Here is a 42,634-nt window from a genome sequence, read left to right as displayed (position 1 = left end):
CACCAGTAGTGCCTGTTTCACCGGTAGCCCCCGTCTCGCCGGTAGCCCCGGTTTCACCAGTAGCCCCAGTCTTACCAGTAGCCCCAGTAGCCCCGGTCGCACCAGTAGCGCCGGTCACGCCAGTCGCACCCGTTTCACCGGTAACCCCGGTCACGCCAGTCGCCCCCGTCGCACCAGTCGCTCCCGTCTCCCCGGTCGCACCAGTCGCTCCCGTCGCCCCGGTCGCACCAGTCGTCCCGGTCGCACCAGTAGCTCCGGTCGCACCAGTAGCTCCGGTCGCACCAGTAGCTCCGGTCGCACCAGTCGCCCCGGTTGCACCAGTCGCCCCGGTTGCACCAGTAGTCCCGGTTGCACCAGTAGCCCCGGTTGCACCAGTAGCCCCGGTTGCACCAGTGGCCCCGGTCACGCCAGTGGCCCCCGTCTCGCCGGTAGCACCCGTCGCACCAGTGGTGCCCGTCTCGCCAGTGGCCCCGGTAGCCCCGGTCTCACCAGTAGCCCCGGTTGCACCAGTAGTGCCTGTTTCACCGGTAGCCCCCGTCTCGCCGGTAGCCCCGGTTTCACCAGTAGCCCCAGTCTTACCAGTAGCCCCAGTAGCCCCGGTCGCACCAGTAGCGCCGGTCACGCCAGTCGCACCCGTTTCACCGGTAACCCCGGTCACGCCAGTCGCCCCGGTCTCACCAGTCGTCCCGGTCGCACCAGTAGCGCCGGTCGCACCAGTAGCTCCCGTCTCCCCGGTTGCACCAGTAGCCCCCGTCGCACCAGTAGCTCCCGTCTCCCCGGTAGCCCCCGTCTCGCCGGTAGCCCCGGTTGCACCAGTAGTGCCTGTTTCGCCGGTAGCTCCGGTCTCGCCGGTAGCTCCGGTCTCGCCGGTAGCTCCGGTCTCGCCAGTCGCACCCGTCTCACCAGTAGCCCCGGTCACGCCAGTAGCGCCAGTCTCACCAGTAGCCCCGGTAGCACCAGTAGTGCCTGTTTCGCCGGTAGCCCCGGTCTCGCCAGTAGCCCCCGTTTCACCAGTAGCTCCGGTCTCACCAGTAGCCCCGGTCTCTCCGGTAGCCCCCGTCTCGCCGGTAGCGCCGGTCGCACCAGTCGCACTAGTCGCCCCAGTAGTGCCAGTAGCGCCAGTCTCTCCGGTAGCCCCGGTCTCTCCGGTAGCCCCGGTCACGCCAGTCGCACCCGTCGCACCAGTCGTTCCGGTCTCACCAGTAGCTCCGGTCGCACCAGTAGCCCCCGTCTCTCCGGTAGCCCCCGTCTCGCCGGTAGCGCCGGTCGCACCAGTAGCACCAGTCGCCCCAGTCGCCCCAGTAGCGCCAGTAGCGCCAGTAGCGCCAGTCTCGCCGGTAGCCCCGGTTTCGCCAGTCGCCCCGGTTTCACCGGTAGCCCCGGTCTCGCCAGTCGCACCCGTCGCACCAGTCGTTCCGGTCTCACCAGTAGCTCCGGTCTCACCAGTAGCCCCCGTCTCACCAGTAGCCCCCGTCTCGCCGGTAGCGCCGGTCGCACCAGTAGCACCAGTCGCCCCAGTAGTGCCAGTAGCGCCAGTCTCACCGGTAGCCCCGGTCTCGCCAGTCGCACCCGTCGCACCAGTCGTTCCGGTCTCACCAGTAGCCCCCGTCTCTCCGGTAGCCCCCGTCTCGCCGGTAGCACCAGTCGCCCCAGTCGCCCCAGTAGCGCCAGTAGCGCCAGTAGCGCCAGTAGCGCCAGTCTCGCCGGTAGCCCCGGTTTCGCCAGTAGCCCCGGTTTCACCGGTAGCCCCGGTCTCGCCAGTCGCACCCGTCGCACCCGTCGTTCCGGTCTCACCAGTAGCTCCGGTCTCACCAGTCGCACCAGTGGTGCCCGTCTCGCCAGTGGCCCCGGTCTCACCAGTAGCCCCCGTCTCGCCGGTAGCTCCGGTTTCACCAGTAGTGCCTGTTTCGCCGGTAGCCCCCGTCTCGCCGGTAGCCCCGGTTTCACCAGTAACCCCCGTCTCGCCGGTAGCCCCGGTTTCACCAGTAGCCCCCGTCTCGCCGGTAGCCCCGGTTTCACCAGTAGCCCCCGTCTCGCCGGTAGCCCCGGTTTCACCAGTAGCCCCAGTCTCACCAGTAGCCCCAGTATCCCCGGTCGCACCAGTAGCGCCGGTCTCGCCAGTCGCACCCGTTTCACCGGTAACCCCGGTCACGCCAGTCGCCCCCGTCGCACCAGTCGTTCCGGTCTCACCAGTAGCTCCGGTCTCACCAGTCGCACCAGTCTCCCCAGTCGCTCCCGTCGCACCAGTGGCCCCCGTCCCGCCAGTGGTCCCGGTCTCGCCAGTAGCCCCAGTCGCTCCCGTCGCACCAGTGGCCCCCGTCCCGCCAGTGGTCCCGGTCTCGCCAGTAGCCCCAGTCTCGCCAGTGGAACCCGTCGCCCCAGTAGCCCCGGTCGCCCCAGTAGCCCCGGTCGCCCCAGTAGCCCCAGTCTCGCCAGTGGCACCAGTCTCACCGGTAGCCCCGGTCTCGCCAGTGGCCCCCGTCTCGCCAGTAGCACCCGTCGCACCAGTGGTGCCCGTCTCGCCAGTGGCCCCAGTGGCCCCGGTTGCACCGGTAGCCCCAGTCTCACCAGTCTCACCAGTCTCACCAGTCTCCCCAGTAGCCCCAGTAGCCCCAGTAGCGCCGGTCACGCCAGTCGCACCCGTCGCACCAGTCGTCCCGGTCTCACCAGTGGCTCCGGTCTCACCAGTAGCGCCAGTCTCCCCGGTAGCCCCGGTCTCACCAGTGGCCCCCGTCTCTCCGGTAGCCCCGGTAGCCCCAGTAGCCCCAGTCTCGCCAGTGGCACCCGTCGCACCGGTAGCCCCGGTCACGCCAGTAGCCCCGGTCTCGCCAGTAGCCCCGGTCACGCCAGTAGCCCCCGTATCGCCAGTAGCCCCGGTCTCACCAGTAGCCCCAGTCTCGCCAGTGGCACCAGTCTCGCCAGTGGCACCAGTCTCGCCAGTGGCACCAGTCGCCCCGGTAGCCCCGGTCTCGCCAGTAGCTCCGGTCGCCCCAGTAGCTCCCGTCGATCCGGTCGCCCCAGTTGCTCCCGTCGATCCAGTTCTGCCGGTAGACCCTTTCCCCGAAAGTCCCGTATGCCCCGTATGTCCAGTAGCCCCCGTGGGTCCCGTTATGCCGGTAGCCCCCGTAGCTCCCGTAGTACCGGTGGTCCCCGTTAGACCAGTAGCTCCCGTAGTGCCAGTGGCTCCCGTTACACCCGTTACTCCAGTAGCCCCTGTGGGCCCCGTCGATCCGGTAGCGCCAGTTCTGCCGGTAGCCCCTTTCCCAGAAAGCCCCGTATGTCCTGTATGCCCCGTAGCGCCAGTAGGCCCCGTAACTCCCGTAACCCCGGTAGTCCCTGTAGTCCCCGTCGCGCCCGTCGCGCCTGTCGCCCCAGTGGTCCCTGTCGTGCCAGTAGTTCCCGTATTTCCCGCAGTTCCAGCTCTGCCGGTAGACCCGCGCCCCGAAAGTCCCGTATAGCCCGTATGCCCCGTCGCGCCAGTGGGCCCTGTAGGCCCGGTTGGGCCTGTGGGCCCCGTATCCGCGGTAGTAGCCAGAATAATCGTGTCTGTTACTCCCGTAGGTCCTGTAATTCTTTCGAGATTACCCACAATATCACTCCTTCCACAACGCCTTAATACTCTGAGTGCCTTGAATATGAGATCAGTATTTGTTGCCGGATTCATATTCAACTCTGTAGGGAAAGTTTATTCTGAGACTGCTTAAATACAACCATAACGTGGTTTGGTACGATAATTTCTCTCCAAAGTCTATGGGGGTGCATAAGGTATATGGATGTTACGGATTTTGATACATGAGGGAGTGCTTATCTTGTCAAATGTAAATGTTCGTCATGAACATGAAGGTCAAACAACTGCCTTTTTTTCAGGACCGGAAGACCGTTCTATTTCCATACGTATGCTTTTGCAGCGCTTTGAGGATACAGGCATTGAGGATGAACGGCTGCTGACCCTTGCTGTACATGCTTATGATTCCGGGCACTATATCCGGTCGGCTTCTTTATTTGACCAATTTCCGCCATCCTCACCGCTATATGCCCTTGCCAAGCTGGGAGGAGCGCTTTCGCACCTGTCCCAGGCTGTAGGGGTAAGCCGTAGCTGGCGAACAACGGATTCTCAGGATCAACATAACCATAATAAGATCAGTAACTTGGAAGCCATTGAACATAAACTCCGGCAATTAATAGCGAAGCAAAGAGGAGGCCGTTCATGAGTAAACCTTCGATTTCTCTTTGTATGATTGTACGGGATGAAGAAGAGTTACTGCCGCGTTGCCTGGACAGTGTCAGAACACTGACGGACGACATCATCATCGTGGATACGGGCTCCGCGGATGGAACAATAGAGATAGCGGAGAGGTACGGAGCCAGAGTGATCCGTCATGTCTGGCAGAATGATTTTGCAGAGGCGCGCAATGTGGGCTTGGAAGCAGCAACCGGCGATTGGATTATATTCCTCGATGCGGATGAGGTCTTGGACCCGTACAGATGCGAACTGATTACTAGTTATATGAGCCATACCGAAATAGAAGGAATTCTATTTCAAATACACAGTTACTTGGATGAGCAGGTGCCGTGGCAGACCATGATCACTCCGGCATTGAGAATGTTCCGGAATCGCCCGGAGTACCGGTTCCGAAATGCCATACATGAACAAATCATTGATAGCATTGCCTCCCACAAGCCTGATGCTGCTCTGGGCCAATCGGATCTGATCATCCACCATTTCGGCTCTGATCCCAAACGCATGGCTTCCAAACAAAAAATAAAACGAAACAGAACCGCCTTATCCGGTGTGTTGAAAAAGGAACCAACCAATTCCTACCAGATTTATAATTTAGCGGTGAACTATTGTCAGACTCATGAGCTTGAACAAGCGGTTCTTCTCTTCCGGCAATGCCGCCAGTACGATCGGCAGGATTCTCCCTGCCGTTCAGCATCTTACTTACATGAGACCATCTGTCTGTTTCGTCTGCACAGAACGCATGAGGCGATAGCGGCGGCGAATGAAGGGATAGGTGAATACGATAACTATACCGATTTGTATCACTGGCTTGGAATTCTTCATCTGCAAACAGGAGACACGAAGAGGGCAGAGGACATGTTTATCCATGCCCTTAAGCTGGGGGATGCGGTGAATTATGTGTCTCACAAGGGTACCGGAACCTTCCGTACCCGGTGGCTGCTCGGTAGCCTTAAGCACCATACAGGAGCTTATGATCTGGCCATACAGCAATACACGCTGGCATTGGATTGGGAGCCCTTGTTCTCCCCGGCGTTGCGGGATCTTGCCCGTTTGCTGAGATGCTGTAACCGGGAAGAGGAGCTTTCCCAGCTGCTCTTGCGGCACATGAACTTACATGGAACCCAAATGATGTCTCCGCTCCTTGCCATTCTGACCGAAGTGGATAGTTACCAGACGATTTTGTCCTTACTTGACAGGCGGGGTCCGGGTGAAGAGTCCTATGGGGAAGCAGTAATACATTTTCGTGCCTTGTTATTGTCAGGCAAGCTGACCGAAGCGGAACAATATGTTACAGCCAATTCTATTCTGTCGCAGAACATGCAGCACCAATTAGAGATGGAACAGTGGATCCTGTGGATGAAAAAGGGGGTCCCTATTGAAATTCTTAAGTATCCTTTTACAGGAGAAAACATGGAGAACGAAAATGCTGCTGCCGCCTGGTTGTCATTCGCAGCCAAAGCAGCCTTGGTGAATGGTCATGCACATACTGCGCGATCCATTACCGGGAGGTGGCAAACTGCCGTTCACCGGGAACCCCGTGCCATACAGAACAAGCAGGCCTGCACAGGGCTGATTCAGACGTTGCTATATATGACGGATGTATGCTTGAAGGAAGCCGGAACACTGCTTATAGAGCAAGAAACGCAGCAATTGCTGCGGGAGATCAGAATCAGTATGTGTACTGAAGATATGCTTGAACAGATACAGTCTATCTGAGAAAAATGCCTCCATTCTCAAAATGATGGAATGGAGGTCTTCAGCATCAGGATCGACTGCTGTATGCCGCGGCAATACCTTGAACATTGCCTCCGATATTAATCGAATTGCCCGCTGAATAGGTCAGGAGATTGACGGGATGGACATATTGATGTTCGGAAACATAAGCCTTGGTACTATCGGGCGTAATGGCAACTTGCAAAGCAACGGGAAGTTCAACGAAATGAGAGGTATCGTTGTTCCCCGTTTCGATGATTTGCAGTCCGGGGAACTGGTCATCGTCACCCGCAATAGTTACACATACTTTGGACTGATCTGGCGTCAATGCAATATGCCGTTCTCCTTTATAACTGGGCAGATACCAAGGGCCCTCATGACCTTCTCCCCAAATCCGGATTTTCACCAGCTCGTTAGAGGATGGGTTTTTCATAATATAAAGCAAATTATCGCTGCCCTCCAAATAGATGCCGGAGACCCAGCCGTCTGTATAGTAAGGAATAATAGGCGTAAATTGTCCTGCCTCCGTAAGGGTGAAGCGCGCAAAGCGGTCCTTCTGGAAAATAAGAAACATCTGACCGTCTGATGAATTGGCAAGAGGGTTACGCTGAGGCTCCTCTACAAAGTTATAGGTATAACCGGTGTTGATGACTTGCTCGTTTTTGACGGAGATAGCATATACTTCCCCTTGGTCTCCTTGATCGAGCCGGGTAGCCACAAATATAAACCAGCTCTTGGGAGAAGCGAGCAGGGCAAAGGGATGGCCGCTCCCCACGGATACAGTGGTCAGAACTCGCCGATTAACGTTATCGATAACGGTGACGCTGCGGGAATCGTAGTTGGCTACATAGGCTTTGGAGTTATCCGGCGTCACAACAACAGCAGCCGGGTTAGCCCCTACGTTCAGAGTAGCAGTAACAAGATTAGTAGTGGTGTCGATCAACGAAACGGTATTATCTTGCGCATTCACCACATACAGAGTGGCTCCGTCCGGCGATTTGGCTACTGCGCCAGGCCCGCGTCCAACCTCAATCGTCTGGATAATGGCGTTGGATGCAGTATCTACTACAGCCACATGACCTTTGCTTAGTCCATCATCTTCAGCAGGACGGTAGGACACATACAAGTAAGCTGGCGGCGATACATTGTTGAATACAATAGTAGACATATCCGTTTCCAGAACCTGCGTGGTTGCCTGAATGTTAATGAAGGAGCTGATGCGGGCTTGAAGGGTATACGTATGTGAGCCTTCGGGCGGCGCATCCACATAGAAGAAGCGGATTAGATCCTTGAAAGGGAGCTTCTTCAGAGCAAGATAGCCGAAGGTGCTGTTGCTGGAATAAATTTCAGTGCCGTTACGGAGGATCTGGAAATCAATGGATATCGAGGTTTCGCTGGTTTCCCCGCTTGCCCAGGAGAGCAGAAAAGAAACATCGACTTTGACAGACTGGTTAGTCCCGATACTCAGAAAAGGAACGGTACTCAGCGTCACCCAGGGAGCAGGTGCACCAAGAGGCAAGGTTATGGACACATCCGACCGGGCATAACCGATATAGTTGGAGGCTCCGGTGGCCCCTCTGGGACCATTCGAACCAGTATAACCTGTCGTTCCTGTAACCCCCTCAAGGCCACTGAGACCTGTAACCCCTGCGGGTCCCTGATTTCCAGTGGGTCCACTGATGAGGCCTGTTGCTCCTGTTACCCCGGTAAGCCCCGTGGACCCTGAAGGCCCGGTTTCGCCGTCAGGTCCCGTTATACCTGTAAGCCCATCCGGGCCAGGGTTCCCCGTCATTCCGGTAAGCCCGGTCGGTCCGGTAGGTCCGGGATCACCGGGGTCTCCTGTGCCGCCGGGCCGGCCTGTTGATCCGGTGGGCCCCGTTGGGCCTGTCGGTCCGGTGGGGCCCACCACTCCATCCTCTTGGGGTTGTGAGCCTTCCCGGATCACTTCCTGATCATTCTCACCGGTTATTCCGGTAAATATTGGCTTGCTTTGCTTATCATCCACAATGCACAACTCCTTATTCTAAACTCTCAGGTTCATAGAGCATGTGTGCCTGGTTAAGAAGAGCGCGTATTATAAGCAGCAGACATCCCTTGCACGCTGCCTCCGATATAAACGGCGCTCAGAGCGGTATATCCCAAAATATCGACGGGATGGACATATTGATTCTCAGAAACATAAGCCTTGGCGCTGTCCGGGGTGATCTCAACCAGGTTGGCCACAGGAAGCTGGATGAAATGGGATTGGTCATTATTTGCGGTCTCAATGACTTGCAGTCCGGGGAACTGGTCATCGTCGCCCACAATGGTCACACATACCTTGGACTGATCTGGTGTTAATGCAATATGCCGCTGTCCTCTGTAACTGGGCAGATACCAGGGCCCATCATAGCTTCCGCCTATAAGCCTGACTTTCACCAGCTGGTTAGAGACAGGGGAATTCATAATATAGATTACATTGTCGCTGCCCTCCAAATAGATGCCGGAGGTCCAGCCTTTGACATAATAAGGAACAATAGGCGTGAAGTCCCCTGATTCGGTTAAGGTGAAACGCGCAAACTGGTTCCTCTGGAAAATAAGAAACGTCTGGCCATCCGATGAATTGGCAAGAGGGTTGCGCTGAGGGACCTCTACAAAGTCATAGGTGTAGCCGGTGTTGATGACTTGCTCATTCTTGACGGAGATGCCGTATACTTCCCCTTGGCCTCCTTGGTCGAGCCGGGTAGCCACAAATATAAACCAGCTCTTGGGAGAAGCGAGCAGGGCAAAGGGATGGCCGTTCCCCACAGAGACAGTGGTTAATACTTTACGGGCAGCGTGGTCAATAATGGTCACATTGCCTGAATCTGAATTGGCGACATAAGCCTTGGAATTGTCAGGCGCCACGACGATCGCGGTTGGGTTACTCCCCACAGACAAGGTTGCCGTTACTTGATTGGTGGAGGTATCAATCAGGGAAACAGTATCATCCCCGGAGTTGGCCACATAGAGGATTGCTCCATCGGGTGATTTGGCCACTGCGCCCGGTCCGCGGCCTACCTCAATAGTCTGTACGACCGAATCGGTACGGGTATCGACCACCGCCACGTGCCCCTTTTCCTGATTGTCTTGCGGACGGTAAGACACATATAGATAGGTGGAGAAGCTTTTGTTATTGAAAGCAACGGCAGCCATATCCGTTTCCAGTATTTTTAAAGTATTCTGGACATTAGAGAATCCCGTAGTGCGAACCTGCAGGGAGTACGTATAGGCCCCGCTGCCGGGCACATCCACATAGAACAGATCGATCAGTTCCTTGTTGTTCATCTTACTGTTGGTGTAAAAGCCGTAGGTACTCAAGCTCTTATAGATCATATTTCCATTCCGCAGCAGCTGGTACTCAATACTTAAAGAGGTGGCATCTGTATTCACACTGTCCCAGGATAGAAGGAAGGAGGCGTCGATCTTAACTGCCTGATTGTTCTTCAAATACAGGAAGGGAACTGTATTTATGGTCATCCAGGGTGCAGTAGCGGAGAGCAGTAGCGGCACCGCCGTTGAAGAGCGGGCATTGTTAATATAGCTGTAAGGCCCAGTCGCTCCGCGAGCACCGGCGGACCCTGTAGAACCAGTTGCCCCCAAGGCTCCCACGGGTCCTTGAGTTCCGGAAGAGCCTGTCGGTCCAGTAGCACCAGTAGCACCAGTAGCGCCAGTAGCACCTGTTTCTCCTGTGTGTCCGGTGGAGCCTGTTGCTCCCGTAGCTCCGGTAGCCCCGGTCTCTCCTGTCGGACCGGTGGGACCGGTGGGACCGGTTGCTCCCGTAGCACCAGTAGCGCCAGTTCCTCCTGTAGAGCCTTGGTGCCCCCGGTGCCCGGGTCTGCCCGGGTCACCTTCATCTCCAGGATCCCCAGTTTCCCCTGTCGGTCCCGTGATTCCTGTAGAATCGGCTAGCGCGGGCGATATAAGATATTGATTTTTCATAATCTCATCCACGTGTGCACAACCCCTCATTCATTTTCACTTTCATATTTGCACGCTACGGGCCCGGTAAGCCCCTGCCATGCCGCGTACTTGTTTGCCTATATAGACTGCCCTCAGAGCCTGGTAGCCCAGAATATCCACCGGATGGACATATTGATTCTCAGCTACATAAGCCTTTGTGCTGTCCGCCGTGATTTCGACTTTATAAGCAATCGGCAACTCGACGAAGTGGGAGACATTATTATTCTTGGGTTCGATGATTTGGAGACCGGCAAACTGGTCATCATCTCCTATTATGGTTACGAGTACACGGGAATTGTCTGGAGTGACGGAGATATCATATTGTCTTTTATAACTGTCCAAATACCAAGGACCATAGTATCCGCCGCTTCCATAAATCCGCCAATATGGCATTTGTGTTGAGGTCGGTTCTTTCATTACATAATTGTAATTATTAGACCCTTCCAGGAATACGCCGGAGACCCAACCATTAACGGTAATATGCCCGCTTATAGATAAGGGACTTGTGAGTCCACTCTTAAGAACGTAAACATAATTTTTGGTGTAAGCAATTAGTGTTTCGCCGTCCGAAGAAACGGCTAGCGGATTTTGTTGAGGCTTCGAGATAAAATCATAATTGTTGGAATGAAATAGGGATTCATTCTGAACGGAGATAGCGTATACGTTGCCATTATCCGCCTGATTCTGCTTGCACGCCACATAGACATACCAGTTTCTCGGCGAAACCACCATTGCAAATGGATGATCGGTACCCATCGACAGAGTACTTAATACTTCACGGGTTAAGTTATTAATAACGGTCACACTGTGAGAATCATAATTCGCCACATATGCCTTGGAGTTATCCGGCGTTACCACTACAGCAACGGGGTTGAGGCCAACGGCCAGTGTCACTGCAACCCTTCGCTCACGGGTGTCAATTACGGAGACAGTATTGTCCGTACTGTTGACAACATAGACGGTGGTTCCATCCGGAGATTTAGCGAGTGCTCCCGGATTCCGTCCTACCTGAATTGTCTGGATAATGGTATCAGAGGAGGGATCGACCAGAGCTACATAACCGGATTGCTGATCATCTGAAATATAAGAAACGTACAGATAAGAAGAAGGCTCTATGTTATTGAATACAATAGCCGCCATGTCAGAATTCAGGATATGCGTGGCATTTTGCAAATTGAGATATCCGTTCGTTCTAACCTGCAGGGTATAGGTGTAAGCTCCCCGTTCAGGCGTATCTACATGGAAAATCTCTACCAGCTCTTCATTGATCATTTTGGAACTGGTCCGGAATCCGTAAGTGTTGGTGGCGGAGTAAATGGGAAGGCCGTTTCTCAGCAGCCTGTAGTCGATTGTCAGCGAGGTGTCGTCAGTAGTAGTGCTGTCCCAGCCTATCAGGAAGGAAGCCTCCACCTTCACTGCCTGTTGTTCGTCCAAGGTTACGAATGGCACTGTATTGACAGTCACCCAGGAAGAAGGCTCGCCAAGCGGGAGCAAGATATCTTGAGGGGACTTGGAGTATACAATTTCACTGGAGGGTCCGGTATCACCACGGCTTCCGGTACCTCCAGTAACTCCGGTAGGGCCTGTGACACCCGTCACACCCGTAACTCCTTCATCTCCGGTGGCGCCGGTGGCACCTCGGGGTCCCTCAGGCCCAACAGGGCCTATGCCTCCTTCGGATCCATCATCTCCGGTTCCGCCGGTGATTCCCTTCTCTCCGGGAGTGCCCGTTGAACCGGTGGGCCCAGTTGGCCCAGTAGGCCCTGGAGCGCCGGTAGCACCGGTAGACCCTGTGTCTCCGGTATGTCCAGTTGGACCAGTAGCGCCCTTATGTCCCCGGTTACCTGTCGGTCCTGTTGGTCCTGTAATGCCTTCAGGCAGCTCCGGGCCCGTGCCCGGCCAGATGATCTCCTGGTCATCTTCGCCTGTCTCCCCAATGATGATCGGTCCGGGCCCTCCGTTGACGGGAGCTTGCAGGGGTTGATTCTTATTTTCTTTGAATTCATCCACGTGTCGGCACAACTCCTTTATAAGGAATAAGGGGAGCGTCAGCTCTGCAGACGATACGCTGCGAGTAGGGTCTGCACAAGCCCATCGACGCCAATCGCCTGCATTTCTGTGAAGGTCTGAAGATTGACAGGATGTACATACCGGTGCTCAGATACATAGGCTATGGCGCTGTTGGCTGTAATAGCTACTTCCCGGGCAACGGGCAGGTTGACAAAATGGGATGTGTTATTGTTCTCCGGCTCTATAATTAGCAGGCCGGCAAATTGATCATCGCTGCCTGCAACGGTGATGCAGATACGAAGCTGATCTGGAGAAGCAACTACCTGATTTTGTCCCTTGTAGCCGGGGTAGGGCACCGGGGTCTGCCAACGGGCCGGACTGTTGTCGGCAGACACGTGCCATATGGATATCTCCTCAGACGGCGTAGGTTCTGTCCAGTACATCTGATGGAACTGCTGAATATCCTGGTCAATGAATATGCCGGACCGCCATTGACCTCCGAGAGAAGTATAGGGTACGGAAAAGAAGGGTCCAATGGAGCCTGAACTTAGACTGGCCAGCAAAGCCTTTTCTTTCCCAGCAGCCACAAAGGTCCGGCTGTTGCTGGAAACCGCAATAGGGTTGCAGGAGGGATCGAATTCAAGGCTGTAGCTTTTGCCAAAAACGGTAACCTGTTCATCGGCTGTTCTAATAGCCGCGATGTAATCGTTCCCAGCGGTATCTGACTTGCATGCAGCAAAAATGTAGCTTCCATCAGGTGAAGCGGTAAGGGCAAAGGGGGTGCCCGTTCCCACTGGAACAGTTGCAATAACCCGGCGGGTCAAATGGTCTATAACCGTAACATTCCGTGAGCCGGAATTGGCGGTATACGTCTTCGTGTTGTCTGGTGAAACCACAATGGCAACGGGAGTTGCCCCAATCTGAACGACGCCGATTTGTCTGAGCTGGACAAGGTCCCACACCCACATGAAGTTGTAGCCAGATTGGGCTGCTGTGACCGGATCCTGATCTCCGACATACAGTGTTGTAAGGTCTGGAGATATGGCCATGGGTCCCGGCTTAGAGCCTGCGAACAATGTCCTCACGATATGGTTTGAAACGGTATCAATGACTGCTACATGACCATTCAGATTCTCGGTATCATTCCAGCAGGAGACAAAGAGATAATGCTGATAGGCCATCTGGTTCGGATATACCACAGCCGACAAATCAGATTCCAGAATTTCAATTGTAGCCTGCAGGTTACTGTAACCATTAATCCGGGCTTGCATAGTGTATGTGTATGAGCCGGAGGGGGCAGTGTCAACGTGGAAGAAATTAATGAATTCCTGATGAGTAGCCCTGGAGTTCTCTGCCAGTCCATACACATTGGCCCCCGTATAAATTACAGTACCATTGCGGAGAATTCTGTATTCCAGATTCAATTCGGCAGCGCGGCTGTCTCCGCTGACCCAGGATAACAGAAACGAAGCATCAATTTTTACAGCTTGGGTAGCGGTTAGGCTAATGGCAGCAACACTGCTTACCGTGGCCCAGCGTGCGGGCGTACCCGGGGGCAGGATCAGAGGATCGGTTGAAGAGGCATACCCGATATACGCAGCAGGTCCGGTTGCTCCCCGGGGTCCGGCAGGGCCGGTTGGTCCGGAAGCGTCTGCTAACGGTTCGGGTGTATTGAGCTGGTCTTGATTATCATCCACCATGTTAACTCCTCTCAAGGTATAATCGACATATGTATATGTTCGATTTCTAAATAATAGTATTTTGTTAATATTTGTCCAATTATGGGACAGGCGAAAAACGGACACCGGTTAGTACCGGTGCCAGTTTACCGCACAGAATGTGATTTGGTTTAAGGTTGGTTAGGTGTATACGGATTGAGGCTGATAATGCGTAAATTAAGCTGATTGATTGTCGAACCCATGCCCATGTTTGTATGCATAATTAACGCCAGTCCTTCGGGAGCGGGGGTTATGTCTACGACAAAAGAATTGTTCCATACATTTTGACCCACCGAATCATGAGTTACCCGGCTGCCAAAATTAACAGGGTAGCGACTGTCGTTAATTACATCTTCTAATATAATCTCCACCATAACTCCATTAGGAGCTGTGGTGATGGAGGGAATGGCGTCCACCATATAGTCTATCTGGAACAACCCTCTGGCCAAATTAATGTATAGGGGGTAGTCAATTCTGGGTGAACCAGTGCCGCCAGTAATTTCTTGTCCGCCATGGCTCCAGTGGACATCCTGATCGCCGTAAAAACTTGCTTCTAATGGTGTGGTGGGTCCTGTTATATAGGCCATCAAGAAGTTCGCGGTAGGCAGCCCCCCTGTAGTGCCTGTCGGTCCGGTTATGCCCGTGCCCGTTGGTCCTGTCGGTCCGGTGGGTCCAGTAGGTCCAGTAGGCCCGGTGGGTCCAGTCGGGCCTGTAAGGGATTCGCCTGTTGCCCCCGTAGCGCCGGTGGGTCCGGTCGGCCCGGTGGCCCCAGTGGCACCAGTAGCTCCTGTGCTACCCGTGGCTCCGGTGGGACCCGTGGCACCAGTAACGCCCGTAGCACCGGTCGGCCCTGTTATTTGGAGACCGGTGGGCCCGGTGGGTCCGGTCGGTCCAGTTGCACCAGTGGCCCCCGTCGGTCCGGTGGGTCCGGTCGGCCCAGTGACCCCTTCTCCAGTAGGTCCAGTAGGGCCGGTAAGGCCAGTAGCCCCTGTAGCTCCTCTAAGACCGGTCGGTCCTGTAGCTCCTGTGGGACCAGTTGGACCGGTGGGTCCGGTGGCTCCCCTTGGCCCGGTATGGCCAGTAACGCCTGTACTTCCGGTGGGTCCGGTGGCTCCTGTTGCTCCAGTTGTCCCGGCGGGTCCGGTAGGACCGGTAATGCCGATACCCGCTGCGCCGGTGGGACCGGTAGGACCGGTAACATCCACCGGTTCCCAGAGAGTCCAGACACCGCCTGTATTTACCCTGTAATAGATAGATGGATTCGAAAGATAGAGCTGCTGGACTGTTGTACCTGATACTGTCACATAAAGAGTCCAAATTTGTGGATTCAAAGGCCCGGCCGGTCCGTTCAAAGGCGGTCCTTGCGCAGCATTGGAGCTGTAAACCCCGGGTATGATATACAAATTCAAGTCTGCTCCCGAGGGCTCAGCTGTAAATGCGGGGAACACTCCGTTAGCGGCATTAAGAATAACATCACCGGTTAATCCGTTTACCGTATTGACACCGCCGGTTGCTCCAGTAGGTCCTATCGGACCCGTTACGGTAGGAATATTAACCGATGTCTTCAGCTTGGAATCCAGCATCATTTCCTGTCGGAAGATGCTGTCGAGCATGGCTTGCGTGCTGCTGTTCACATTCAGAATATCCTGAATGGATGCGGGGGGACTGGTGATGCCAGGCAGGGTGCCCAGAGCGAACTGGATCTTTTCTCCCTCCGCGTTGATGATGTGGGCCAGACCAAGCTCTTCCATGGCAATGGAGGACATGAGCAGGTTCTGGACATCATCCCGCGTCAGTGTAATCGTGGGTGTAATATTAGGAAGATTGGGAGTAGACATAGGGATTCCTCTCCTTCAGTAAGATTATTGAACGCGTAAGGTAACCACACGTACGGAGGCGCCAAGAATCGTGGTGCCTGTTCCAAAATTGGTGTTTAACACAAATGACATGGCATCGGCAGGGAACAAGGTGGCATCCAGTATAAAGGAGTTGCGCCAAATATTCTGGCCGATCTGTTCCCTGGAGACCCTAGAGTAAGGGGTATACTCCTGCACATCAGAGCCGGAATAGGAGAAATAGAGTTCAGCGAACAGGGAGGGAGTCGTATTAGCCGGAATTGCGTTTACTGTGAAGTCCATTTGGTACTCCGCATTTGGGATCAGCGCGATTTCTGAGGGATTGCTCTGGAAAGGGAGGATTGTGGACCTGGGTTGTCCAAGGGTAAGTCCGGTACTCCAATTGGATATGAATTCTCCCCCCGTAAAACTTGTTAAAGTAGCTCCAGTCACAAAGGCGTAAAAGAAGTCCTGATCAAAGATCCCGGTAGGACCGGAAGCGCCGGGGGGGCCTATAGTGCTTCCTCCGGTATGTCCTGTGGGACCGATAGGTCCAATGCGTGTAGGGCCGGAAGGTCCTCTGCTACCCGGCTGTGTTGCACCAATCCCGGTCCGGCCGGTGGCTCCCTTAGCTCCGGCAATCCCAGTGGGTCCGGTGGGGCTTTCACCCGTCTGTCCGGTAAGTCCTCTGGGTCCTCTTGATCCCGGATTCCCGGTAGTCCCGGTTTCTCCGGTAGCTCCTGTGAAACCTTTAGCCCCAACAGGTCCTGTCGGCGATTTACCGGTAGCTCCGGCAGGTCCTCTCGCTCCCCTGAAAGCTCCGGCCAGAGGGGAGGCTCCTTTCATGCCGGTAGCTCCAGCGGCTCCAGTGGCCCCGGGTTCTCCAATGACACCGGTGGGTCCGGCAGGCCCGGTGACCGTACTGGTTACACCGGTAACGCCTGTAACGCCCTTCTCTCCAGGGATGCCCGCAGGTCCGGTGAGTCCGGCATGCCCCGCCGAACCCGTCTGCCCCGTCATTCCGGTCTGGCCTGTATCTCCGGTTACGTCTGGTCCGGTAGGTCCGGTAGGACCAACCTCTGCAACAGGCTCCCACGAAGTCCACAGGCCATCAGCTTGGCGCACCCGGTAATAAATGGACGGATTAGAGAGATACAACTGCTGAACAGTAGTGCCTGAAACACTGACATAAAGTGTCCAAATCTGTGGATTAGCAGGTCCGACCGGTGAGTCGGGAGGGATACCTTGAACGGCATTGGAGCTATAGACACCGGGTTGAACGAATGTACTCAGAGACAAATTAGAAGGAAGCGAATCGGATACTGGAACAATCCCGTCCGCTGAGGTCAATGCGACTTCACCAGCCAGCCCATTTACACTGAAGACTCCGCCCGGAGGTCCCGTAGGCCCGGTAGGTCCAATCATAGATGGGAAACCTGCGGTCGTACGCAGCTTGGAGCCGAGGATCATCTCTTGGCGTGAGATCACATCAAGCATGGACCGGGCACTGGCATTCACGGCCTGAATATCGTCTATGGTGACAGTTGGCCCGCTTATCCCCGGAAGCGTACCCAGAGCAAATTGAAGCTTCTCCCCTTCGGCGTTAATAATGTGCGCCAAACCAAGCTCTTCCATAGCGATGGAGGAGAAGAGTAAATTCTGCACGTCATCGGAAGATAAGGTAATAGTAGGCGATATATTAGGAATATTAGGGGTGGACATAAAGGAACCTCGCTTTCGCATTAGTTTTCCGGAAGAGAAGCCTGCTCTGAATCTGTGGCGACAAAAGAGGAGCAATCTCTCTGAACCAGATAATTCCAGCTTATGAGAGTATGTATGAAAGGTTCGGGCGTATTACTTGCTTCAGCCCAGAATCTCGTCCAAATAAAAAAACTCAGGTCATATTGACCTGAGTCTACTATCGAAATATCTAGTTCTCGCTACTTGTTTATACTTAATCGTCTCTTTTTTGAGCTGCGCAGAATAATTCGTGTCCCCGCATTTCGGCTTGAAGCCGGGACAGCAGCTCCATTTTTTGAGGGAAGGTAAGCGGACCATAGACTGGATGGCCGGAGGTCGTTGATTCCAGCTCGGCATAGGTTTGTCTGCTGAATAAGGCACGTACCTCTAAGCCTGCTTGATCCGTAATGCGTCTCAGGCTCCGCTCGGAATGATGGAAGAGATGATCCGCTTCGGTGAACAAGGGACTGGAAGCCTTCCGCAATTCATTCCTGAGACAGTACCGGTTCGGTACGCTAAAAAACAGATAACCACCCGGCGCGAGCAGAGAGGACGTCTCCTTCAAAAAGGAAACGGGCTCAGCGATATGCTCAAATACATGCCAGAACACAACCGCATCGAAGGAGTTCACCGGCAGCTCCAGCTCCGGACTCCATATGCCTTCAATGACCGGCAATTGGTAGTTCTCAGCAATGTATGTGCAGGAGGCTGGGGAGGGCTCAATTCCAAGGGCGTCCCAGCCTGCGGCCCGTGCCATATTGAGAAATTCGCCCGTCCCCGAACCGATCTCCAGCAGCTTGCCGCGGCCCGGGCTGAAGGTCTGCAGCATAAGCAGGTTGAACGAGCCATGATCCAGATAAGTACTTCTCATCCACTGGTCCCGCATTCGTATCCAGCTGTCATTATAAATCTCCGGTATAAGAGCTTGGCTTGTGCTGCGGCTGTCCTCCGGTTGAAACAGCATATCGCAATCCAGGCAGTCCATCAGCGTAAAGCGGGGATAGTTGGCGAACGTGGATGTAGAGCCGCTTCCGCATACTGGGCATTCCATATTCCAATAACCTCCAATGTTAAAAAAGAAAATTTCAGGTAGTCATTTGATAGGCAGCCACCATATCGTGAACCTTGCCGCCGATATAAATGGATTCAAAGGGAATGAAACGGATAATATCCACCGGATGCACATAGCTGTTCTCCATGACATAAGCCAAGGAGCTGTCAGAGGTGATAACCGACTTATGGGCAACGGGAATCTCGATGAAATGAAGGTCACTGTCACGCTCCGTATCAATAATCTGCAGACCTGCAAATTGATCGTCATTGGCCTCAATGCTGATGCAGATTCTTGAGTAATCCGGTGAAGCTACAATGTGACTTTGACCGGTAAAGCTGGCATAATTCCAGGGACCAACATAATTACTATTATCGTACACCCTGAATCTTCCCCTTGAAGTGGACTCAAAGGTCTGAATGCCGTAAAAATAATCAAATCGTTCTTTGTGAACAGCGGAGGTCCAATTCTTCAGACCATAGGAATATGAGGCGGTGATCGTATTGGAATTATAAACATTGAACGTCCGCGTACCACCAGGGGCGATGAACATCAGTTTAATACCGGCTACCTTTGCTGCAAGCGGATTGTATCTGCGGTCCAGTCCGGAATTCTGCCCCAGATCCTGAACATGATCGTTGCCTACGGAGATTGCAATGGCGTGGCCTTTATCTCCCTCAGTGATTGTAGCGGCAAAGATAAACCAGCTATTGGGCTGAGCTGTAAAGGCAAACGGACTGCCTGTCACAGGAACGGTTGCCTTAACCTGACGGGTCTCATGATCGATAATGGTCACATTCTGTGAACCATAATTAGCTACATAGGCCTTGGTGTTATTAGGGGCCACGATAACGGCAGTGGGGCTATTGCCTACGGGTAGCGTGGCCGCTACAGTATGGGTGTTCGTATCAATAATGGAAACTGTCTCATCCTGGACATTGACAACATAGACGCTGGCTCCATCAGGAGATTTGGCCAACGCCCCTGGACTGCGGCCAACGCGGATCGTCTTAATCACCTTCTGGTTATCGGGGTCCACGACAGCGACGAAGCCGGGATCATTGGGGGCTTCCAGATTCTCAGTATAGGATACATACAGATAAGATTTGGACAGGATGCCGGAATAGACAACGGCTGCTAGCTCGGATTGCATAATTTGCACCGCAGGCTGAAGGTTGGTATAACGGTTGATACGTATTTGCAGGGTGTAGTTATAGTTACCGACATTTGGGTTGTCAATATGGAAGCAGCTGATCTGTTCCGAGCTCTTGGCATTTGCCTTGTCCTCAGAACCAAAGATATTGCTGGACAAGTAGATCTGAGTGCCATTTCGCAATATACGGTAATCAATGCCAATAAAGGTATGAGCGGCGGCTACACTGGTCCAGGACAGCATAAAAGAAGCGTCAAGCTTCACCACTTCCCTATCACGTGTATTAATAAAGGACAACGTCTCCAGTGTCTGCCATGGGGATGGAGTGCCCAAGGAAAGTGTGACGGCAGTGGAGGAATTGTTATAGCTGATTGTACTGCCCGGACTTGAAGTACCTTGAGGAGGTTGTGGACTTTGCGGTCCTCCGTTACCGGGGACTCCATCGGTGGGGAGCACAGGCGTATTCTCCCACGTCCATGCTCCATTTTCATCGGGAATGCTATCCGGGCTTGGAGTTTTGACCACTTCTATTAGATTGTGATCGTCTTCTGGGTTCACTGTGCGATTCCTCCCTCAGTAGTTATTCAATCTTCTGATTCAAGGATTTGCGTTTTGGGTCTGAGCTTGCTCTGCGTCCGGTAGCTGACTGCCATACCATACACCTTGCCGCCGATAGAGATGGCTTCCCCTTTGGTGTATGTCACCAGATCAACAGGGGTCACATATTGCTCTTCGGTGACAAATGCCTGTAAGCTGTCAGGTGTAATAACTACCTGATGGGCAACGGGGATTCTCACAAAATGCGAGAGAGCACCGTTATAGGGCTCAATAATTTGCAGGCCGGCAAACTGGTCATCGCTAGCCTCAATAACGATGCATATCTTTTGGCTATCCGAGGAGACGTCTATGTCATTCTGGCCCTTATAGCCGTCGAGATAATTAGGGCCGGCAAAGCCGGTAGAGATGCCGGCGAACATGATCTTTGTGGAAGGGGGGGCTTGAATTGCATAAAAAATATCATGCCATTGTCCTGCATCAGTGGCTACGGCAGCAATGTTACCCCCTACGTTCCAAGTAGTCAGGCTTCTAAACTTACTCTGACCGTCAATGCGATAGACCCTGATGTTAGTAGGTCCAAACATGGGCACCCAGTTTCCATTGTTTGTAACAGCGATCGGGTTATGATTCTCGGATCCCCATGCCAAGTTACCATTCTGGACCGTGTATTTCACCGTATCAATAGCGGCATAGCTATCCGGATCCTTGCAGGCAGCAATGACGAACCAGCTATTTGTGTCTACAGTCAGGGAAAACGGAGCTGCAGGAAGCGCTATGGTGTTGACGGCGGTATGGGTACTGTTATCAATGACGGTAACACTTTTACTTCCGAGATTTGCTACGAAGGTCTGTTTGTTGTCCGGTGTAATCACTACAGCTACCGGCTCAGTACCCACGCTGATAGTGGCAGTGATCTGAAGGGTTGCCGCATTAATGACAGAGAGGGTTTCATCTCCGTAATTAATGACATAAATAGCTGCTCCATCCGGCGATTTGGCAATGGCCCTCGGATCATTTCCAACCTTTATGGTTCCCGCAATCTTTTGGGTCTGCGGATCTACCACTGACACATAACCTTTCCCATCCGCTGCGGAGGTGTAGGTAACGAAGAGATAGCTGGAGGAGTCTACGCTGTTGAATACGTTGACACTCATATCGGACTTACTGACGCTTAAAGGGCCTTCTACGTTATTGTAGCTTGAAATCCGGGCTTGCAGCGTGTACGTGAATGAACCTTTACCGGGTGTGTCCACATGGAAGAAGCTGAGTGTCTCCTCGTGGACGGTTGTCGCGTCAACATCATACGCAAATATTGTATTATCCAAAAGAATTTGTCTGCCGTTGCGCAATAGACGGTATTCAATGGCCAATTTGCTGTTTGCTTTATCGATGCTGTCCCAGATCACCTCCATATTAACCTCGATTTTGGCAACCTGATTCTCTGCAATGATATTGAAGGGAACGGTTACAAGGTAAGTCCAATCCCCGGGTGATCCCAGCGGAAGGCTCACTGGCGATAACGTGGATTGATAATGGAAGCTGTTGCACGGACAGGAATTTAGGGAATCAAGATTCATTTGTATACCTCCTTAAGATGGGAGAGACAGATAGCGATATAGGCAGTTATGATTGGGTCCGGTATGCTCCAACGATTCCCTTCACCCTGGACGAGTTGCCCAAATGAATTGAATTAGAGGAGGAGGGGGTCACAAGATTGACGGGATGGACATATTCAATTTCTGCGACATAAGCTTTGGTGCCGTCATAAGTGATAGCCAGATCATTGGCCACAGGCAATCTTACAAAAGCAGACGAAATATCCAGGCTTTGCGAATCAATAGAAATCACCTGCAGGCCCGCGAATTGGTCGTCATTAGCCGTAATGGTTATACACACACGCGATTGGTCCGGTGATACCCGGATTTTATTCTGGCCTTTGTAGCTGGGAATATCCGGTTTCTGTTCTCCCGTTACAGCGCCGCTGGCATCAATCGCCAGATTACTTGCTGTTCTTATGACATCTTCAGTGAAGGACTTGGTCGCCAAAAAAAGGCCATTGTTTAGGTAAACGCCGGAGACGGTCTGATTCAGCCATGTAACAGAATTCCCGGGACCAATATCGTCAGGACCATTGATCCTCCTTAGCTGATTGTTGATATCCAGGGCGGCCACCAAGTGACCGTCAGGTCCGACAACCAGCGGGTTGTGGGCGGTGCTAAAGCTCAGGTTCCATCCGCCGTGCGCGAAGGGATTAACCTCATCGCTGTCTACGGCAATGGCCGATACATAATCGTTAGTTCCTCCTTCACGGCAGGCGGCATACATATACCAGCTGTTGGGACATGCAGCCAGAGCGAAGGGACTTCCGCTGCCCACGGACACTGTTTTAATAACCGTTTTGGAGGAATTATCAATAATGGTGATGCTCTTATCGTCATAATTGGCCACGTACGCTTTGGTGTTGTCAGGGGTTACCATAACTGCTTTGGGATTACGTCCTACGTTCAGCGTAGCGGTGACCGCATTGGTATTGGTATCAATGATGGATACCGTATGGTCCCCTTCGTTGACAACATAGACGGTTGATCCGTCCGGTGAGATGCAGATGGAGCCCGGTTGCTTGCCTACCGGAATGGTTGCGAGAATAGCATCCGTCTGAGAATGAATGGCCGCTACATACCCGTCGCCGTTCTGTGCTTCATAAGATACATACACAGGCATGGAGGCAGGGGTGGTATTGTCAACTACAAGTACAGACATGCTGGCTTCTAAAATTTCGATGTCAAGTTGTAGCCTGACATATTGAGAGTCCGTAACTTTAGCTTGCAATTCGTAAGTGAAGGCCCCGCTTAACGGCTGGTCTACGTACAACAAATTTACCGGTCTCTGATTGGTGGTATTTAAATAGGTTAGATGGCTATGAATTACAGGCTCACTCAAGTAGATAGGGATGCCATTACGCAAGAGACGGTATTGGATACCCACTGTTACCTCTAAATTTTGGTACGACTGCCATTGAGTCAACAGGTAGGCATCAAGCTTGACTGCCTGGTTTTTCTTGGTGCTAATGAATGGAGCCGTCAGAATGGTGTTCCAATTGGAGTCGTTGAAATATATATATTTTGTCTGAACAAAATCAATATGAGACATGGCCCTTTAACCCTCCCGTTATAAAGTTATATTTCCTCGGCTTCACCAGTACGTGCATCAGTTAATCTTCGTAAGAGTGAATTCATGCTTACACTTTCTGCCGTTGAAAGCATGGCGCAGAGTTACCGAATGAGCAGTCAAGTTCTTAACACCAAGTCTTTGACCGGCTTCGCATTGAATCATTCCGGTGATATGAGCAGGCTGAATGCCGGTGAAGGTAGAGGCTGCAGGCTCGTAATGCAGGGAGGAATGATGCTCGGGCGTTTCACCATCTAATGAGATGACGAAGGAGGCAGGCTGATTATTATTCAGATGAAGAGACAGGGATAAGGAATACACGCCGGATTGATTCACAATGACTTCTCCCGTCCGGGCATCAAGCTGGCAGTCGCTGCTTAGTGCCATTGCAGTAAAAGGAATGAAGTCATTGTTGGCAATAACGGCGTCACCTAATAAATAAGCGGAGCCGTAGGCCTTTACAAGATCATTACTGGTAATATTCACCCAACTGGACCAAGTGGATCCATTATCTTCACTTCTGCGCCACCAGATGCCCCTGTCTGTAAAGAAATACTGGGTTGTATAAGGAGGGTTATTGGAATAAGGAGCAGCTAACACCATTAATACCCAAGACCCGTTATCATTAGGGGCATTATTAGCTTGGTATCCATTGCCCACATAGTAACCAATTGTCTTAAATTGGTTCAGATCAATATGGTTGTTGCCGCCAAGGTTTGTTAAAGGGACAAAGTTCTGATTGGTACCCGTGCCGCTGCTGCTGTGCCACTCGCTCCAGGTGCTGCCGCCGTTGCTGCTGGACCGCCACCAGGAACCGGAATCGGACTTATAGGTCTGGAGGATGTGGGTTTGACCGGACACCGTCTGGGCCACGACTTCCACACTCCATGCTGCATCGGAGGCCGGGGCATGGGCACCGGCGCTGCCCGGACCAATATATACGCCGGTGTCTTTGAGCTGGTTGAGATCAACAGTGCCGGACAAGGTTCTCAAAGGCAAGGAGGATTCAGTTAAGTTAATCCAATCGGTCCATCCATTAGGGAGGTGAGTACTTGAGCGATACCAGACTCCATTAGGATCAAAGAAAGTCTGACTTAAAAAAGGATGTTCTAAAGGGCGGTAGTCAACCGGAGCGCCAGTGATCATTAGTGTCCATAAAGCGCTGTCGCTGGGCCCATTTATGGCTGGTTTGTTGGGACTGTAAAAGAATCCATTAGCTGTGGCGCCATCTAAATCTGTGTCATCCCCCCAAAATTCCTCCCAATACCGGATGGGCATTGGATATATGTCTATATCCCATTGTGTCCATGAAGACCAAGTGTCACCTCGATTAAGACTATACCTGGACCACCTGCCATCTGAAGTTATGAAGGTTTGACTGATGAAGGAGGCCCGTGCCAGGATTTCGAGAAACCATTCCGATCCTTGGGAAAATGGGGAGTGTGTGGGACGGGTTCCAGTTCCAATATATACGCCGGTGTCATGGAGCAGATTAAGGTCAACAGTGCCGGACAATGTCTTGAGCGGCATAGAGGGTTCATCCACCAGACTGGTCCAATCCGACCAGGTCGAACCGTTATCCTGGCTTCGGCGCCACCAGATGCCGTTGTCTGTGTAGAAGGTCTGCATGACATAACTCTGACTCCCATAGGGTGCGGCGACCACCATGAGGACCCAGGCAGCATTGGAGTTGGGGGCATTCGTCGCTCCTATACCGTTCCCCACGTAGAAACCGGCTTGGTTAATTTGATTCAAATTGTTGGTTTCGGTCTTCTGCAGCGGCATGGCAGGAACATTCGTGTCGCTGTGCCACTCGCTCCAGGTATTGCCTCCGTTGCTGGTAGACCGCCACCAGGAACCAGAATCGGACTTATAGGTCTGAATGACATGGGTTTGGCCGGACACCATCTGGGCCATAACCTCCACGCTCCAGGCTGGATCGGCAACCGGGGCATGGGTGCCAGCAGTACCTGGACCAATATATACGCCGGTGTCGTTGAGTTGGTTAAGGTCAACGGTGCCAGACAATATTTTGAGCGGCATAGAGGGTTTATTGACCGTACTGGTCCAATCCGACCAGGTAGAACCGTTATCCTGGCTTCGGCGCCAATACATGTCGTTGTCCGCATAGAAGGTTTGCGCAACATAGCTCTGATTCCCATATGGAGCGGCTACCACCATGAGCACCCAGGCAGTGCTGGAGCTGGGTGCATTCGTCGCATCTCTGCCGTCTCCTACATAGAAGCCAGCTTTGTTAATTTGGTTCAAATCATTGGTTTCCGTCTTCTTCAGCGGCATGGCCGGTTCATTCATGAGGCTTTGCCATTCCGACCAGGTAGATCCTCTATCTTTGCTGGACCTGTGCCAAATACCGCTTGGCGATTGATAGGTTTGACTGGCACTGACATCCCGGTGGGCTTTATTGTCATCATCTATGATGACCTGTACAGTCCATGTGACATCCTGACTGGGGGCATTCGTACCCGCTTTATTCCTGCTCAGATAGAAACCGGAAGTTTGTAAAATGTTCAGATCAATGCTCTCGTTATCAGGATTCACAATGGTCAAGTGCATCGCAGATGTCAGCGTAAATCTGGACGCAAGTGTATCCGCCAATGCCCCCGCTAAATCTTCATCTTCGTGATTCATTTCGTAAATCTCCTTTCGGTGTAAGGTGCCTGTTCTATTACACAATTCCGGACTTCGTGGTGGACAACAACCGGTCATTGCAACAAATGGTCGTTAATACTGCATATGCAGAGACAAATATACTTAAGACCACAAATCAAGAAATAACATTAATTTGAAACTATATAAATATATTGATTACTTTCTCGTTCATAGTCTACAAATGACAACAGCGACTCCCGGAAACCGGAGAGTCGCTGTCTCATATAATCTGTCCTGTTATCTGTCCTGCAAGGAAGGAGGCTGCTCCATCCAGGAGCGCTCACTGGCTTGCACATAAATTCCCAGGGCCTGCTCGAAGGAAAGACCGTGAGAATAGAAGTCCAGCACCTTTGCGGCGAAGCGCTTGCACTTATTGGCACCTGGCGACTGCAGCAGCTCTGTGGCGAGCTTGCGGAAGTCCTGCGGCTTAGCTTCCGCAGCCTCAACGGCGTCCAGTAGCCCCTTGTGGCTTGGAAAGAGCATCCGGTTATAAGCCAGGATCATTCTGCCGCTGAAGAAGACCAGACTGCTGGCGGTGTGGGCGAGCAGGAAGGCGTCGTTCTTCCGGGCCGCCTTCTGGGCGAAATAGAAGGCGAACATGAAGATCTGGGCGCAGAAGTCCCGCAGATTGCGCTCCCTGTTCTCCTCGGGATAGACGGGAATCCGGGCGACCCATTCGCCCAGCTCCGGGATTCTGGAGAATACAACCTCCGACCCGGTAAAAGCATATCGCGTAGGCTCGTTGCCCCGCTCGGCGGCCAGCTCCACAAACCGGAGGTTGACCACTTTGATATCGGCATATCCGCCTTCATAGGTGCTGACCTCACGGTCCACGTAGGACAGCAGATGCTTCCGTTCATACTCTGCATAGGAATCATCGGTGAATACCAGGTGAACATCCACATCCGAGGTCTCCTTGGCGGTTCCTTGGGCTACTGATCCACTGGTGATTACCGCCAGACAGGATGGATTCTGCTCCAGCTTCTCCACCAGCTTCTCCAGTGTCTGTCTATGGTGCTCATACATTTCTTGCATCCTCCCTTAAGCGTTGTCCAGCACATTAAGCGTAGCCGCTGGGGGGCTTGCCAGCTATGGGCAATTCAGACATATGTTTTTGGGATCTATTAGGGGAGTCACTTCTTTGGGGCTTATGATATAATCTGGGTTACAGGTTAGTTATTCTACTAAGGGACAAAGAGTTGTCCTGATCATCATAGAGAGGTTTTGGATATGACGAACAATTTTTGGCGTGATTTGCCACGGCCGTTTTTTATACTGGCGCCGATGGAGGATGTGACGGATGTTGTGTTTCGCCATGTGGTAAGCGCGGCGGGCAGACCGGATGTGTTTTTTACGGAGTTTGCGAATTCAGAGAGCTATTGTCACCCGGAGGGGCACCATGCGGTGCGAGGGCGTCTGACTTATACGGAGGATGAACAGCCGATTGTGGCTCATATCTGGGGAGACAAGCCGGAATACTTCCGCCGGATGAGCATTGGGATGGCCGAGGAAGGCTTCCGGGGCATCGACCTTAATATGGGCTGTCCAGTAGCGAATGTGGCGGAGAACGGGAAGGGCAGCGGCCTGATCTGCCGTCCCGAACTCGCAGCGGAGATCATCCAGGCGGCGAAGGCCGGAGGACTGCCCGTCAGTGTCAAGACCCGGCTCGGGTTCAGCAGCGTTGACGAATGGCGGGGCTGGTTAACCCATATTTTGCAGCAGGATATTGTGAATCTGTCCATCCATCTGCGCACCCGTGAGGAGATGAGCAAGGTGGATGCCCACTGGGAGCTGATCCCGGAGATCAAGAAGCTTCGCGATGAGGTGGCCCCGCATACCCTGCTGACCATTAACGGGGATATCCCGGACCGGCAGACCGGCCTAAGACTGGCTGAAGAGTACGGAGTGGACGGGATTATGATCGGGCGCGGGATTTTTCAGAATCCGTTCGCGTTCGAGCAGGAGCCGAGGGAGCATACCAGCGAAGAGCTGCTTGATCTGCTGCGGCTGCATCTGGATCTCTACGATCAATACTCAGGACAGGCACCACGTTCATTCAGCCCGCTACAGCGGTTCTTCAAAATCTACGTCCGCGGCTTCCGCGGGGCCAGTGAACTAAGGAATAATCTAATGAACACCAAGTCTACCGGTGAAGTGCGGGCGCTGCTCGATGCGTTTGGGAGTAGGGAGCCGGACGGGGCGGACGGGCTTGGGGATAATACAAAATGATGATGCGCTGAAGCTGCCTAATTGTAAATAGACCGACTCCTTGGATAGGGCGGTCTATTTTGTTATATCTACCCAGTTGTAATACTTCCGCCATGTACTTTGCGCTCCAATTAAGCGACTATAGAGGCAGAAGTTTGTGATATCCCGATCCATAGGAGGATGAATAATTATGGCTTATACAACAATAGACGGCGTGCGGGTGTGGGGGAAGCCGGACGACGGCGCGCTGGTGCAGGCCCGTATGTGTGCGGAGAACGGGAATGTGGTGCAAACCCTGCTCATGGCAGATCATCATAAAGGCTACAGTCAGCCCATTGGCGGGGTGGTCGTGTACGATGGGCAAATCTCTCCGTCAGGCGTGGGTTATGATATTGGCTGCGGGAACAAGGCGGTGCGGACCCGCTTGACCATGGCTGAGCTCCGGCCGAGGCTCTCAGGAATCATGGACGAGATTGCCCGCAGAATCTCCTTCGGAGTCGGCCGTGTCAATAATGAGCGGGTGGATCATGAGCTGTTCGATGACCCGGATTGGGATGTGTTCAAGGCAGTCGGCAGAGTGGAGCACGACAAGCTGAAGGCTCTGGCCCAGAGTCAGCTGGGCACGGTCGGCAGCGGTAACCACTTCGTAGACCTGCTGGAAGAAGCCGGAGACGGCCGGGTGTGGATTGCCAATCATTTCGGAAGCAGAGGGTTCGGGCACAAGACAGCGAGCGGGTTCCTTAACCTGGCTGCGGGCAGAGACTTTCTTGCTAACGCCCCCGGTGAAAAGATGGACCAACCGCCCGTTCTGCTGGATCTCAGCAGTGAGCTGGGCGATATGTATTACAGAGCGATGAAGCTGGCGGGACGCTACGCCTATGCGGGCAGGGAATATGTGATCCGGCAGGTCTTAGCCATCCTGGGAACGGAAGCGGATCTCGAAGTGCATAACCATCATAACTATGCCTGGAAAGAAACCCATAACGGCAAGGAAGTCGTCATTGTCCGCAAAGGGGCGACCCCGTCTGCACCGGGTCAGGTCGGGTTCATTGGCGGCAGTATGGGGGATATATCGGTAATCGTTAAGGGCAAGGACAGTGCGGAGAACAAGGATGCTTACTACAGCACCGTTCATGGGGCGGGGCGGATTATGAGCCGGACCCAGGCGGCAGGCCGAATGAACTGGAAAACCCGCACCCGCAGCGGCGGCCAAATCTCGACAGCGCAAATGCTCGGAGCGGTTCGCGATTTCGGTGTTGAGCTGCGCGGCGCAGGCACGGACGAGAGTCCTTTTGTATACCGGAAGCTGCAAGAGGTACTGGATGCGCACTCTGGGACGATTGAGGTCATGCATGTACTGAAGCCGGTCGGTGTATGTATGGCGGGAGCGAATGAGTTCGATCCGTATAAGGATTGAGGTCGTTCCTCTCCATAGTGATTTGACTTCTAAAAGAATTTTGTTTACACTTTGTATATACATTTTGGGAGGCGGTTCTATGTTTCAGGTTCAAAAATGGGGGAACAGCTTAGGTATTCGTATTCCCAAATCCCTTGCGCTGAAGGTCGGTATTGAGGAGGGCTCCGAAGTCGATCTTGATGTCGAAGAGGGGCATCTTATCATCAAGCCGAAGTCGGCTACACTGGACGAAATCCTATCCAAGGTTACCCTGGATAATATCCATAATGAGGTCTCTACAGGCGGGCAAGAAGGACGGGAAGCATGGTAACGCGCGGGTATGTGCCAGATCGGGGTGACTTGGTATGGCTGCAGTTCAACCCGCAAGCAGGGCATGAACAGGCGGGTAAACGCCCGGCCTTGGTCGTGTCCCCTGCTTCTTATAATGGGAAGGTGGGGTTGTCTTTGCTCTGTCCGGTAACGTCTAAGCCCAAAGGCTACCCGTTTGAAGTGGTCATTCCGCAGGATCTGCCCATCGAAGGGGTTATCCTTGCCGATCAGGTAAAGAGTCTTGATTGGCAGTTCCAGCAGGCAGCGTTCATCTGCAAAGTACCACAGAGCATACTTTCAGATGTCGTTGCTAAACTCGGTTTACTGATTCGTTGACTGTAGGAGAAGAGAATATAGGCAATACCGGGCCAATCCGCACAACGCCAACCTGAACCTGTTACGTACAGCACTTGGGTTGCCGGAGAGTCCGTTTACCGGGTAAGTTATAGAAGTGAGGATCGGCTGATGGGGCAGGGCAAACCAAGCCCGGAGCCGGCAAGCCGGTCCTCTGTTGGGTTAGGGAAGGTGGGATCATATGTCTTGGAGCAAATTGAAGCAACAGCTGGAGGGCTTTCTCAGTCCTGCGTTACAGGGAAGGGTAGAATACCGCGCGCCGGGGTACCGTTATTTTGCGGATAAATCAGGGATCTGTTACATCTCGGTGGATAAGAAGAACGTACTCAACTTGGGAGATAAAACGAACACGATCAGGTGGTATGCATCTGAGCTGGACATCAGGAATGATCCGGGTATCCGGATTCCTGTCACCGATGACGACATTGAAGCCGTCAGACAAACGGCCAAGGGGCCAATCCCTGAGGATCGCCTGATCGTCATGGCCCGAAGCCGCTTAAGCACAGAGCACGCCAAAGAGCTAATGGCAGCGCAGGCTGCGCTCACTAAATCGAATTTCATCGTGGTGGCGAATCAGTTCCTGACCACTCCTATTGAGGAGAGCCTGGAGAGTAATGATATGGTACTCAATATCCTGGCCTTGGTGGATCGGAGAGTCGGGAAGAAGCGGATTATAGGCATGTCCGAGAAGATGAGGCTGAAGCATCCGGTGGTGCAGTATTTCTATGAGCTGCGCCGGTGGACGCTGTGAGTGTATATCGAATAGATCAGCCTGAACAGCTCCACTGACATTCACTGTCCTTGGAGCTGTTTGCTATATTCAACGCTTGCCGGCCACCAGCATATATCCGGCTCCCCGGACCGTAATGATTCGCTCCGGATGGACAGGGTCGGCCTCGATTTTTTTGCGTAGATTACTGATGTGGACAGCGACCGTTCGAGTATCCTCCAGACTCTTCATGCCCCAGATGAGATGGAACAGCGTATCGACAGTGACGACATGATTCACGTTCTGTGCCATATAGGATAGCAGACTGAACTCTTTTTTGGATAAAAAGATGGTTCTGCTGTCCATATTGACGGACTGTGCGTAGAAATCCAGCGTCAGCCCCGGCAGCTCTAGCAGTTGTTCCCTTCTGCCAGTGGACACTCTGCGAAGGTGGGCCTTGATTTTGGCCATGAGGACCCCCGGACTGAACGGCTTGGTCACATAATCGTCGCCGCCATAGGATAAGGCGCTGATCTTCACCTCGTCCTCCTCATGGCTGCTCAGGAACACAATCGGCGCATTCGTGTGTTTGCGTGCGTCCCTGCACCAGTCAATGCCGTTCTCATTGGCCAGCAGGACATCCAGAACAATCAGATCCGGGTTAAGCGATGCCAGCAGCAGCATGGCTTCTGTCCCGCTGTGGCAATACGAGGCTATGAAGCCTTCACGCTCACAGTACGCCTGAACAATCTCACAGATATGGGGATCGTCATCGACGATCATAATTGTGTATGTGTCCATCACTCCGTCACCTTCCTGCTGCTGAAATACAAAGGCAGCGATACATAGAATATCGACCCCGTCTTCCCGTCACTCTCCGCCCGGACCGTCCCGCCATGCGCTTGGACGATTTCCCTGCAAATCGCCAGCCCAAGCCCGCTGCCCTCTACGCCCATGTCCATGCCCGGCCGGTCAACCCTGTAATTGCGGTCGAAGATCTGCTCCAGCTGCTCAGGGGGAATGCCTGTACCAGAGTCTTGTACGCTAATGATCGCACAGCGGGTATCTTGCACCTTGTCCACAGTTAGGGCAAGACGCACCACTCCTCCACTGGAGGTGAACTTCATTGCGTTCGATACCAGATTGAATAGCGCCTGGTCTAATCTTTGCGTATCCATCTCTACAACGGGCAAGCCAGGTCCATGATTCTCCGTATTTCCGATCACCAGGTTGAAATCAAGCCCCGCGTCACGCACAACCAGCTCATATTGTTCATAGAAACCACGCAGGAAGTGTACCACAGGAACCGGCTCCATCCGGTACTCTACTTGCCCCGTCTCCAGATGCGACAAGAAGCTCAGCTCCCCGATCATGCGGTTAATCCTCACCGTGTTATCCCGGATATACATCAGGTATTGTTCATTGCGTTCCGGCTTCACCCTGTCCATTACCGCCTCGACATAACCGAGCATACTGGACAGCGGCATACGCAGATCATGTGTAATGTAGGCCAGCAGCTTCTTCCTGCCTTGCTCGGAGTGAAGTAACCGCTCGTACGACATGCGGAGGTCTTCGTGAGCTGCGGATAAGGCATGTGTGCGCTCCAGCACGAGCTGCTCCAGATTGGCATTCATCTCGGTCAGCTTGGTATTGGCTTCCTGCAGCTCCCGGGCAATCCGCTCTTCGTTCGTTGCCGCCCTCGTAAATCTGGAAGACAGCAGCATCATCTGGGCGATCGTGAATACCAGCAGCCCGAACGGAGAGGTATTTCCGATTCGTGACCATTCGTTGTAATACAGGAAATCGTTGATCACCGTAACCAGAGCAACCACTGATACGAGCAGGAAGATCAGCGCCCCCTCCATCCGCCGCATGGCCGCCGCAGCCAGCCCAACCATCAGATACACCATATGCAGAACAACGATCACACCGATCAGCAGCAGCATTCTTGAATAGAGGATGGCGGGGGTTACCACTATAACCACACAGAGTATGCCGGTTACGATCCGGCTGCCATGGCGGAACCACCGTGACACCACATCCGGGAAAATGCATTCGAAATACATAGTGATGATCCATCCGCCGAGGCAAAGAATCAGATATTCGATCTTGAACTGCAATTCCCACGGGAAACGGGGAAGCCATTGGGTAAGCATCAGCTCGCCGTTCAGCAGGGAGCGGATACCGAACATCACGGTGAACAGACCGAAGTACAGCGGCGCCCTGTCCTTGCGCCGCAGGATGTAGAGCAGCAGATGATACACGCCAATTACCAGCAGGCTTGCGGTGATGAACATATCTGAAGCAATCTTCAGATGAGTCTTGACCGTTAGCACGTTACTGCCGCCCAGCTCTATATCCTTGGTGATGCCGCCCCGGTTGTGATGGAAGTTCGCCACTTGCATAACCAGCTCTACCGTGTCGCCTTCGGGCTGGAAGAATACCAGCTTCGTAGCCAGACGCGGAGTCATGCCGTGCTTGTCCTGACCCACCTCACCGACTTCTGCCAGCAGTTCTCCGTTCACCCATAATTTATACGCATGAAAAATAGTAGGCAGCCGCAGCGCCAGCCGCTCATTCCTGTCCTGCTCATTAAGCTGAATAGCCAGCCGAAAGGTTGCGAAGCCTTGCCCCTCCAGCTCTTGCTCCTCCAGCTTGTACCCCAGCCAGGAGCCGGGGATGTTGATATATCTATCCACCTGTTCCCCTGCTGCCATACGGTTCCGTATATCCTCCGGCGAGAGCAGCTCTTGCCAGTAGAATTCCCATTCTCCTTGTAACTTCTGCGGATTCTTACCCATAGAGTCCTGCGTTAGATCCAGAATGCCTTCTTTGCTTTGATGCTTGGGGACGCCTGGCGATCCAGGCACGATGGCATAGCTTACGGCCATACCGATAACAACGGCAACAGCGAGTTGAAACCAGATATTACGGGAAACGAATCTTAGCATACCCCTCATCATGAAGCCGACCCCAATCTACAAAATTCGCCAGCATAAGCTGATTCTCTTCATGATAGCATCATTGAAGAAAACTGTGTGAAATAGCAGAGTTTAAAGTTTTCTTTAAGTTTCATTTAAGGGCTAAATTACTATGATAGAATCCAATTTAAGGAGACAAACCGTCGAAATTTGTCATATTTCCAGGCTGCTTTTGCAAGGAGGAAAGCACCCGAAAGAGGAGGCATAACTTGTACAAGCGTATCATTAGTTTCATGCTGGCCGTGTTTTTATTGGTATCCATCATCCCCCCGGGAATCAGCTCAGCGAAGGCAAGCATCTCGAATCAAGCGAATACTACCCTCAGCTTCAGTGATGTTAAGCCGTCCGACTGGTTCTATAATGCGGTCAACTATGTGCAGCAGAACGGATTGTTTAAGGGGACTGGCAAGGACCACTTCACTCCCCAGGGCACGATGACCCGTGCTATGTTCGTAACGGTACTTGGACGTATCGCACAAGTGGATGTAACCCAGTATACAGAAGCGGCATTTGCAGATGTCCAGGCAGGCTCATGGTATGCACCCTATGTAGCTTGGGCAGTGGAGAGCGGAATTACAAGTGGTACAGGCACAAATAGCTTCTCACCAGAGGCCACGTTAACCAGAGAGCAGATGGCTACATTTACCGTCCGGTTTCTCGACACACTTACGATTCCTTATCCTCCCGATTCTACAATCAGCTCGAAGCCTAACGACTTAGCTAAGGGTTCTCCTTGGGCTGCTGATGCGATTACTAAGCTATGGCAGGCAGGCCTCATCAAAGGCGATGCGAAAGGCAATTTCAATCCTGCTGCGAATGCCACCCGTGCAGAGGCAGCTTCTTTCTTAATGCGCAGTCATGAGATTGTGAGCAAGCAAAGAGCAGCACGACCCACACCAGCACTAACCCCAGGATCAACACCAACACCAGCACCAACACCGGGTTCAACGTCAGCACCAGTGTCAGGGTCAGGGTCGGGACCAGCACCTAGTCCTACATCCCCGCAGGCCACTTCACCAGGTACATATTACACAATTACTTTCAATACCAACGGTGGCAAGGAGATAGGCAGCAAGAACGTTGGTAAGGGAGACAAGCTTGGCGTGCTTCCGGCAGCCTCCAGAGCAGACCATCGCTTCCTTGGGTGGTATACAGATAGTGCGCTTACGGAAGAAGTGAAACCAGATGCAGTGGTCACCCGGAATATGACGCTGTATGCGAAATATGAGAAATTACCGGAGCTTGGACTGCTGACGCAAAGTGTTCCTACGATCACGAAGCTTGAACAGCCAAGCACGTTCACGATTAAGGTAGTAGACCCTTCCGGCACATTAACGGCAGGTGAGGTTAAGAACGCTGTTACCTTCAGCTCTACTTCGCATTCCCCCTTCGCGGAGGAGACAGGAATTGCGGTCACTGGAAGCAAGGGTGAATTCACGGTTAGAGCCAACAACGAGAAGGGCGCTTATCCAGAGGGGGGAACGTTCCAGTTCAACCTGACCAATGAATCACTTCTTTTCAAAGACGGAACAACCCTACAGGACTCATCGACTAGAGAGTTAGTAGTCACAACAGCCAAAGCTGAGGTGAATAACCTCCAATATAAGTCTGACGTTGTATATGTAGCCGCAGCGGATATCTCCATGATGAGTCAGGATGGGCAAAGCGCAGAGTTCATTCCCAACTCCCTGTACCAGCTGGAGGCCAGCCCGGAAGAACGCAGCAGCTCTCCTGTTAATTATGAGAATGGCTACTTCATCTACGAGGGCAACGATATTGAGGTCGGGGATACCGTGATTATCTATCAAGGGACGCACCCGAATCAGCGGCTGGATGCATCAGATGATAATGACCTGTCTTATGTCAAAATCCGTTCGGTTACAGGACATGAATATCATTATGGCGCTCCTGAGATCGAAGATATTCTATTCATCCCGGATGTGCTTCCTGTCAATGTTCTTGCAGATACGGATGGTGATCCGGGCAATCTCTCTATCACCGTTCCTGCAGCCGATATGGATTACACAGACAGCAAGTATGCTGAATTTGAGTATGATGAGCAGCTTGTCATTGAAGCCGGTGACTATATCTCGTTCTATCAGGGCGAATGGGGTAGTGATGCGGCTAAGCTAACAGACTATGCATTAATTACGGGTGTGAATCTGACGAACGGTGTGTATACGATCTCGTATACGATTGCAACCGAGGATGACATGCTAAGATCACTTGATTATTACAAGAAGCAGGATATTGATAGTAAAGACCTGATTCCTGAGAGTGAAATTCCGAAGCTCGAAGCACAGATGCGGCAGAAGGCGATGGATAGCGGTTTTGTGGAGCAGGCTGCCGGATATCTGGCGGCGATGGCGCTGGAAACGGATAGCTTCAAGGATCTTAGCGGAGATCTGCAGGTTGAAGAGAAGGATATCCAGTACCTATCCTCCCTTGAGGATACAGGTACCATGCAGATGAAGGTAGCCGGCTCGAAGGTAGAGGTGGAGTTGGAGGATATCAAGGTCAACATCGGCACAGACTTAAGCCACTTCAAGGGCAAGAGCGGAGTTCGCGCATCTATAGAGATTACGGCCGAGGTCTCGATCGAAGTGGATGATGAGAATGAAATCAAGATCAAGCTGACGGGTGTATTCGAGCAGGAATTATCCGTAGGTATATCCGCGAGCGGGGAGATTTTCTGGAAAAAAGCCTGGTTCATCCCCTATCCGGCAGATTACACGATCAACGCTAACATTGATGTGTTCACCTACACGGCGGTTCAGTTCGATGCCAACATCGGATTGTTCGAGCAAGAGGAAGAGCCGGATTGGAATGACGACAGTGTTGAGAATATTGCCAAGCAGCTCAAGAAGATTATGGAGGAAGCGGAAGATCTCGATGATCAGGAGATTGATGCGATCTCCAATTCCTTACCTGATCTGTACCAGGCCATGCTGGAGAACGACAATGACTGGGTGGATATTGTAGAGCAGAATCTGCTGAAGGTCAGCTTCCGCGTAGTGGCGGGACTGATTGAAGTAACGTTCAGGGCGGATTTTGTGGTGAGTGCCAAGGTCAATGTCTCGCTGGGGATCATCTACACCTATGAGAACGGCCAGCGGTACAGCTATAACATCCGGCTATTGGCAGGAAGTGTGGGCAATTCGAAATCCACCCTGGTACCGGAAAAGTATGACTTCACGTTCTACGCCATGGGTGAGCTGGGGCTCCGGGCGGGGATACGGTTAGAGGTGGCCGTGGGTGCATTATCTACCTCCCTCAATAGTATCGGGGTTCAGGTAGAGATGGGCGGCTATATTAAGCTATGGGGATTCTTCTACTACCAATATAGCCAGACCCAAGGCAAAGCCGCCACCTCCAATGCTGCCGGGGCCATCAATGTAGAGATCGGGCTGTATCTGGATGTTAAGGTTATCGCCCAGGCGTTCAAGGGAACCTTCTCCGTCGTGCCATTCTCAACATCCTATGAATTCCCGCTGCTGACCATAGGTTCACGTTATGTGGTGATTGACTTTGCCTATGATCAAGACGATGTACAGGATGTTAAGCTGAAGGGGAATGACTATATCTTCCCGCTGGATGATCACTTCCTGGAGATGAGCTATATGGATCTTCACGAAGGTGAAGTAGAGAACCAGGTGTATCATCAGGTTGATCAGTATTTCGATATTTCATTCTCGAATGCGAACTTCTACTATGATCCATTGAAGCGCAGAGTGCTCGTGGGTAATTTCGAACCTACGGGTGTAGACACGGTAATGACCATTGCCTGGAGATCGCCGTTCGGAAGCTTCAACTCTGAACCGCTTAGCCGTAAGATTAATCTGCATTATGATGATCTTAGATCAAGCTACAGCATGAACCTGTTGTCCTATGATCGCGTAGTGAATCCGCCTTCGCAATCCAAAGTCATTACTAGAATCTGGGGGGAGTATAACTCCGATATCCCGAAACAGCCTGATCCGGTTAGAGTCGGATACCATTTCACAGGCTGGTACGATGATGTGAATGCCTCAGTGTCGGTAACCATTCCTGCCAAAATGCCTGCAAACACGACCTTACTGTGGGCGAAGTGGTCACCAAAGACGGATACACCGTACCTGGTGGAGAGCTACACTCAGAATATCTATACCGGGCAATACAGTCTTCATTCAGCAGAGAAGTACAGAGGGACAACAGACAGCGTAGCTGAATATGAACCCATGGATATTTGGGGGTATCGTTCACCGCAGAAGCAAGAGATCAAGATTAACGCGTATGGAACAACGGTGATTAAGTATTATTATGAACGCGGAAATACTGCATTAACCTTCGCGTACGATTATCTATCCCGATTGGGACTGCCTTTTGGAGTGAGTCCAGAGGTCAGAGAGTATCGGCCAGGAGCTATCCTGGACCCGCCGTATCCGGCTCTTCCAGGGCTAACCTTCTTAGAGTGGGAGAATATAGATGCAACCGTTCCTTTGGATGCCAGGACGTATCAGGCTATTTTTGAAATTGCGAATATAGATCTGAAGGTTAATTATTATACAAGAAATGATCTGGAATCGGAATTCACTAAGCTTGGCAGCGAAATTATATCGGTTCCTGCCTGGAGTACGTATGACGCTTCTAAGGAAGACCTGCTGGCCCGAACGGAGTACATGCTGCAAACAGAGACATCTGTAATTCCAGACCAGTCACCGTATATTATGTATACGAATCCGGAGCAAGTATCTTCAACAGGCTTGAACCTCTATTACGAGAAGCTGTACGATGCAGCCTTTGATCTGAACGGCGGCAGCCTGACGGAACAAGATATTAGCAGTGGCGGCGGCAGTATGGTAGGCGGCAGCTACGTCATCTATACAGCTCAAAGTTACCTATATGGAAAACCGAATAATCCGACTCGTGAAGGCTTTGAATTCATGGGCTGGGAAGGCTGGGCTGCGGATGAGATCAAAAAAGAAATGCCCGCACAGGATGTAACCTATACAGCGATTTGGAAAGCGAAGTACAAAGTGGAGCATTACGTTAGAGGTGTTCGCATTGATGACGACTATACGCTCTATACCACAACGGAGCATTTAGGTCTTGAACATGAGACTGTAACGGCAGCGGTATACGGCATTGAGGGCTTCACGTTCGATGCCGGGTCCAGTCTGAATGTAACCACCGGAACCGTGAAGGAGGACGGCAGCCTTGTACTGAAATTGTATTATGACAGAAATGTCTATACAGCGAAGTTCATGGCTACTGATCCGGATACTGGACAACAGGAAGTATTATTTGAAGAGACCTACCGGTACGGCGCGGAGTTCAGCATTCCGGCGAGAAGCACCTATGCCTATCGCAAGGTTCTTGGCTGGAGAGCCATAGATGGAGGGCCGGAGATCGAAAGTATCTACGTGCGTTCCCTCCCCATGCCTGCACAGAACGTAACCTATGAAATGATTCTGGGTGACTACGCTGACGACGGGGGCGGAGGCTTCCCGGGTGGGGGAGGCTTTCCGGGCTGGCCGTTCTGATGATTAATTGAATGAAATAAGGGGCTTCTCGGTCATCTTCGGATGATTGGGAGGCCCTTTGTTTGGTTGGCGTGGCTGGTTAACCCGTATTTTGCAGCAAGACATAGTGAGTTGTCCATTCCATTGCCCGTTAAAATTCATCAGGCATGGAATTAATTTCACAAATGACAATACAATATAATACCCTGTGGATCGCCTAATGAGCGAAACCGGTAAATTAAATAAAGGAGGATTATGAGATTGATGAGACTGAAGCACAATGCTCCAGCCAGAGCCGTGTCCCTAATGGTAGTTGTAGCAATGTTCCTATCCCTGTTCTTCACCGCCTTACCGCAGGCAAATGCGGCCGCCAGAGGAGCATGGGCTCCCAATACGGCTTATGCAGTAAACGATACCGTAACCTATAGCGGAGGGACCTATACCTGTCTTCAGGCACATACTTCCCTCACAGGCTGGGAGCCGGCTAATGTTCCTGCACTATGGAAGAGCGGCAGCACTACAACGCCAACACCGACACCTGCGCCGACCACACCCCCGGCAACGAATGGAGTCATCTTGTATGCGAATATTAACTATGGGGGCAATGCCGTAACCCTTGGCGTAGGCAATTATGGATTGTCTCAGCTCAATGCTGCCGGAATTCCGAATGACTGGATGTCCTCGCTCAAGGTTCCTAACGGCTGGACGGTTGAAGTGTATGCGGACGATAATTTCGGCGGCACGAAGTGGACCTACACGGCAAGCTCCTCCTGGGTCGGCGACAGTGTGAATGACAAGATGTCTTCGGTCAAAATCTATACGGGTTCACCGAATCCTTCGGTAACGAGGCCCTCCGAGGTGCCCAGCCAGATCTGGACCTATGCCATGAATGTGGACAATAAATTCGGAAAAGGCGGAGACTTCGCACTACTACTAAGCGCGGTGATCAAGAAGGAGAGTAGCTTCGGAGCAGGTCTGCCGGGCAGTCCATCCGCCGGTGACGGATTGATGCAGGTCGAGCCGAACACCCGTAATGCCTATCTATCCCAATTCAGCGCCAAATTCGGCCGCACATACAATCACAGCAGCGAACAGGATCAGGTAGCCTTAGGCGGACTGATTCTCGATGAGAAGATCGTCAGATTCGGCAATATCTACAACGGACTCTTACACTACAACGGAGGCGACAACTGGTATCCGGGCGCTACCGATTCCTACGGCCGCCCTATCCTGGCGGATCAATATGCCAATGCCGTATATGCTACGTATAAGGGGTATGGGGGCAATAATTAAAAGTAACTCTAACAGCTTCGCTGACAGCATGTGTCAGTGAAGCTGTTTTATAATAAAAAAAGAAAGAAACTTGAAGGAGGACGTACAAATGAATAATAAGGTATATCTATATGTGTTAGACACCATGGCAGACTGGGAAATAGGGTATCTAACGGCTGAACTGAACTCGGGAAGGTGTTACAAGGAGGGACAAGCCCCATCTACAATAGTAACCATAGCCAATGAGAAGAAGCTTTTCACTACCATGGGCGGACTGAAAATCATGCCTGACATCACGGTAGAGGAGTGCAGCTTGGTAAGCGGAGACGCCTTGATCCTACCCGGTGGTGAGACATGGACCGAAGCCATCCACAAGCCGATCCTTGGGCTTGCTGAGAGATGTATACAGGAAGATATATTAGTGGCAGCGATCTGCGGGGCTACGATAGGACTTGCCCAGGCCGGAATACTGAACTCACGCCCTCATACAAGCAATGACCTGGAGTACCTCAAAATGATCTGTCCCGCCTACACCGGCGAAGAGTTCTACCAGAATCATCCTGCTGTAACGGACGGCAAGCTGATCACAGCAACCGGCATCGCCCCGCTGGAATTTACTCTGCATGTGTTGAAAGCCCTGGATGTATTTGCACCAGAGAAATTAGAGGCCTGGTATGGTCTGTATAAGACTCAGGAAGCGAAGTATTACTATGCGTTGATGGGATAAGAGCAGTTAATGAAGCCCCCTCTCTTTTAGCTGGTTCACGCCTGCTCCATTAATCGGTAGAATTGAAGACCGGGGGCTTCATGCCCGCTTTGTCCAATTACATCAAGGCTTTTTCTACCAATTTCAAGCTGCGTAAGTTGCGTAATATAATTAGAATCAATAATTCTCTATTCAATTCAAAGAAGGCAGCCTAGCACGTGAGGCTGCCTTTTTGCATTCAAATCATAATTTTGAACAGAACGTACTATGGATTCATTTCAATAAATGGTGTACAAATATTGGATAGTTAAATAGTGTTAGGAGTGGGGAAGCGTGAGTATAGTTAAGGCGAACTTATTATGAGGAGGTTATATTATGATAAAAAAATGGACGATTTCTTTGCTTTCATCAGCACTTCTTTTGCTGCCTTTAACAACAGAGCCTAGTTATGCGGCAGAGGTACCAACATCTACTACCATTAACAATGGTCAAATAAACAACGGTCGGGTATTAGTCCCCTTACGTGCTGTCTCCGAAAATCTTGGTGCAAGTTTGCAATGGTTTCAAGCGGATAAAGTTGTTAAAATCAAAAATGGAAATTCAACCATATGGCTTGCCGCAAATTTCAAACGTGTAATTATTGAATCTGCTCCATCGAGTGAAACTCCAGACACACCGTCCCGGGAATATGTTGATTTGGATACTGCCACACAGGTCATCAAAGGAACAACGTATGTCCCTCTTCGTTTTGTTAGTCAGTCGTTAGGAGCGACTGTAGCGTGGGATCAACTGTCTAAACAAGCAACAGTAACATTAGGCAACAAGGGACTCGTTGTCAATATGGAGACCCCGTCTAATCAAATTCCGGATAAAAACAAAATTACTGACTCACGCTTGAAACTACTATCGGATAAATTAAACCAAGCATCAAAGGTATCTTCAATTAAAAATGTAAATTCAACCTTTCAGCCGTATTTCACGGATTGGTTAATTAAGTCGATTGTTCAGAACAAAGGCTTAAACACAGTGGGGACTTATGAAGCGCCGGCCACTTCACCTATTTATACTAGCAAGAATTCTGCCACACTTACACAATCCGTAATATTGGCGAATGGTCTTACAGGAGAAGATCAATATGCAGAAGACCGGACGGTCACTCTTGTATTCACGAACGGTACTTGGAAGGTGGATAGCGTAAATAAGGGGTCTAGAGTTCTGATATCGGGGTTCTCTGATTTTCACCCTCAGTAATTTTGTTTGAAAGCAATAAGGGCTGTAGTTGATAAAGTGAGGATACGTGTGATAGAACCTCCATTTGGGACCAGTACCGATGCCAC

25 protein-coding genes and 1 pseudogene are annotated in these 42,634 nt (G+C 52.1%); 11 read left to right on the top strand and 15 right to left on the bottom strand.

Translation table 11 applies throughout. The annotated features are described in order from the left end of the window. Positions 1 to 3,112: pseudogene (locus HQN87_RS32815) on the bottom strand (hypothetical protein); the annotation flags it as partial. A gap of 697 nt (positions 3,113 to 3,809) precedes the next feature. Between HQN87_RS32815 and HQN87_RS24045 the strand changes: the two are divergent. Continuing rightward, entirely contained in the window at positions 3,810 to 4,211 is a 402-nt protein-coding gene (locus tag HQN87_RS24045) for a hypothetical protein (RefSeq protein ID WP_173138476.1), read from the top strand. Then, positions 4,208 to 5,959 carry a tetratricopeptide repeat-containing glycosyltransferase family 2 protein gene (locus HQN87_RS24040; RefSeq protein ID WP_173138474.1) on the top strand — a complete coding sequence of 584 codons (1,752 nt, stop codon included), beginning with the start codon at positions 4,208 to 4,210 and terminating at the stop codon, positions 5,957 to 5,959. The genes HQN87_RS24045 and HQN87_RS24040 overlap by 4 nt, the downstream gene beginning before the upstream one ends. Positions 5,960 to 6,005: 46 nt before the next feature. Here HQN87_RS24040 and HQN87_RS33105 read toward each other — a convergent pair whose 3' ends face one another. From HQN87_RS33105 to HQN87_RS23980, 12 genes are all read right to left on the bottom strand, one after another. After that, a complete protein-coding gene (locus HQN87_RS33105) occupies positions 6,006 to 7,961 on the bottom strand; it encodes a YncE family protein (RefSeq protein ID WP_216857429.1) in 1,956 nt (651 codons plus the stop codon). 53 nt (positions 7,962 to 8,014) lie between these two features. Then, positions 8,015 to 9,928 carry a YVTN family beta-propeller repeat protein gene (locus HQN87_RS33100; RefSeq protein WP_216857428.1) on the bottom strand — a complete coding sequence of 638 codons (1,914 nt, stop codon included), beginning with the start codon at positions 9,926 to 9,928 and terminating at the stop codon, positions 8,015 to 8,017. A gap of 30 nt (positions 9,929 to 9,958) precedes the next feature. Beyond that, entirely contained in the window at positions 9,959 to 11,947 is a 1,989-nt protein-coding gene (locus tag HQN87_RS33095) for a YncE family protein (protein WP_173138468.1), read from the bottom strand. Positions 11,948 to 11,985: 38 nt separating this feature from the next. Beyond that, a complete protein-coding gene (locus HQN87_RS33090; protein WP_173138466.1) occupies positions 11,986 to 13,644 on the bottom strand; it encodes a YncE family protein in 1,659 nt (552 codons plus the stop codon). Between the two features lie 152 nt (positions 13,645 to 13,796). Then, on the bottom strand, positions 13,797 to 15,503 hold the full coding sequence (locus HQN87_RS32455) for a pyocin knob domain-containing protein (protein WP_301953218.1): 1,707 nt from the start codon (positions 15,501 to 15,503) through the stop codon (positions 13,797 to 13,799). Between the two features lie 24 nt (positions 15,504 to 15,527). Next, complete coding sequence (locus tag HQN87_RS24010; protein ID WP_173138464.1) at positions 15,528 to 17,222, bottom strand: alpha-helical endospore appendage domain-containing protein; 1,695 nt, start codon at positions 17,220 to 17,222, stop codon at positions 15,528 to 15,530. A 232-nt stretch (positions 17,223 to 17,454) separates the two neighbouring features. Continuing rightward, on the bottom strand, positions 17,455 to 18,291 hold the full coding sequence (locus HQN87_RS24005; protein ID WP_173138462.1) for a class I SAM-dependent methyltransferase: 837 nt from the start codon (positions 18,289 to 18,291) through the stop codon (positions 17,455 to 17,457). A gap of 34 nt (positions 18,292 to 18,325) precedes the next feature. Continuing rightward, positions 18,326 to 20,002: a YncE family protein gene (locus HQN87_RS24000; protein ID WP_173138460.1), complete on the bottom strand. Its 1,677-nt coding sequence runs from the start codon at positions 20,000 to 20,002 to the stop codon at positions 18,326 to 18,328. A gap of 26 nt (positions 20,003 to 20,028) precedes the next feature. Beyond that, positions 20,029 to 21,579, bottom strand: coding sequence for a YncE family protein (locus HQN87_RS23995; RefSeq protein ID WP_173138458.1), 1,551 nt, complete (start codon positions 21,577 to 21,579; stop codon positions 20,029 to 20,031). Positions 21,580 to 21,625: 46 nt separating this feature from the next. Beyond that, positions 21,626 to 22,762 carry a YncE family protein gene (locus HQN87_RS23990; RefSeq protein WP_173138456.1) on the bottom strand — a complete coding sequence of 379 codons (1,137 nt, stop codon included), beginning with the start codon at positions 22,760 to 22,762 and terminating at the stop codon, positions 21,626 to 21,628. Positions 22,763 to 23,209: 447 nt separating this feature from the next. Further along, on the bottom strand, positions 23,210 to 25,819 hold the full coding sequence (locus HQN87_RS23985) for a pyocin knob domain-containing protein (protein ID WP_173138454.1): 2,610 nt from the start codon (positions 25,817 to 25,819) through the stop codon (positions 23,210 to 23,212). Positions 25,820 to 26,077: 258 nt separating this feature from the next. Further along, positions 26,078 to 26,866: a nucleotidyltransferase domain-containing protein gene (locus HQN87_RS23980; RefSeq protein ID WP_173138452.1), complete on the bottom strand. Its 789-nt coding sequence runs from the start codon at positions 26,864 to 26,866 to the stop codon at positions 26,078 to 26,080. A gap of 204 nt (positions 26,867 to 27,070) precedes the next feature. On the opposite strand from HQN87_RS23980, the gene HQN87_RS23975 reads away from it, so the two are divergent. The 5 genes from HQN87_RS23975 (at position 27,071) to HQN87_RS23955 (ending at position 30,879) form a co-directional block, all read left to right on the top strand. Then, entirely contained in the window at positions 27,071 to 28,069 is a 999-nt protein-coding gene (locus HQN87_RS23975; protein WP_173138450.1) for a tRNA dihydrouridine synthase, read from the top strand. 169 nt (positions 28,070 to 28,238) lie between these two features. Then, the gene (locus HQN87_RS23970) at positions 28,239 to 29,465 is read left to right on the top strand and encodes an RtcB family protein (RefSeq protein WP_173138449.1); all 1,227 of its coding nucleotides are present in this window, start codon (positions 28,239 to 28,241) and stop codon (positions 29,463 to 29,465) included. 79 nt (positions 29,466 to 29,544) lie between these two features. Continuing rightward, positions 29,545 to 29,775 (top strand): AbrB/MazE/SpoVT family DNA-binding domain-containing protein, encoded by a 231-nt coding sequence (locus HQN87_RS23965; RefSeq protein WP_173138447.1) that lies wholly within the window; start codon positions 29,545 to 29,547, stop codon positions 29,773 to 29,775. After that, positions 29,769 to 30,110 (top strand): endoribonuclease MazF, encoded by a 342-nt coding sequence (gene mazF, locus HQN87_RS23960; RefSeq protein WP_173138445.1) that lies wholly within the window; start codon positions 29,769 to 29,771, stop codon positions 30,108 to 30,110. Before HQN87_RS23965 ends, mazF begins: the two co-directional genes overlap by 7 nt. A gap of 199 nt (positions 30,111 to 30,309) precedes the next feature. Beyond that, positions 30,310 to 30,879, top strand: a complete 570-nt coding sequence (locus HQN87_RS23955; RefSeq protein WP_173138443.1) for an SF0329 family protein — start codon at positions 30,310 to 30,312, stop codon at positions 30,877 to 30,879. Positions 30,880 to 30,948: 69 nt separating this feature from the next. Here the strand turns inward: HQN87_RS23955 and HQN87_RS23950 are convergent, their stop codons facing one another. Together HQN87_RS23950 and HQN87_RS23945 are read right to left on the bottom strand one after the other, a co-directional pair. Then, on the bottom strand, positions 30,949 to 31,638 hold the full coding sequence (locus HQN87_RS23950) for a response regulator transcription factor (protein ID WP_173138441.1): 690 nt from the start codon (positions 31,636 to 31,638) through the stop codon (positions 30,949 to 30,951). Continuing rightward, positions 31,638 to 33,788, bottom strand: a complete 2,151-nt coding sequence (locus tag HQN87_RS23945; protein WP_254075636.1) for a sensor histidine kinase — start codon at positions 33,786 to 33,788, stop codon at positions 31,638 to 31,640. The genes HQN87_RS23950 and HQN87_RS23945 overlap by 1 nt, the downstream gene beginning before the upstream one ends. Before the next feature lie 239 nt (positions 33,789 to 34,027). On the opposite strand from HQN87_RS23945, the gene HQN87_RS23940 reads away from it, so the two are divergent. The 4 genes from HQN87_RS23940 to HQN87_RS23925 all read left to right on the top strand — a co-directional run bounded on the left by HQN87_RS23940 (position 34,028) and on the right by HQN87_RS23925 (position 42,548). After that, a complete protein-coding gene (locus HQN87_RS23940; RefSeq protein WP_173138437.1) occupies positions 34,028 to 39,340 on the top strand; it encodes an S-layer homology domain-containing protein in 5,313 nt (1,770 codons plus the stop codon). 243 nt (positions 39,341 to 39,583) lie between these two features. Beyond that, positions 39,584 to 40,612, top strand: a complete 1,029-nt coding sequence (locus HQN87_RS23935) for a carbohydrate-binding protein (RefSeq protein WP_173138492.1) — start codon at positions 39,584 to 39,586, stop codon at positions 40,610 to 40,612. A gap of 88 nt (positions 40,613 to 40,700) precedes the next feature. Continuing rightward, positions 40,701 to 41,318, top strand: coding sequence for a type 1 glutamine amidotransferase family protein (locus tag HQN87_RS23930; protein WP_173138435.1), 618 nt, complete (start codon positions 40,701 to 40,703; stop codon positions 41,316 to 41,318). A gap of 354 nt (positions 41,319 to 41,672) precedes the next feature. Further along, entirely contained in the window at positions 41,673 to 42,548 is an 876-nt protein-coding gene (locus HQN87_RS23925; RefSeq protein WP_173138433.1) for a copper amine oxidase N-terminal domain-containing protein, read from the top strand. Positions 42,549 to 42,634: the final 86 nt, after the last annotated feature.

This window comes from Paenibacillus tritici (genome assembly GCF_013204885.1).
Classification (GTDB): domain Bacteria; phylum Bacillota; class Bacilli; order Paenibacillales; family Paenibacillaceae; genus Paenibacillus_AQ; species Paenibacillus_AQ tritici.
The sequence above is the reverse complement of the archived record's forward strand: the minus strand, read 5'-3'. Positions and strand labels throughout refer to the sequence as shown.

Excerpts from the sequence above, each read along its gene's own strand:
- HQN87_RS23945 (WP_254075636.1), bottom strand. The coding sequence starts at position 33,788 with ATGCTAAGATTCGTTTCCCGTAATATCTGGTTTCAACTCGCTGTTGCC.
- HQN87_RS23930 (WP_173138435.1), top strand. The coding sequence starts at position 40,701 with ATGAATAATAAGGTATATCTATATGTGTTAGACACCATGGCAGACTGG.
- HQN87_RS23990 (WP_173138456.1), bottom strand. The coding sequence starts at position 22,762 with ATGTCTGTACTTGTAGTTGACAATACCACCCCTGCCTCCATGCCTGTG.
- HQN87_RS23950 (WP_173138441.1), bottom strand. The coding sequence starts at position 31,638 with ATGGACACATACACAATTATGATCGTCGATGACGATCCCCATATCTGT.
- HQN87_RS23925 (WP_173138433.1), top strand. The coding sequence starts at position 41,673 with ATGATAAAAAAATGGACGATTTCTTTGCTTTCATCAGCACTTCTTTTG.
- HQN87_RS23980 (WP_173138452.1), bottom strand. The coding sequence starts at position 26,866 with ATGTATGAGCACCATAGACAGACACTGGAGAAGCTGGTGGAGAAGCTG.
- HQN87_RS23955 (WP_173138443.1), top strand. The coding sequence starts at position 30,310 with ATGTCTTGGAGCAAATTGAAGCAACAGCTGGAGGGCTTTCTCAGTCCT.
- mazF (WP_173138445.1), top strand. The coding sequence starts at position 29,769 with ATGGTAACGCGCGGGTATGTGCCAGATCGGGGTGACTTGGTATGGCTG.
- HQN87_RS24040 (WP_173138474.1), top strand. The coding sequence starts at position 4,208 with ATGAGTAAACCTTCGATTTCTCTTTGTATGATTGTACGGGATGAAGAA.
- HQN87_RS23995 (WP_173138458.1), bottom strand. The coding sequence starts at position 21,579 with ATGAATCTTGATTCCCTAAATTCCTGTCCGTGCAACAGCTTCCATTAT.
- HQN87_RS23985 (WP_173138454.1), bottom strand. The coding sequence starts at position 25,819 with ATGAATCACGAAGATGAAGATTTAGCGGGGGCATTGGCGGATACACTT.
- HQN87_RS23935 (WP_173138492.1), top strand. The coding sequence starts at position 39,584 with ATGAGACTGAAGCACAATGCTCCAGCCAGAGCCGTGTCCCTAATGGTA.
- HQN87_RS24010 (WP_173138464.1), bottom strand. The coding sequence starts at position 17,222 with ATGTCCACCCCTAATATTCCTAATATATCGCCTACTATTACCTTATCT.
- HQN87_RS23965 (WP_173138447.1), top strand. The coding sequence starts at position 29,545 with ATGTTTCAGGTTCAAAAATGGGGGAACAGCTTAGGTATTCGTATTCCC.
- HQN87_RS23970 (WP_173138449.1), top strand. The coding sequence starts at position 28,239 with ATGGCTTATACAACAATAGACGGCGTGCGGGTGTGGGGGAAGCCGGAC.
- HQN87_RS23975 (WP_173138450.1), top strand. The coding sequence starts at position 27,071 with ATGACGAACAATTTTTGGCGTGATTTGCCACGGCCGTTTTTTATACTG.
- HQN87_RS32455 (WP_301953218.1), bottom strand. The coding sequence starts at position 15,503 with ATGTCTACTCCCAATCTTCCTAATATTACACCCACGATTACACTGACG.
- HQN87_RS24005 (WP_173138462.1), bottom strand. The coding sequence starts at position 18,291 with ATGGAATGCCCAGTATGCGGAAGCGGCTCTACATCCACGTTCGCCAAC.